Source organism: Dyadobacter alkalitolerans DSM 23607 (assembly GCF_000428845.1).
GTDB classification, from domain to species: domain Bacteria; phylum Bacteroidota; class Bacteroidia; order Cytophagales; family Spirosomataceae; genus Dyadobacter; species Dyadobacter alkalitolerans.
Genome location: NZ_AUAS01000008.1, coordinates 115,344 through 173,014 on the forward strand (window position 1 = coordinate 115,344; position 57,671 = coordinate 173,014).

38 protein-coding genes (2 of these 38 cut by a window edge) are annotated in these 57,671 nt (G+C 47.2%); 11 read left to right on the forward strand and 27 right to left on the reverse strand.

All coding sequences use genetic code 11. The features are described from left to right. From G395_RS0117175 to G395_RS0117205, 7 genes are all read right to left on the reverse strand, one after another. On the reverse strand, nt 1–1,081 hold the 5' portion of the coding sequence (locus G395_RS0117175) for a PVC-type heme-binding CxxCH protein (protein ID WP_026631185.1). It extends 2,450 nt beyond the left edge of the window; only the first 1,081 of its 3,531 coding nucleotides appear in the window; its start codon is at nt 1,079–1,081; the stop codon falls past the left edge of the window. 84 nt (nt 1,082–1,165) lie between these two features. Beyond that, a complete protein-coding gene (locus tag G395_RS29655) occupies nt 1,166–3,508 on the reverse strand; it encodes a S9 family peptidase (protein ID WP_229204203.1) in 2,343 nt (780 codons plus the stop codon). A 180-nt stretch (nt 3,509–3,688) separates the two neighbouring features. After that, entirely contained in the window at nt 3,689–4,852 is a 1,164-nt protein-coding gene (locus tag G395_RS0117185; RefSeq protein ID WP_026631186.1) for an NRAMP family divalent metal transporter, read from the reverse strand. Nucleotides 4,853–4,862: 10 nt separating this feature from the next. Further along, nucleotides 4,863–8,651, reverse strand: a complete 3,789-nt coding sequence (locus G395_RS0117190; protein ID WP_026631187.1) for a hydantoinase B/oxoprolinase family protein — start codon at nt 8,649–8,651, stop codon at nt 4,863–4,865. 72 nt (nt 8,652–8,723) lie between these two features. Then, nucleotides 8,724–9,602 (reverse strand): AraC family transcriptional regulator, encoded by an 879-nt coding sequence (locus G395_RS0117195; RefSeq protein WP_026631188.1) that lies wholly within the window; start codon nt 9,600–9,602, stop codon nt 8,724–8,726. 125 nt (nt 9,603–9,727) lie between these two features. Then, nucleotides 9,728–13,492, reverse strand: coding sequence for a PVC-type heme-binding CxxCH protein (locus tag G395_RS0117200; RefSeq protein ID WP_026631189.1), 3,765 nt, complete (start codon nt 13,490–13,492; stop codon nt 9,728–9,730). 131 nt (nt 13,493–13,623) lie between these two features. Next, a complete protein-coding gene (locus G395_RS0117205) occupies nt 13,624–14,751 on the reverse strand; it encodes a Gfo/Idh/MocA family protein (RefSeq protein ID WP_026631190.1) in 1,128 nt (375 codons plus the stop codon). A 162-nt stretch (nt 14,752–14,913) separates the two neighbouring features. Here G395_RS0117205 and G395_RS0117210 point away from each other — a divergent pair, with 162 nt between their 5' ends. After that, nucleotides 14,914–15,474, forward strand: coding sequence for a GNAT family N-acetyltransferase (locus G395_RS0117210; RefSeq protein ID WP_026631191.1), 561 nt, complete (start codon nt 14,914–14,916; stop codon nt 15,472–15,474). A 106-nt stretch (nt 15,475–15,580) separates the two neighbouring features. Then, on the forward strand, nt 15,581–17,026 hold the full coding sequence (locus tag G395_RS0117215; RefSeq protein ID WP_026631192.1) for a glycoside hydrolase family 125 protein: 1,446 nt from the start codon (nt 15,581–15,583) through the stop codon (nt 17,024–17,026). 405 nt (nt 17,027–17,431) lie between these two features. On the opposite strand, the gene G395_RS0117220 is transcribed toward G395_RS0117215, so the two are convergent. Further along, nucleotides 17,432–18,259 (reverse strand): sugar phosphate isomerase/epimerase family protein, encoded by an 828-nt coding sequence (locus G395_RS0117220; protein WP_026631193.1) that lies wholly within the window; start codon nt 18,257–18,259, stop codon nt 17,432–17,434. A 222-nt stretch (nt 18,260–18,481) separates the two neighbouring features. Next, nucleotides 18,482–18,910, reverse strand: coding sequence for an META domain-containing protein (locus tag G395_RS0117225; RefSeq protein WP_035361620.1), 429 nt, complete (start codon nt 18,908–18,910; stop codon nt 18,482–18,484). A gap of 285 nt (nt 18,911–19,195) precedes the next feature. On the opposite strand from G395_RS0117225, the gene G395_RS0117230 reads away from it, so the two are divergent. Further along, nucleotides 19,196–20,056: an AraC family transcriptional regulator gene (locus tag G395_RS0117230; protein ID WP_026631195.1), complete on the forward strand. Its 861-nt coding sequence runs from the start codon at nt 19,196–19,198 to the stop codon at nt 20,054–20,056. 84 nt (nt 20,057–20,140) lie between these two features. Here the strand turns inward: G395_RS0117230 and G395_RS0117235 are convergent, their stop codons facing one another. The 9 genes from G395_RS0117235 to G395_RS0117275 form a co-directional block, all read right to left on the reverse strand. Further along, nucleotides 20,141–21,577 (reverse strand): Gfo/Idh/MocA family protein, encoded by a 1,437-nt coding sequence (locus tag G395_RS0117235; protein WP_026631196.1) that lies wholly within the window; start codon nt 21,575–21,577, stop codon nt 20,141–20,143. A 26-nt stretch (nt 21,578–21,603) separates the two neighbouring features. Beyond that, complete coding sequence (locus G395_RS0117240) at nt 21,604–22,380, reverse strand: ThuA domain-containing protein (RefSeq protein ID WP_229204204.1); 777 nt, start codon at nt 22,378–22,380, stop codon at nt 21,604–21,606. 116 nt (nt 22,381–22,496) lie between these two features. Then, on the reverse strand, nt 22,497–23,285 hold the full coding sequence (locus G395_RS0117245) for an SDR family NAD(P)-dependent oxidoreductase (protein ID WP_051350222.1): 789 nt from the start codon (nt 23,283–23,285) through the stop codon (nt 22,497–22,499). 43 nt (nt 23,286–23,328) lie between these two features. Beyond that, nucleotides 23,329–24,528 carry a mannonate dehydratase gene (gene uxuA / locus G395_RS0117250; protein ID WP_026631199.1) on the reverse strand — a complete coding sequence of 400 codons (1,200 nt, stop codon included), beginning with the start codon at nt 24,526–24,528 and terminating at the stop codon, nt 23,329–23,331. A gap of 56 nt (nt 24,529–24,584) precedes the next feature. Next, nucleotides 24,585–25,916, reverse strand: coding sequence for a DUF3748 domain-containing protein (locus G395_RS0117255; protein ID WP_026631200.1), 1,332 nt, complete (start codon nt 25,914–25,916; stop codon nt 24,585–24,587). Between the two features lie 49 nt (nt 25,917–25,965). Next, nucleotides 25,966–28,194, reverse strand: coding sequence for a ligand-binding sensor domain-containing protein (locus tag G395_RS0117260; protein ID WP_035361622.1), 2,229 nt, complete (start codon nt 28,192–28,194; stop codon nt 25,966–25,968). A gap of 71 nt (nt 28,195–28,265) precedes the next feature. Beyond that, nucleotides 28,266–29,435 (reverse strand): sialidase family protein, encoded by a 1,170-nt coding sequence (locus G395_RS0117265; RefSeq protein ID WP_035361624.1) that lies wholly within the window; start codon nt 29,433–29,435, stop codon nt 28,266–28,268. Between the two features lie 5 nt (nt 29,436–29,440). Continuing rightward, nucleotides 29,441–31,696 carry a ligand-binding sensor domain-containing protein gene (locus tag G395_RS0117270; protein WP_026631203.1) on the reverse strand — a complete coding sequence of 752 codons (2,256 nt, stop codon included), beginning with the start codon at nt 31,694–31,696 and terminating at the stop codon, nt 29,441–29,443. Next, nucleotides 31,693–33,618 carry a PfkB family carbohydrate kinase gene (locus G395_RS0117275; protein ID WP_026631204.1) on the reverse strand — a complete coding sequence of 642 codons (1,926 nt, stop codon included), beginning with the start codon at nt 33,616–33,618 and terminating at the stop codon, nt 31,693–31,695. The genes G395_RS0117270 and G395_RS0117275 overlap by 4 nt, the downstream gene beginning before the upstream one ends. Before the next feature lie 548 nt (nt 33,619–34,166). Here G395_RS0117275 and G395_RS0117280 point away from each other — a divergent pair. Then, nucleotides 34,167–34,709: an RNA polymerase sigma factor gene (locus G395_RS0117280; protein WP_026631205.1), complete on the forward strand. Its 543-nt coding sequence runs from the start codon at nt 34,167–34,169 to the stop codon at nt 34,707–34,709. 52 nt (nt 34,710–34,761) lie between these two features. Here the strand turns inward: G395_RS0117280 and G395_RS0117285 are convergent, their stop codons facing one another. Both G395_RS0117285 and lgt read right to left on the reverse strand, forming a co-directional pair. Continuing rightward, nucleotides 34,762–35,394: a hypothetical protein gene (locus tag G395_RS0117285; RefSeq protein ID WP_026631206.1), complete on the reverse strand. Its 633-nt coding sequence runs from the start codon at nt 35,392–35,394 to the stop codon at nt 34,762–34,764. 29 nt (nt 35,395–35,423) lie between these two features. Then, entirely contained in the window at nt 35,424–36,254 is an 831-nt protein-coding gene (gene lgt / locus G395_RS0117290) for a prolipoprotein diacylglyceryl transferase (RefSeq protein WP_026631207.1), read from the reverse strand. A 50-nt stretch (nt 36,255–36,304) separates the two neighbouring features. On the opposite strand from lgt, the gene yidD reads away from it, so the two are divergent. Next, on the forward strand, nt 36,305–36,514 hold the full coding sequence (yidD, locus tag G395_RS0117295) for a membrane protein insertion efficiency factor YidD (protein ID WP_026631208.1): 210 nt from the start codon (nt 36,305–36,307) through the stop codon (nt 36,512–36,514). Here yidD and G395_RS0117300 read toward each other — a convergent pair. Together G395_RS0117300 and prmC are read right to left on the reverse strand one after the other, a co-directional pair. After that, nucleotides 36,511–37,464 (reverse strand): AAA family ATPase, encoded by a 954-nt coding sequence (locus tag G395_RS0117300; protein WP_026631209.1) that lies wholly within the window; start codon nt 37,462–37,464, stop codon nt 36,511–36,513. The two genes, yidD and G395_RS0117300, sit on opposite strands and share 4 nt — an antisense overlap. A gap of 167 nt (nt 37,465–37,631) precedes the next feature. Beyond that, a complete protein-coding gene (gene prmC / locus G395_RS0117305; protein WP_026631210.1) occupies nt 37,632–38,492 on the reverse strand; it encodes a peptide chain release factor N(5)-glutamine methyltransferase in 861 nt (286 codons plus the stop codon). A 92-nt stretch (nt 38,493–38,584) separates the two neighbouring features. Here prmC and ribD point away from each other — a divergent pair, with 92 nt between their 5' ends. Further along, nucleotides 38,585–39,652, forward strand: coding sequence for a bifunctional diaminohydroxyphosphoribosylaminopyrimidine deaminase/5-amino-6-(5-phosphoribosylamino)uracil reductase RibD (gene ribD, locus G395_RS0117310; protein WP_026631211.1), 1,068 nt, complete (start codon nt 38,585–38,587; stop codon nt 39,650–39,652). Here ribD and G395_RS0117315 read toward each other — a convergent pair. Next, a complete protein-coding gene (locus tag G395_RS0117315) occupies nt 39,649–40,422 on the reverse strand; it encodes a shikimate dehydrogenase family protein (protein WP_026631212.1) in 774 nt (257 codons plus the stop codon). The genes ribD and G395_RS0117315 overlap by 4 nt on opposite strands. Before the next feature lie 282 nt (nt 40,423–40,704). Between G395_RS0117315 and G395_RS0117320 the strand changes: the two genes are divergently transcribed. The 5 genes from G395_RS0117320 to G395_RS0117340 all read left to right on the forward strand — a co-directional run bounded on the left by G395_RS0117320 (nt 40,705) and on the right by G395_RS0117340 (nt 52,334). Continuing rightward, nucleotides 40,705–46,101 (forward strand): S8 family serine peptidase, encoded by a 5,397-nt coding sequence (locus G395_RS0117320; protein WP_026631213.1) that lies wholly within the window; start codon nt 40,705–40,707, stop codon nt 46,099–46,101. An 87-nt stretch (nt 46,102–46,188) separates the two neighbouring features. After that, nucleotides 46,189–47,127: a nucleoside hydrolase gene (locus G395_RS0117325; RefSeq protein WP_229204205.1), complete on the forward strand. Its 939-nt coding sequence runs from the start codon at nt 46,189–46,191 to the stop codon at nt 47,125–47,127. 145 nt (nt 47,128–47,272) lie between these two features. Continuing rightward, nucleotides 47,273–49,879 carry a family 20 glycosylhydrolase gene (locus tag G395_RS0117330; RefSeq protein ID WP_026631215.1) on the forward strand — a complete coding sequence of 869 codons (2,607 nt, stop codon included), beginning with the start codon at nt 47,273–47,275 and terminating at the stop codon, nt 49,877–49,879. Between the two features lie 37 nt (nt 49,880–49,916). Next, a complete protein-coding gene (locus G395_RS0117335) occupies nt 49,917–51,164 on the forward strand; it encodes an MFS transporter (RefSeq protein ID WP_026631216.1) in 1,248 nt (415 codons plus the stop codon). 9 nt (nt 51,165–51,173) lie between these two features. Continuing rightward, nucleotides 51,174–52,334 carry an AraC family transcriptional regulator gene (locus G395_RS0117340; protein WP_026631217.1) on the forward strand — a complete coding sequence of 387 codons (1,161 nt, stop codon included), beginning with the start codon at nt 51,174–51,176 and terminating at the stop codon, nt 52,332–52,334. A 1-nt stretch (nt 52,335) separates the two neighbouring features. Here G395_RS0117340 and G395_RS0117345 read toward each other — a convergent pair whose 3' ends face one another. From G395_RS0117345 to G395_RS0117360, 4 genes are all read right to left on the reverse strand, one after another. Beyond that, the gene (locus G395_RS0117345; protein WP_026631218.1) at nt 52,336–54,381 is read right to left on the reverse strand and encodes a M13 family metallopeptidase; all 2,046 of its coding nucleotides are present in this window, start codon (nt 54,379–54,381) and stop codon (nt 52,336–52,338) included. A 29-nt stretch (nt 54,382–54,410) separates the two neighbouring features. After that, nucleotides 54,411–55,901: a peptide MFS transporter gene (locus G395_RS0117350; protein ID WP_026631219.1), complete on the reverse strand. Its 1,491-nt coding sequence runs from the start codon at nt 55,899–55,901 to the stop codon at nt 54,411–54,413. A 162-nt stretch (nt 55,902–56,063) separates the two neighbouring features. After that, nucleotides 56,064–56,972 carry a DUF8428 domain-containing protein gene (locus G395_RS0117355; protein ID WP_026631220.1) on the reverse strand — a complete coding sequence of 303 codons (909 nt, stop codon included), beginning with the start codon at nt 56,970–56,972 and terminating at the stop codon, nt 56,064–56,066. A 172-nt stretch (nt 56,973–57,144) separates the two neighbouring features. Continuing rightward, on the reverse strand, nt 57,145–57,671 hold the 3' portion of the coding sequence (locus G395_RS0117360) for a TPM domain-containing protein (RefSeq protein WP_026631221.1). Its footprint extends 253 nt past the window's final position; the window shows 527 of its 780 coding nt (coding positions 254–780); its start codon lies off the right edge, out of view; it ends in the stop codon at nt 57,145–57,147.

A 57,671-nucleotide genomic window follows, 5' to 3' on the forward strand; every position in this document is an offset into this window, starting at 1 on the left:
TGTTCAGGCCGTCTGCAAAAACGGTAAATTTATCTGCTTTGCCATCGCCATTGGTGTCCTCGCAAATCTTGATCCGGTCTTTTCCTGTCCCATCTTCCGCTCTGATCTCGTTGGGATAATCTTCCGTTTCAATGATCCATAAGCGGCCTTTTTCGTCCCACGCCATGGCAATTGGTTTTACAATGTCGGGCTCGGAAGCAAATAATTGTAAATCAAAATCAACCGGAACCTGGATCAACTTTGCCGATTCAGTTGGTGAAAGCGGAAGCTGGAATTTCGGAGCCGGATCGCGTTTTTCGTAGTTCGGAACGTCGGCGTCTTTAAATTCGGGCGTCGGTAATTTCAGGCTTGCATAGGCGGCTTTTGCATCGTCATGTACAGCCCATAACACGCCATTTAGCACCAGATCATGAAATCCTTTTTGCTTCCAGGTGCGCTCGTCGTGCCCGTATGCGGTGTAAAACACGCGGCCTTTTCCCTGTGTCCGCACCCAGGTCCAAGGCTCGTGATGCGTGCCTTCGACACGTTCCTGCAAGATGTTAATGTCCGGGTTGATCTTCGCATGCACGTAAGTTTCGTCCCAGGTCTCAAACTCCTTCAAACCCGCCATCACCGGATGGTTCGGCTGCGTAATCGGCGCCGTGAATGTGCCATATTTGTGCGTGCTGAATTGCGCGCCGACGGCTTTGATATACCAATCAGAATTTTGAAAACAAAAAGAAGCCGCATGCAAGGGGATTAGGGCTTTGCCGCCTTCCACAAAATCCTTCACCGCCGTTTCCTGCGCAGGGGAGATCACATTATGGTTGGCATAGATCATTAAGCCGTCGTATTTGGCCAGATTCTCCGCATTCAATGCATTCAGATCCGAAGTGTAAGTGAGGTTAATGCCTTTTTGAAACAGCGGATGCGCGAGCATCGGGAAGAATTTCTCCGAATAATGGTGCTTGCTGTCGTGACCGAGGAACAGGATTTCAATGCGCCGCCCTTCGCTGGACTTTACTTGAACGGCCGTTCCGGATTTGCGTGTGCAGCTGTTGATGAAGAGTAAGCAGGTCAGTATGAGCAGTAATTTTTTCATTTTCAAAGGGCAAAGTTTTCCTGTTTGGATGTTTGCAATTTTTGCAATCCATTACACCGTTTCCGGGCGACTTCTGATCTATTTTTACTGTGGTGTTAGGTCTGTTTTATTCCTATTCGGAGGCGTCACCCCTAATAATTTGTTTACAAAAAAGTCCCTCTTTTTCCTTCTTCCGTAAGTCCCGCCGTCGCTGTGGCCCATGCCCGGCACCACCAGCAATTCAAAATCTTTATTCGATTTGATCAATGCATCTGCCACGCGGTAAGTCGATTCCGGCGGCACATTCGTGTCCGCTTCGCCCACGATCAGAAGCAAGTCACCTTGCAACTTGGCGGCGTTGGTAATGTTGGATTGCTCGTCGTAATGCTTGCCGATCGGGTAACCCATCCATTGCTCATTCCACCATTGTTTGTCTACGCGGTTATCATGGCAACCGCATGCAGAAACTGCGGCATCGTAAAAACTTGGATGGAAAAGCAATGCGCCTAGTGAATTCTGACCGCCCGCCGAAGTGCCGTAAACACCCACCCGGCTCGAATCCACATAAGCATATTTCGAAGCCAATGCTTTCATCCATGCAATCCGATCAGGAAAACCGGCATCAGCCAGATTTTTCCAAGCCATATCGTGGAAGGCTTTTGAACGGTTTGCTGTTCCCATGCCATCCATCTGCACAACTATAAATCCAAGCTCGGCCATGCTCTGCATCTCGCCATAAGAGCGAAATGCTTTGGGCACAAACGAATCCTGCGGACCGGCGTAAATGTTCTCGATGATGGGATATTTTTTGGTCGCATCGAATTTGCTCGGACGATACACAATGCCCCAAATGTCCGTTTGGCCGTCGCGTCCTTTGGCTTTAAAAATTTCGGGCAACTGAAAGCCCAGTGAAAGATATTGCGAAATGTCAGCTTCTTCCAGCTTGGTCACTAATGAGCCGTCCGCCGTTTTCCGCAGCTCAGAAACCGGCGGGCCCATCATCGTTGAGTATGTGTCAATGTAGTAAGTGCGGTCGGGCGAAAAAGTGAGCTGGTGCGTTGCCTTGGCATGATCCGTCAATTTTACGAGGCCGCTGCCGTCGAATTTAATTCTATAATAATGAATGTGATAAGGATCTTCATCCGCATTCATGCCACTCGCACGAAACCAGACTTCGCGTTTTTGCGTGTCAATGCTGTCAATGTCACGCACCACCCAATTGCCCTTTGTGATCGGGTTTTTGATTTTTCCCGAAAGCTCATCCACCAGATACAAATGCCGCCAGCCGTCTTTTTCCGAAGACCAGATAATTTCATGTTTTTCGGGTTGATAATGTGTAAATATCAGGTTTTGGTAAATAAATGTCTCCGTTTTTTCATCAATCACATTCCGCGTTTCGCCCGTTGCCGCATCCACATCAATCACTCGAAAACGCTGGTGCCCACGGTCCACTTTTTCGTAAGTAAAATGCGTGTTATCCGCATGCCGCCAACGAATCACTGGTGCCTCGAAAAAGTCGATAATGTCCGATTTAACCTTGGTCAAAGCCTTTGTCTCGACATTCACCACGAACATTTCATAGGAAGTAAATTCATCGCCCGGCTGCGCATAGCCGCGTGTTTTCACTTCGCCCCGCGTTGTGTTGGGCAGGGAAGACATAATAATGCTGATCTGCCTTTCTTCATGCGGCGTAATGCGGTAAGCAACCAGATATTTTCCATCCGGCGACCAGCTGAGCTCGCCAAAGGGTTTCAGCGGATTTCCCTCGAATGTGAGCTGCTGAGCATCTTTTTGTTCTTTTTTAGTCAAATAAATGTTGCCGTTTCGGATGACTGCCGTTAGTTTTTTATCCGGCGAAGTGCTATCCGCCCGGAATGGTCTCCACCGACTTCTTGCCCGCGTCCAGCCTATTTCTTTGGGACGGTCAATGGGCAGTTTGTCGAGTTTTTTAGCGGTTTTGGTTTTTGTGTTAAATGCAAACCATTTGCCTGTTGTCTGCACAAAAAGCGTTTGGTTTTTTGGGTCTGAATAAATCTCGCTGAGCAATAATTTGTCAGCCGTTAATGTCGAATCGAGTGCTTTTGAAAGTGCAGTTGCGAGTTCTTTTTTGTCCAGCGGATTGGTCTTTTTACCCGTCGTTGGATCGACAAAAACGTATTCCGTCAGGCTGTCTTTCAGCACATTTCTGTAATAAAAAGAATGGCCGTCTGGCTGCCAGGTGGGCTGAATGGTTGCTTTCAAAACAGTCCCTCTGGTCAACGAATCCATGCGCTCCATATGCTTGTAGGAAGCAGTGATTTCAGCCGCGTCGGGATGATAAGGGGGCAATGCAGACTGCTGTGCAATGCTTTTTTGAGAAAACATTGTGACCGTGGCGCCGACAAAAAAGGTCAGCAGACGAAGCTTTTGACTGGTAAAACGCACCATACTAAGAGAGATTAACTTCAATTTCGTATGGGTAAAATTACCTTTCCGGGATGCAATAAACTTCGTTGTAATTAGCGGCTTTTTTACCGATATTAACTTATTTCAGTCTTTGATTTTGTGATTGGGTTAAAACAGAAGATTTAATTCGGGATATGGGCGGAAGCTTAGAATAAACAACGGCAATGTTTATCAAAGGCTAGGTTAATAGATCCCAAATGCTAAGGCAGCCATTACCGCAACCACCAGCCAGCCCATTGCGAGCAGAATGCGTGAATGTATATACGTGCCCATAAGCCTTGATTTCCCACTTGCAATGAGCAGAATAGCCAGCGCAACAGGCAGCACAAAGCCATTTAATGTGCCCACAAAGACCAGCACTTTCACAGGTTTACCAATAATCGCAAACACAGCCGTAGAAATGGTGATGAAAATAATGGTTAGCGCCGCATGATATTTTTCCAGCAAAGCATGAAACGAGCGAACAAACGAAATGGAAGTGTAAGCCGCCCCGACCACGGAAGTGATAGCCGCACTCCAAATCACCAAACCGAAAATCTGCCTTCCCGCTGATCCGGCGGCTTGTTCGAAAATGGATGCCGTTGGGTTTTCAGGATTAATGGTCGCGCCAGCCATGATGACCCCCAATGATGCAAGGAATAGTAAATAACGAATGACGGTCGTGATCAAAATGCCCGTTGCCGCGCTCTGATTCACTTGCGGCAGTGAAGCCTCACCGCTGATGCCGCTGTCCAGCAGCCGGTGCGCGCCCGCAAATGAAATGTATCCACCAACCGTCCCGCCTACCAACGTAACCGCTGCCATCGCATCAAATTTTTCTGGTAAAATGGTGTGGTGCAATGCGGAAATCAGTGGCGGGTGCGAGGTGAAGGCAATGTATAGGATCAAAATGATCATGAGCACTCCCAAAACGCGACTGAAAACATCCATAGCTTTTCCTGCTTCTTTAAAGAGAAAAATCCCGATCGCCATGCCCGCACTCAGCACCGCTCCGACTTTCACATTCATGCCCGTTATGGCCTCCAAGCCCAATCCGGCCCCAGCCACATTACCAATGTTGAATGCAAAACCACCAATCACGATCAGAGAAGCCAGCATATAACCCAAGCCGGGAAACAGCGCATTGGCCAGTTCCTGAGCGCGCTTGCCCGAAACAGTGATGATTTGCCAAATGTTAAATTGCGCACAAAGGTCAATGAGGACGGTAAGCAGAATAATGAAGCCGAAACTCGTAGCCAGTTGCTGGGTAAAAACGGTCGTCTGCGTCAGGAAACCCGGGCCGACTGCCGAGGTGGCCATCAGGAATGCTGCGCCGAGTAATGCTTTGGAGGATTTCGTTTTTGCCATTTTTAAAGTTTTAACCAAATCCACCGCCGCCAGGTGTTTCGATAACCAAGATATCGCCTTTTTCAACTTCCAGACTGCTTATGCCGGGCAAAAGCGAAGTTTCACCATTACTAATTAATGTGTGAACGCCGCATTGTCCATCCTCGCCGCCATTCAGTCCATAGGGTGCGTAATTTCTATGTTGTGCCAAAAGTGTTACTTGCAAAGGTTTCAGAAATTCAATTTTTCGTACAATGCCATCGCCGCCCTTAAATTTTCCCTTTCCACCTGAATCTTTCCGGATGCCAAATTCCAGCAGCCGAACCGGATATTTGCGTTCCAGCTGCTCGGGATCGGTAATGCGCGTGTTGGTCATATGCTGGTGCACAGCTGCGCGGCCATGGCAGCCCGGACCAGCGCCTGTCCCGCCTCCTATGGTTTCGTAGTAGCCAAATTGCTCGTCGCCAAAAAGAAAATTGTTCATCGTCCCCTGGCTGCACGCCGCCAACCCAAACGCTTTGAGCAAAGTATCCACCAACCGCTGGCTTACTTCCGTGTTGCCACCGACCACGGGCGGACATTCAAATGGATCGTCAGAAAAGTCGGGATGCAGAAAGCTGTTTTCGGGCAGGACAATGTCCACATTTTTCATCAGGCCATCATTCAGTGGGATTTCTTTGTTTACCAAAAGCCTTAACACATATAAAATCGCGCTATACAAGATTGAAATGTTAGCATTCAGATTGTTAGGATGCACTTTTGAAGTGCCTGTGAAGTCAAAAACCTGTTTTTCGGGAGTGATTGAGACCGCAACCTGAATGCGATGACCGTCATCCAGAAGCTCTGTTGCCTCAAAAGTTTTGCCATGAAGAGGTGTTAATGCTGTTTCCAGCTGCGCAACTGCATTTTCTTTCAATAACCGCATGTATTTCTGCACCGTTTCCAATCCGTGCAAGTCCACCAACTTCAACATTTGCTCGCTGCCTTTCCTTAGTGCCGATAATGCGGCGATGATGTCGGCCTCATTGGACAGAAAATGCCGGGTAGGGTAGCGGCCTTCGGTGAACAAGTTGCGAATGGAATCCCATTGAAATACATTGTTTTTGATCAAATATTGAGGCAAAATAATGACGCCTTCCTCAGCCAGACAAGTTGCGTCCGGTGGCATAGAGCCAGGCGTTTTACCGCCGACTTCCGCATGATGCGCACGGTTGATGACATAGCCAATACAAATGTTGTCATTCGTGAAAATGCCTGAAATCAATGTAATATCAGGCAAATGTGAGCCGCCATATTTCGGATGATTTGTAATAATAACATCCCCCGGCCCAATCTCAATCGCCTCCTTCACCAACCTCCCGCAAATGCCCATGCTGCCCAAATGCACCGGAATATGCTGCGCATTCACCAGCAATTCACCATCCTGATCCAGCAACGCACACGAAAAATCAAGCCGTTCTTTCACATTTACCGAGAATGCAGTCCGCTGCAACTGAACGCCCATTTCATCCGCAACGGATTTGAAACGGTTGGTAAAAAGCTGCAACGCAACTTCCTCACTTTGCTTTTCAGCTATAATGTTGGTTTCCGAAGTTTTGAAAGCAATGGCGTCCTTGCTGTTCTGAATGATAAGTTTCCAGCCATTTGGGATGTAAGCGGTGGAAGTGTTGTTCAAAAGAATTGCCGGGCCAACACTTTGGTCACCTGCATTGAGCTGATCCCATTCGTAGAGCTGTGCAGCATTATAGGAGTCAGTTTTTGTAAAATTAGGTTGTTTTGAGTCGATTTCATTAATTTCAAATAAAGGATTAACGCTTCTCAATGCATTTGCTAAAACTCCTTCTTTAATGATCGTTTCTGGTTCAATCGGAGTCGCTTTCTCCTGAACCATTAACTTCAAACTTTCCAGTTCAACCGTCAGATTCGCCGGATAATAGCCGAACTGCGCAGTGTAAAGTTTCTCAAAAGCATTCAAGGTTTCAGCGCCTTCATAACCCACTTCAATTGTGTTCTCTTGGCCTGTAAAACGCAGATAAACGTAGCAAAAAGCGGTTTCAAACGCACTAACCCCTTGATCTTGCAGTTTTTCAGCGCCTTCTTGCAAAAGCTCGTTTTCCCAAAGCTGAATTTTATCTTCCGATTCACGCCAGGGAAGCAGGATTTGCTTGGAAACAATGGTGCTGATCAGCGCCTCGCCCATGCCTACTGCACTGAAAAGTCCGGCGTCGTAAGGAATGATAACGGTTTGAATGTCCAGCAAATCGGCTAATTGGCAACTATGCAAACCGCCAGCTCCGCCGAAAGTGATGAGGGCAAAATCAGCTGGATTAATGCCTTTCTCTACGGAGATTTTACGGATAGCATCGGCCATTTTTTCGTTGGCAATCCTTTCGAGGCCAGTAAGCAATTCCGGAAATGCCAGCAAATTCCCAGTTCGCGCTTCAATGCTTTTCTGCAAAGCCGTCAGCGCCGCCAGTGCAGCATCCGTCCGGACTGGAATGCCAAATTTGGAAGCATCCAGTTTTCCCAAAAGCAAATTCACATCCGTAATCGTCAGCGGCCCGCCCGCTCCATAGCAAGCCGGCCCCGGCGAAGCCCCCGCACTTTCCGGCCCAACTTGCAGCGAAAACCCATCAAACCAGCAAATAGAACCGCCGCCAGCCGCCACCGTTTCAATCGCCAATGTTGGGTTATGAAATTCAATGCCGTCAATTTCGGTAATGTATTTCAGCTCCGGACGCCCATCAATCAACGCCGTATCCGTACTCGTTCCGCCCATGTCGAAGGTGATGGCTTTGGGAAATCCGAGCCGTTTTCCAGCATTAGCCGCTGCCACCATGCCACCGGCTGGGCCGCTTAGTAAGCTGTCTTTTGCCCGAAAGCCGTTTACTTCCGAAAGGCTTCCCGTGCTGGTCATGACTTTCAGGCTGCCTTCGCCCAAGGAGCTTTTAATGTTTGTTAAGTATAGATCTAAAACCGGATCGAGATAAGCATTAACAACCGCAGTTTGCGTTCGTCGCAGATAATGTGAGAAAGGGAAAAGCTTGGAGGAAACGGAAATGTATTTGGTTCCGTTTTCTCTGAATGCCTTTTCTACCGAAAGCTCGTGTGCGTTGTTTTGATAGGAGTGAAGCAGGGAAACGGCTATGGAATCTGCGTTTTTTGCAGAAGCTAATGTTGATAATTCCTCCGCATTCAAGTTTCTAATCACATTTCCCGAAGCGTCCAAACGTTGATCAATTTCTAAAACTTCGGAATAAAGCAATCTCGGTTCCGGAATGTTGAGCTGAAAAAGGGAAGGGCGTTGTTGGTTGCCAATGTAAAGCAAGTCTTTGAAACCTTTGGTAACGACTAAAAGCGTTTTGGCTCCTTTTCTTTCGAGTAATGCGTTTGTGCCTTTTGTGGTTCCGAGACGCATTTCGAGCGGTGGCAATGTGTCGCTAAGCTTCGTTTTGGTTAATAGTCTTGCAGCCAAAACAGGCGCTTCTTCGCCGCTGAAAATTTCGAAATCTGAATTTTGAGAAAATGGGAAGTTATCTTCCAGTCTGAATGTTTGATTGGATGAATCAAAAGAAATGACTTTGCTAGTCAAACCATTTGCCAGCGAGCGCAATGTGTAACCTGTCAGCAAGTGCGCATCAAATGGCCATGAAGCTTCATATTGAAAAGCGTTATCAGCAACCTTACCAATAATCCGCCCACGTACGCAGCCCGAGCTCAAAACTTTCAGCCTGGTTTTATTCCCCTCCAAATCAATAGCCAAGCAATCCGTAAAAGTCCCACCCGTATCAACCCAAATCTTCCAAAAAGAAGCATTCATTTTTTCCCAAGAGACAAACCAAAAAGTGATGTAAACCTCCAAAATAGTTGCTATTGGGAATAAAACCTACCCTCAACCAACCCGCTCCCGAAAATCTCTATGAAACTCCCGCGGTGACTTCCCCATGATCTTCTTAAAAACCCGATTAAAATTGGTCACATTATCAAAACCAGTCTGGTAACTCACATCGGAAAAGCTGTCGAACATGCCGGAAATGATGATTTTGCAGGCTTCGTTTACGCGGACTTCGTTGAGGAAGCTGATGAAGGTTTTGTCTGTGTGTTTTTTGAAATAGCGGCAGAAAGCTTGGGGCGTGAGGTTGGAGATTTCGGAGATCTCGGCGAGGGAAATGTGCCTTTTGTAATTGCTGACCAGATATTGAAAAATCTGGTCCATTCGGATTCCTTCGACTTCGGAAATAATTTGCTCACTGTTGTTGGTCGCCAGCGGTTTGATGTCGCGGATGGTGGAAAACAAATGCAGCAACGAAATGAATGATGCTACGCGTAGACTGTCTTTGTTTTGCTTTAATTCTGAAATGGTTTTTTGGACAATTGGTAATGCTGATTCCGGGATTTGGTAACCATTGTGCAGGCCGTCTACAAATTTTTTGATGCTCGCCATTTCGGGCAAGCTTAGAATGTTCTGGTGGAGTTGGGTAGGATTGAAGAAAATGGAGACGGAATGGACCTGCTTTTTTTCTTCGGGATTGAAATAGGCTTCGTCGTTTTTGAAAATATGCGATTGATTGGCGCCGATAATGTAGACTTCGCCGGATTCAAATCTTTGCATATAATTTCCGGCGATGAGGATGCCCGAACCTTCCACGACCCATTCAATCTGAACTTCCCGGTGCCGGTGCAAATGGTTGTAGTAATGCGGCAAAATGTCCTCCTGCACCACAATGGTGTGCTCTTTGGAAACGGGAATGGTGAATTGAACGACTTTCATTGAAGTAAGGTGCGGGCGCAGCCTGCAATGTAATGTAGCTGTTTTGTTTAAAACAAAGAATCCTGGGTGCGGGAAAAGTTGCACCCAGGATCGTATTTAAAGGCATTATGCCTCGAATTCTTGAATTATTTACTTAAAACGGCCTGTTCTTTGATCACCTTCATATTGCCTTTCATCAATCTCCAGTGACCTGGGAATGTGCAGACGTAAGGGTAATCGCCGACTGCATCAGGCACGACGAATTTCAGGCGGAAAGTTTGTCCCGGATTTACAAGCGGCGTTGCTGCCAAAACCTGCGGAATGTTCGGAACGTAGTTTTTCTCAGCGCCGTCTTTGGCTGTGATCATTTTGTCGGCGGCTGCACCGATTATTTCAGTCGATTTTGGTTTTCCAACGACCACATTATGCTGCATGGCATCCGGGTTTTCAAAAACTAGCTCAATTGTTTTGCCTGCAACTGCAGTGAATTCGGTTAAGCTAAATTTCATTTCTTCACGGATCGCTTTGATCTGAACCACCTGCACATTCGGGTCAACTGCGACATCTTCCTTAATGCCATAAGATTCCATCAATGTCGTGAAACGTGTGCTCAAATCGTCCGGAATGTCGCCTTTGATCGAAGCAAGCAATGTTTTGCCTTCGTCGTTTGCAGTTTCTTTGCGTTTTGGATTCCATGCGCCTACGATTCCTTTGAAGATGGCGTTGCGTCCTTGCGGATCCAGCGTTTGTGCCGTTTTCATTAATTTCAAAACATCGTCGCCGCTTGCATAAGACGTATAGCCACGTGTTGCACGTTCCAAAGCAAAGTCAGACAATTTATCCATGCGCTTCACTTCGAAGCTTTTGGTCATGGTGTTATTTTTGTTCTCGTCTTTTTCAGGAACGACATTGTCTACGTCCACCGTTGCCGTAATGTTCACTTTTCCGGATTCGTCAGAAGTAAAGCCGAAACCTGATTTCCAGGGGCCGTTATTTCCTTCTGTCAGTTTCACCGTTTCGCCCGGCGCGATGCCATTGGTAAGCTGGCGGCTGATGTAATTCGTGTTCAATGAACGACTTCTGATGCCCACATTCACAACCGGAACAAGCTCTTTTGGAACTGCCACCGAGCCTTGGTTTGTAATTTCAATCACTACACGTGCATATTCACGAACGTAAGGAGTTTTGGGCTCAATAGTAATGTTGGTAATTGCAAGTTCAGCACTGCCTTCAACGGTTGGTTTCGCAGCTGCGGTGTGCGCGCTGTGGTCCATGTTGCTATGATCCATCCCTTTATCTGCATTTGCTTTTTGCGTTGCCGCGGCCGTTGCCGAAGATTTGCTTACGCGTTGTGCCAAATATTTTTCACGCAACTTGCCATCTTGTGCATTTAAAACGGCTGCAAAAGCATCCGGCATCCAGCGATCTTCTGGCATTGCATAAGTGTCCATTAATCCTAAAACCGCAGTTTCAACTTCCGGCGTGTAAGGAATTTCAGAGAACGCAAGCAGCGAGTTCAAAACCACAAGCGGCGCTTTGTCGTGCAATGCATCGGCAGTCAGCAATGTCTGCGCAGTGGCAGGAGTGCGTGGCAACACCTGAACAGCTGTTTTACGCACGTCGGCCGATGGGTGTTTCAATGCTTCTGTTACAGCAGCCAAAACTTGCGGATCTTCTATGGCTTTCAGACCGTGTAATGTCCATAAGGCGTGAATGGCAGCAGTGTTCAGACCAATTTCATCAACCGATTTGTCTTTAACCAATTCAACCAATTTGCCTGTAACATCCTTATTTCCGCGTTCCACCAAAAGGCGTTGCGCGTGACGGCGCCATAGCATATTGGTGTTTTTCAATGTCGCAACCAGTTCGTCAGGGCGATCCTTGCTCAAAACGATTGGCGTGTATTTCGGCGCGTTCTTCCATCCAATGCGATACAAACGACCGTGTGTAAAATCACGCAAATCGGTTTCATACGCATTTCCTTTTCCGTTTTCAGATCCTTTTGGGGTTGGGTTATGCTGGATAATGTAGCTATACCAGTCAGCCACCCAAACGGCACCATCCGGGCCAACTTCTGCAAACACAGGCGCAACCCATTCGTCCGCGCCAGCCAGCAAGTTGAAGCCTAATGCATCTTCAAAATCAGTTCCTTTCGGCTTCATGATATTTTGATGCAAAATGTGCCCCGTAGGCTCAGAAACGAAAGCAACATTGTTCCAATATTTCTTTGGAAATGCTCTTGCTGTATAAAAATTATGTCCGGCTGCCGCAGTAAATCCGCCAAAAACATCCACCTGGCGGACTTTCGGTGTGATGGGCTGCATGTCTTTATGTGTATCCGTGCTCCGGCTTCCGTTGTCGACTTTGCTTTTTCCAAAATAGCGGTTCGGAATGGCGCTATACCAGCCGTGCGAGTTGTTGGCCGTTGAGCCGAAAAGATCACCCGCTTCGTTGAAACCAAGTCCCCACGTGTTATTGGAAGTTTTAGCAACAATTTCCATATCCGTTCCGTCCGGCTTAAAGCGGAAAAGTGCTTGTCCGAAGTTCAAAGAATCGGCGTTTCCGAATTTGCCTTTGAAGCCTGAGTAACCCACTGATCCGTAGATCCAGTTATCAAATCCGTAGTGCAAATTCGAAGGTCCGGCGTGCGTATCGCCCGTTCCAAAGCCTGAGAACAAGATTTTTTTCACATCCGCTTTGTCATCACCATTGGTGTCTTGCAAAAACAGCATATGCGGTGCTTGCGAAACGATGATCCCGCCATTAGCAAAAACAAGGCCTGTTGGAATGCTCAGATCATCTGAGAATTTCGTGAATTTATCGGCCTTACCATCTTTATTCGTGTCTTCACAAATTAGAATGTAATCGCTTCCGCCTGTGTCTTTGCGCTCGTTTGGATAATCTTTTGTGATCAAAACAAACAATCTGCCGCGCTCATCCCAGGTCATTGCGATCGGGTGCATTACATCCGGCTCGTGTGCAAAAACGTCCAATGTAAAGTCAACCGGGATTTGAATGTGCTTTACAGATTCCTCGGGCGACAAAGGCAATTGCTGCATTTGCGGGCCAGGGCGCTGTTCGTAGTTAGGCAGTTTGGCTTCGCGGTATTCAAATGGTTTTGGGGCCAATGCTGCCAATGATTTTCTTGCGTCATCATTCACCGCCCAAAGAATCCCTTTTTCAATCATATCCTGAAACCCAGGAACCGACCAGGTGCGTTCGTCGTGGCCGTAAGCCGTATAAAAAATGCGGCCTTTTCCGTGCGTCCTTACCCATGTATAAGGCTCTTTTTGCTGCCCCGTTCTGTCTTTTTCCTGATCTTTTTGGATAAAACGTTCCGTCAGGACAATGTTGTCAGGCTGTAATTTTTCGTGTAAATAGGTTTCATCCACTGTTTTGAACTCCTTCACACCAGCGATTGCAGGGTGATCTGGTTTTGTCCAAACAGGCTGGATTGTGTCCCAGGTATGTCTCCAGAACTGGCCACCGATCAGCTTCACTACTTCCGGGTTGTTGCGGAAACAATACGAAGCGCAGTGAATGGGGATAAAACCTTTTCCGCTCGCCACGTAATCCAGCAATGCTTTCGCTTGCTGCGGCGCGATGGAATCCCAGTTTGCATAAAGCATCAGGGCATCGTATTTGTTAAGTGTCTCAGGGTTAAGGTCGTTCAGGTTATCCGTGTAGGTAAAGTTGAAACCTTTCGGGCCCAATGCAGCCATGATCTGCGGCACGCGTTCAGCAGGCTTATGGTGTCCGTTATCTCCCAAAAACAGGATTTCCAGACGCCGCGCCTTTCCGGCCTCGCTCTTGGCCGAGGAGCTCTTCACCGACGCGTTCTGCGATGAAGGCTGAGAGGCACAGCCCAGCAGGACAATACCAAGGATAAAGGATAACGCTTTGATTTTCATTGAGTTGTTTCTCTTATTGTTGTAGCTTTGTTGTATGTTGCGGCTAGCTTTTGGCCTTTGTCAGCCTGAGCGGAGTCGAAGGCGCGTTACCGAGGAGTAGCGCGCCTTCGACTCCGCTCAGGCTGACAGCCTTACGCCAGCTCCTTAAAATCAGGAAGCTGAATCAACGCCCCGCCTTGCAATGCCGACTCGTGCGCTAAAATCCCAACGCTCGTCCAGTTTGCCGACTGCCATGCATTCGGGAAGGGCTCGCGGTCTTCGATTAATGCGGTGATGAACTCGTGTGCCAAATGTGGGTGCGAGCCGCCGTGGCCGCCTCCCTGTACAAATGACAAATGCGCGTTTTCATCCAGATTGTAAACGCCTTTGCCTGTGAAATGACGGATTTCCTCAGGCAAATAATGTGCGTAATCAGGCGTTGCCACTTTTTCAGCGATTTCATGCTCTGGCTTTTTTGCTGTGTGGATTACAGGATCTTCGCCCTCGATTAATGGCCATTCGAAAGATTTTTTGCTGCCGTAAACCTCAAAACTCTCTCTGTACTGACGCGCCACATCGAATAACGAACGATATACATAAGCTGATAAATCGCTGTCTTTAAATTTAATATGCGCAGATTCAACCGCAAAAGGAGAGTTGTGGATTTTGGCCAGATCTTCGCTGATCGTGCCTGAACCGAAGCAGGAAACATACTCCGCTTCCAGTTTCAAAAGTCCTGCAACCGGGCCTACGCAGTGCGTCGCGTAATGCATAGGAGGCAATCCAGGCCAGTAATCAGGCCAGCCTTCCATATCCTGCTGATGGCTTGCTTTCAGGAACTGCACTTTTCCCAGCTCGCCTTTTTCATATAATTCTTTTACAAACAAAAATTCCCGCGCGTAAACCACGGTTTCCATCATCATGTATTTTTTGCCCGATTCCTTGGTCGCTTTCACGATTTCAATGCAATCGTCCACGCTCGTCGCCATCGGCACCGTGCAGGCCACGTGCTTGCCAGCGCGCAACGCCTTCAGTGTTTGCTCGGCATGATTGGGGATCGGGGAGTTGATGTGCACTGCATCTACATTCGGATCATTCAAAAGGTCGTCGTAACTTGTGTAACGCACTTCGATGCCATATTGGTCGCCAACTTCATTCAGTTTCGACTCTGTACGCTGGCAAATTGCGTACATGTTTGCATTGGGATGTTGCTGGTAAATGGGGATAAATTCGGCTCCAAAGCCAAGACCAACGATCGCAACATTAATTTTTTGAGACATATTTATTTTGGTAGGTTAATGATCCGGTTTAAGGCAATACAATTTTAAAACAAAATAGTGCTAAAAACTTTTCGTCTTTTGATTAGTACTGACTCGATTTTGACCTAGTTTTCGGCCCAGCGTCAATTTCTTGCAAAATATAGATAGAAATTTTGAAAATTTATGATCCGACCAGCCACCGCAGCAGACGCTTCCGCCCTCGCTCCCCTCATTGTTTTAGCTCTGGGGCACATTGCCTGCCAGTTCGCAAAATCCGATGATCCGGAGGACGCTATTCCGTTGATGGAGCAGTTTATCGGTGCAAAAGGCAATCAATATAGTTATGAAAATACATTGGTTTACGAAGACGGAATCGGCGTGATCGGCTCCATTGTGGGTTATGACGGCGCGCGCCTGCATGAGCTCCGTGCGCCCGTGCTGAAAGTACTCCGCGAATCAGATCCCGATTTTTCTCCGGGCGACGAAACGGAAGCGGGTGAATTTTACATTGATTGTGTGAATGTCGATCCGGCGCATCAGGGAAAGGGAATTGGTAAAAAGCTGCTGAATGCATTCTGTGAGCTGGCGGCTTCAAAGCATTTCAACCGCGTTGGGCTGATTGTGGATCATGTGAATCCGGATGCCCGGAAGATTTATGAAAAAGTTGGTTTTAGGGTCGCTGGTGAAAAGGATTTTCTTGGGCATACGTATGATCATATGGTTTGGGAAGGAATGAAAAGTTAATGTTTGCTAATGCTGGTCAGGAGAGCGGTTACATCGTTTCTTGTGATTAATTTTTGCCTAAATTGCTTCTTTAAAATATTTTAATAAATCCTTTTTACCTGAATTCATGTCTCAACCGAGCAGTTCTGAACGAAGAACATTTATAAAAGCCAGCGCGATGGCAGTGGCCGGAATGGCCGTTTCCAATTGGTCATTTGCTAAAAACGCAGCCGATTTTCCAGTTGTCCGCATTCCTGCCGATAAGCGGAGCTTCACCAGTCCTGCGGTAGAAGCTACCATTACGCGGATGAAAAAAGTGATCAAAGACCCGGAGTTGGCGTGGCTTTTTGAAAACTGCTTTCCTAACACCATTGACACCACCGTCCACTACAAGCCTATCGACGGCAAGCCCGACACATTCGTCATTACCGGCGACATCGACGCCATGTGGCTCCGCGACAGTACAGCGCAGGTTTGGCCGTATTTACCATTGCTAAAAGAAGACAATAAACTAAAAGATATGGTCGCCGGCCTCATCAACCGCCAGACCAAATGCATCATCATCGACCCCTACGCGAACGCATTTTATGACCGCCCCAAAGAAAGTGAATGGACCAAGGACGTAACAGACATGAAACCCATGCTCCACGAACGCAAATGGGAGCTGGACTCGCTGTGCTACACCATTCGACTTGCTTACAATTATTGGAAAATCACAGGAGACACCAAGCCATTCGACGCCGATTGGACGAAGGCAATGGGTTTAATCCTGAAAACCTGCAAAGAACAGCAACGCAAAGACGGCCCCGGCCCTTACAAATTCGGTCGGGTTACATCGTGGTCTACGGACACGGTTCCGGGCAATGGTTACGGTAATCCCGTGAAGCCAAATGGTTTGATAGCCAGCACATTCCGTCCTTCGGATGATGCTGCAATGTACCCATTCTTCGTTCCTTCCAATTTCTTTGCAGTCGTTTCCTTCCGCGAAGTGGCTGAAATGTTGGAAAAAGTGGGTGGCGAAGGCGCGAAAATGGCTGGTGATTTCAAAGCATTGGCAACGGAAGTTGAAACTGCATTAAAGAAATACGCCGTTTACCCGCATCCGGAATTCGGCAAGATCTATGCATTTGAAGTGGACGGTTTTGGCAATTACTTGTTAATGGACGACGCCGGAATCCCAGGCTTGATCAGTATGCCCTATCTCGGCGCAATGTCCGTAAAAGATCCGATCTACATCAATACCAGAAAATTCGTCCTGAGCGACTCAAATCCCTATTTCTTCAAAGGCAAAGCCGGCGAAGGCCTGGGCAGCCCGCACACATTGGTCAACCAGATCTGGCCTATGGGCATCATCGCGCGGGCCATCACTTCTACCGACGAAAAAGAAATTGAAGCGCAATTAAAATTGCTTAAAACCACGCATAATAATACTGGTTTTATGCATGAATCTTTTGATAAGGATGATCAGAGTAAGTTTACGCGGAAGTGGTTTGCTTGGGTGAATACTTTATTTGGGGAGTTGATTTTGAAGTTGGAAAAGGAGCGGCCGCATTTGTTGGCGAAGGTTTATTAAGCGGGCTTTGTTGGGTGACAGCGGGTTGAAACCCGCTGGTAAAAAATGTTCCGAGCCTACGGCTCTTGCGATGTAAGTGCACCATCGACGAGAAAGCCGTAGGCTCGACCGATTTCCTAGCCCGGGTTTCAACCCGGGCTTAATAGAAAACAACGGGCTGAAACCCGCTGGTAAAAAATGTTCCGAGCCTACGGCTCTTGCGATGTAAGTGCACCATCGACGAGAAAGCCGTAGGCTCGACCGATTTCCTAGCCCGGGTTTCAACCCGGGCTTTGTTGGGTGCCAACGGGCTGAAACCCGCTGGTAAAAAAAGTTCCGAGCCTACGGCTGTTGCGATGTAAGTGCACCATCGACGAGAAAGAGCCGTAGGTTCGACCGATTTCCTAGCCTCGATTTTTTGGATGATCAGGATAAATTGGATTTGATGAAGGCCAGTCCGTCACGCATGAGCTGCTCTTCGGATTCGAACATTTTGCGCCAGATGTTAGCGACTGGCAGTCTTTGGCTGAATGCTTCAATGCTGATCCAGCCGTCGTATTTAATTTCTTTGATGGCTTTAAAGACGCCTTCCCAATCTACGTTTCCTTTGCCGGGTGTAGAGCGGTCGTTTTCAGAAAGTTGTATAAATGAAATACGGTCGCCTGCTTTACGCATGGTGTCGCCGATGTTCTTTTCTTCAATGTTAGCATGGAAAGTGTCGAACATGATCTTGCAATGCGGGTGGTTCACTTCGTCTACAAAGCGGATGAGCTCGTCGCCGCAGGATGTAAGATAGAGCTCGAAACGATTGAGATATTCGAGTCCTAATGTAATGTCCAGGGATTCAGCATAATCGGCCACTTCGCGGATGCCTTCTATTGCCCATTGCCATTCTTCCTGCGTGGCGGGCTGGCCTGTGAAAACGCCCAATGCAGAATGGTAAGGGCCCATTAATTTGGTTGCACCCAGCACAAGCGAGCAATCCAATGCACTTTTCAAATGGTCAATTGTATGCCTGCGCATGGCTGGATCAGGGCTGATCAAATGTTCCGATGGGCCGCAGATCGTGTCGGTTTCACAAGCCAGACCGAGCTCGTCGAGCTTTTTACGGAAGTTAAACCAATGTGCAGGGTTGGTGTTGAAAATCGGGACTTCTACGCCGTCAAAGCCAATTTCTTTGATCAGTTCGAGGGTAGGGAAAAGGCTATCGTCAATTTGTGGCCCCCAGAGGAGGAGATTCATGCTGTACTTCATCAAAAAAGGTTTTTGGTCAGGAAATGTCCTGCTAAGATGCACACAATTTTACAATAAAAAACCGCTTCAAATTTTACCTGATTTGACAAATATCAACCGCATATTGATCTTTTAGCGGGTGCCACGATTGGATTAGGGCAAAATAAAGTAAGAGCTGAGGCAAGAAAAAAGGCAGCCTGACCATCGGATCAAAGCTGCCGCTTTCATATTTATATAAAAAAATTATTGCACTCTACTGAAAATCAACTGATTGTTATTTTCATAATAAAGAACCAGCTTATTCATTTTCAGGTCGTACAGATTTACATTTGGAATTGCGTTTACAAACAGATTACCCCACTGCGTTTCCGCACGTTCGGTGCCGCCGCCGCCCATCTGAATGGTGTTCTGTTGTGCTGTTTCATAAAAACCTGTCAGAATGTTGGTTGAGGATGTTCCTTCCAGCTCGCCTTTTTCTTTAAAATGCAGGCTTACGGGCATTTGTCCTTTAGCTAATGCAGGTTTTTTTATCGTGTCTGAATTTTGTACTATACTTTGCAGCTCCCATTTTCCAGTGAGCTCCATATTTGTGTTGATTGTGGTTGTTTTTCCACAGCTGGACAAGGCGAAAATGCCAAACAGGAACGCTAGGAAGGTAATATTTTTGTTCATGACTGCTTAATTACTGCTATTTGAAGTTATAGAATACAACGTAACTCAAAACGTTGGAATTGGATTTACGAGCGTTCAATAATTAAAAAACTATGCCATAAAAGGTCTGGCGCATAAATCCCGCAGTGCTGCACTACGTTAATTACAACGCGATTCACGGAAATTTCTTTTGCCGTTGCATAATTGATTTTTTGGATAAACGGATCAGTAGAAATCCATTACTGGCCGTATTTTGATGGCAATGTGCTACTTTTGTATTGCATGAAGGTAAAATAAAGCAGGTTTATGAAGGCGCCAATCCATAAAAATATTGAAAGCCAGGTCAGGACAGTGACGATCCAGGAGTTGAAAGCACCTCATTTCGATCCTAACTGGCATTTTCATCCACATTACCAGTTGTTCACTGTTTTGGAAGGGACTGGCAAGCGGTTGATCGGCGATTCTGTGCAAACGTTCGGTCCTGGTGATACGGTTTTCCTCGGGCCTGACGTTCCCCACCTGTGGCGCAGCGACGCGGCTTATTTCGACACCGGTTCGTCACTGGCGACACATGGCGTTGTTTTGTACTTTCAGGAGGATTTTCTGGGGAAGGATTTTTTGGAGAAACCAGAGATGCTGGCGTTGAAGCAGTTGCTTCTGGATTCGAAACGCGGCATTGAATATAAGGGTGAGTTGAGAAGCCATATCCGTTCGGAATTGATGTCGATCATGCATTCGGAAGGTTTTCAAACCATCATTCAGCTGCTCACATTGCTTGATAAGCTTGCGCATGAGCCGGGAGGCGCGCCGATTTCGAGTTACGGTTATGTCAATACTTACAAAGTTTCCGAGACTGAGCGCATGCATAAGGTGCACAATTATGTGCTGCAACACTTTTCGCAGGAAATCAGGCTGGGTGATGTGGCGTCGCTGGCGGGGATGACTGAGGCGGCTTTTTGCAGATATTTCAAAGCCAGGTCAAACAAGACTTTTATTGATTTTGTAAACGAAATCCGGATCGGGCACGCATGCAAGCTGTTATTGGAAGACAAATGGACTATTGCCCAGATTGCCTATGACAGCGGATTTGATTCTCTATCCAATTTTAATAGAAATTTTAAAAGATACATCGGGCATACTCCGAGAGAATACAAAGGAAACTACTAATCAATCAATTTTTTCAATTGCCCCGGGCTTAAGCCCGGGGCAATTGAAAAAATTGATTGATTTTATTGACTGGCTGCAACTGGTTTATCCTTTCACATAGTTTGTCCCATATGGTCCGCGTTGCGGCCGGGATAATGTTGCATTTGCTTCTTTATCACCAATATATTCTTCTTTTTTCGGGTCCCATTTCAATTTACGGCCCAATTTCATCGCTGTATGCGCGATCAAGCACGCTGAGCACGAACGTTGTGCAATTTCTGCGTGGCTCACGGTTTGTTTGCCATTTTGAATGCATTCGAGCCAGTTCTGGTGTTGTTCGGGGCTTTCGTAGAGGTGGTTTTCATTCGCCTGGATTACCGAACCCAGGATTTTAGGATCACTTGCATAAAATGCCTTATTTTCCTTTGCCGCGGCAGCTGCGCCCGGATCGGAAGCCGTCACGCCCACATTGCCACGCGAAACGAAGATCCAGCCGTCCGTTCCTTCGAATTTGACCCCGTTGGGATTGGTGCCGCCGATCTCCATTTCAACGCCATTAGCATATTTCGCATTCACCAGGAAGTCGCCGTGCACATTCCATAAGCCAGAGCCGGAAGGCGGGAATGTAGCTTTTCCATCGATTTCAATCGGGCCGGTCAACTCGGTATCCATGCCCCAATGCGCAATGTCAATGTGGTGGGAACCCCAGCCGGTGATCATGCCCGCGCCGAATTGCTCTAAACGCAGCCATCCCGGACGGTCGTTAATGTCAGTTTGGGAATGCACGCGATCCAACGTATAGTATACTTCGGGCGTTGAGCCCAGCCACATATCATAATTCAAATTGGAAGGAACGGGCATTTTTTCGGTGTTACCACCCGCCGGATCACCCGGTAAGCCTACGTAAACTTTTTTCAGCTTGCCAATGCGGCCATTGCGAACCAGCTCACAAGTTCTTTTGAATTGCGGCCACGGGTTCATGGATCGCTGCTGACTTCCCAACTGGAAAACCACTTTCTTTTTCTTGATCATATCCGCCATCATACGGCCTTCCTTGATCGTCAGCGAAGTGGGTTTTTGCATGTAAATATGCTTGCCTGCAACAGCCGCCTCCATCGCAGGCTGTGCATGCCAGTGATCGGGCGTGCTGATGATCACCGCGTCAATTTCTTTATTGGCCAAAAGCTCCTTATAATCGTCATATGCTTTCACATCTACGTAATTCGCTTTGCCGGTTTTATCCGCATATTTCTTTTCAATCCACTGTTTGCCCTGCGCAAGCCGGTTTTTATCCACATCCGCAACAGCCATCACATGAGCCACCTCATTTTTCAGGATCTCGGGCAAATCATGACCGGTTGCAATGCGTCCGATGCCGATCTGGCCAATGTTGATTCGGTTACTAGGCGCGTATTTGCCAAAAACACTTGCCGGGACGATCGTTGGGAACATGGAAGCGGCAATGATGCCGGCCGTTCCGGTGGCGGCGCTTTTCAGGAACGACCTTCTGTCCTGGCCGTTTTCTTCTGTTAAATTTTTCATTGGATTCAGGATTAATGTTTTTGATATTACTTTTTACGCACTTCGTCGGTGGGGCTTGTTGCATAAGCCCTGCTGTAATTTCTAGCTTTCTGAGGTCCTATGGCCCATTCGATGGCTCCCAGAATGTGTTTTCTCAAATCTTCCTGTTCATAATCTTCTTTCTGATGCCCAAGCGAAGTATAGAATGCGCGGCCACCGTCGTACTCATGCCACCAAACCGACGGGAAAACGGTCCCAAATGTGTCCAGTGCCTTCCCAGCAGGTTTTTGAATGGTTGTATGATCATTTACAGCCAGCACATTCAGGTTTACGCCCAGCTCTTTGATAAAATAAAATTCATCCGTTTTGCGCTCCCATTTCGCAGGTAGGTGCGCCAGGGAAGGATTTTTGGAATCCAAAACATTCACTGTGAAGCTTTGTCCGGGTTCATGCCAGAAGAAGGTTCCGCCCAGCATATCCTTGAACCAGCGCCACTTCCGCTCAGTCCCGGAGGCGGAATGCAGGCCAACAAAATTGCCGCCCGCCTGGATATAGCGCATTAACGCAACGCGCTGTGCGTCCGTATCGAAGACATTATTATTTGTATTGGAAAAAATAAGCGCGTCATACTGTTTCAAATTTTCTTCCGTAAACTTCGCAGGATCATCGCTCACATCCACCCCAAAACCATGCTCCTTCCCCAAAGCCTGGATCGCCACCACCGAAGCCGCAATGTTATCATGCACATAACCCTTCCCATTTTTAGTGTAAACCAGGACTTTGACTTTGTTCCATTTGATTTTTTGGGCTTGGGTTTCTGCCATTAAAAAAATGACAAAGAACAAAAACAGACCTATTGATTTCATTAAACTCGTGCTTCTCATGGATCTTGGATTAAGGAAATGTTTATGATTATAGTGTATAAAAGCTCTTTATAATGTTAAAAACCAATCGAATTCCCACCATCTACGGGCAACGAGACGCCGGTGATGAATTTGGCGGCGGGGGAGGCGAGAAATACTGCGGCCCAGCCGATGTCGTCTGGTTTGCCCCAGGTTCCCATGGGCGTGCGGTCCATGGCTTTGTCTCGGCGCGATGGGTCGCCGTTCATGGCAGTGAGCATCATGGGCGTTTCTATAAAACCCGGAGCTACTGCATTTATCCTTACATTATAAGGGGAAAATTCGGTGGCCAGCGCTTTCACCATGCCACCAACGGCAGATTTGGAAGCTGTATAAGCCACTACGCGGTCAATTCCGTATAATGCGGCCATGGAGGTAATCATAATGATAGAGCCTTGCTTGCGCACGATCATTCGCTTGCCCACTTCTCTTGTTACGGCAAAAACCGCATGTAAATTGGTTTGAATAACACGGTCGAAATCTTCATCTGTGACTTCAATGGCGTGTTTTTTCATATTAATGCCTGCATTATTCACCAGAATATCAATCGGGCCATGCTTCGCCTCAATGCTCTCGATCAATGCGGGAATGGTGCTTAGTTGCGTGACGTCATTGGTAAAGTAATGCACATTAGGCCCGAGCGTGGCGACCGCTTCTTGCAAAACACCTTCGCGCCGACCGGTTATAACCACTTTGGCACCGGCCTGAACCATGCTTTGAGCAATGTAAAAGCCAATGCCGCTTCCGCCGCCCGTGATAAGCGCCAGTTTTCCGGCGAGTGAAAAGACATTCAAAGCGGCTGTGTTAGAATCTTCAATTTCAGGCATTTCTATAAAAATCGTAGGTGATTAAATGTTCTTGTTCGGCATTTTAATAATGAAAAGCACGCTTAATGCCCACTTCCAATCCGCGGAGCTCTGCCAATGCTTTCAATCGCCCGATGCCGGAATAGCCGGGATATGTTTTTTTGTGCAGATCATCGAGCATCTGGAAACCGTGATCGGGACGCATAGGGAGCTCAATGTCCTGATAGCCAGCTTCCTTACGTTTTTGCTCTTCGGCTAATAATGCTTTCACGACGGCGTACATATCTACATCTCCGTACAGGTGCGGTGCTTCGTGGAAATTTCGGGTGCCATCTTCGCGCTTCGTGGTTCTCAAATGCACGAAATGAATGCGGTCGCCGAAGCGTTCAATGATTTTAACAAGGTCATTATCAGCTCTTACACCCAGCGAACCGGTGCAGAATGTGATCCCATTGGCCCGTACATCACTAGCTTGCATGAGTTCGTCGAGATCGGCTTCCGTACTGACAACCCTCGGCAAACCCAATAACGACCTCGGCGGGTCATCGGGGTGAATGCAGAGGCTTACGCCCAGTTCGTGTGCCAGGGGCGCAACTTCTTTGATAAAATAATACAGATTTTCGCGCAGCTGCCGATCACCAATGTGCGCATAAGCGTCCAGCAGGCTTTGGAAATTAACAAGATCAAATGCCTCTTCCGAGCCGGGTAATCCTAATAAAACAGTGTTTGTGAGATGAGAGATTTCTTCGGGCGACATGCGCTCGAATTTTTCCCCAGCTGATTGCTGAATTTCAGGCTCGTAATCGGCCAAGGCGTTGGGCCTGCGAAGAATGTAAATGTCAAACAATGCGAAATCTTCCCAAACGAAGCGAAGGGTTTTATGGCCTTCGGGCATTGTATAGTCCAGCTGCGTACGCGACCAGTCCAGCACCGGCATGAAGTTGTAACAAACGATCCGGATCCCGCTGGCCGCAAGATTTTTTAATGATTGCTTATAATTTTCAATGTAAACTTCCCGGGTAGGAAGGCCTTTTTTGATGTGTTCATGAACGGGAAGACTTTCAACAACCAGCCATTCAAGCTTCGTAAATCGTTCATTACCAGCCTCAATCAGCGCTTTTCGTTCTGCGATCGCTTCGGGCAACCACACATCGCCTACGGGTATCTGGTGCAGCGCGCTGACAATTCCGGCGCATCCGGCCTGGCGTATGTCCATCAGTGAAACGGGATCATTAGGCCCGAACCAGCGCATGGTATGAATCATAGGATAAATTGCATATTAAGTTATAAATATGCAGACGCGATTGTTTGCGCTTTCCCCTACATCTTCACTTCAATGACAAAAATCTGCTGAGAAGCAGGCTTTCCTTCATTTTGTATCAACCGATTGAATGCTAATGTCTTACCGTCGGGTGACCATACCAAATTAGAGGGCGAGGGATCGGTAGGCTGCGTGATTTTTCCGAATCTTTGTTCAAAAGGCGCGTTGCCAATTTTGCAAATTGTAATGCTTCCCTCGTGAATGTAACCCACCGCTTTCCCGTCCGGACGCCATCTTACGTTCCCCGAAACATTAGATCCGTGTGCAGTAAGCTGACGCGGCTCCCCGCCCAATGGTGAGATCAGGAAGATCTGCTCAACACCATTTTTATCTTTTGCCAAATAGGCAAGCGAAGTTCCGTCCGGCGATGAGCGCACAATGCCTGTGCATCCTGGAAATTGGGTTTCAGCAGTGAATGTCAGTCTCCTTTGGCTTGCCCCTTTGGGAGGCATCGGGAAATCATCTCTTGTTCCTTCCAATGGCCCAAGTTCGCCGGGCTGCGTAATGTCGTTGGGGATATCGACGATAAATACTTCGTTCACATCCTGGCTGCTTTTATTTTTTACAACACCAATAAATGCTCTTGCAAGCTGCTTCTCGCCGTTTTTTAACAAATAACCATTCGTCCCAACCCAGCTGTCACCTGCTGCATGGCTGATCTGATCGCTTCCTGGTTCGGGATTTGGAACAACACGAACTACCAATGCGCTGAACCACTCACCGGAAACGTTTTCTTCATTTTTGTCGACATTTACGGGCTTTATTTTTGCGGAAACGCCTATTGTTCGCAGGTTTCGCTTTTGTCCCGTAGCATCTTCAAGGGCTTTCAGGATGGCATCATTATAAGTAAAACCGATCCATTTTCCGTCGCCGCTCCATTCGTGCCGGTGCGTGCCGCCGCGTAATGCGCCGGGCGTGAATGGAAAAGTTACATCCCGGGCGTCCATATAAATCGGAACGTTCGGGTTTGCGTCTTCAATGATCACGCCTGTTCTGCGCCATTGCTGATATGGGTTTTCCTTTGTGCTATTAGCCAGGCCATGAATAAAAACAACGGCTTGCGCGACCGGGCTATAACTCACTGCGCCCGCTCCCGGCCCCCATATTTGATTGTTTTTTATTTCAAACAAAACCTTTTTCTCACCTGTTTCAATGTTTACTTTCTCAATCTTAGCTGATTCCGCAATGCCGCCGCTGTCTGTCCGTGTGTCATAAACCAGCCATTTCCCATCGGGTGAAAAGTTGTCGTTATTGTCCAGATCGTGACGACAACCGTAATCCTGGGTAACCTGTTTCTCCTGCAGATAGGATTCTGTTTGGCAAGACAGCATTGAGAATAGCATTATTGTGATTAGAAAATAACGTTGAAATTGCATGAAGCTATTTTTGTGGTGCGCTGATGACCCCGAGATAACGCCCCATCCAGTAGGGCAAAAGCCAGATATCACCCGCACTATACTCACCGTCACCGTTTCGGCCTTCCCGGTCCAGGCTGAACATGTTGGCATTGTGGCGCTGAACCTGGCGCTCGTCGGGCGGGAGCACTTCCCTGGTGGTTTGCCGGCGGAAGTTAGGTTCGATCAACTCAATGTCTTTACGGTGGCTGTTTTTAATGTTCCAGTCGATCAGGTCGAGCGGGTGTTCCTGTAAATACCAGACCGCTTCTTTCAGATCAAAATCTTTTACTCCGGTCATTGCTGTGAAAATGTTCCAGGCGCCTTCTTTTTCAGGACGCTCAACCTGCCAGTGATCAAGGATCTGCTGCTTGTATTTCACTTTCAGTGTATCATTAAGTGCGTAGCGATAGAGGCCCCAGTAACCCACAAAGTACATTTCATCATCGGAATGGTTCCAGCCGTCGGACATGTGCTTACTGTGCTCATCCGCGTCTGCCGGGGCTTGTCCGATCACTTTCATGGAACGCATCATGTTCTCGAAATAGCCATGCTTGTTCATCAATTCAAACGCTTTGGCTTTGTATTTTTCTTTTTTTGTAAAATGATAAGCCGTCTGCAGCATGGACACAATGTTGGAAGAATTCAGCTTCCGGTCCCCAACATTGATTGGAAAAGCATTCACATACTCAGGGTTCCATTTGCCCCACATGGTCGGTTTTCCATCAAAATCTATCAGATATAAATCATTTTTAATGATGTGCGACATCAACGTGTCAATCAGCGCAACCGCCCGTTTTTTCATAGACGGATCATCGACAAGCTCTGCCATGGCACCGAATGCGAACACATGCCCGATCACTTCATCGCTGCTGGTGGTCGATTTCCAATCCCATTCTTTTTCAGCAGAATGCTGCCAACGCTCGCTGTCACTCAGCTCCTTAATGTGCCCCGATCGCTCAAAAGAGCGCGCCGGAAAGCCGGGAATTCCGGTTACCGAGTACAATCTTTCCAAAGCGTCCAGGGATTCCTTGCAATTTTTCAGTGCTTCGGGATCTTTTGTCACGGCGTAGCGGAAAATTTCGCCGCCCAGATACATGGAGGTCCAAAGTCCGTCATTATCAGAATCTTCCATAAAACCCGTTGCAACATTTCCGTGATCCATGTTAACCAGTGAGGCATTAAACCCGTTTCTGATGTGCCGCTGCCTTACTTGTTTTTCAAACAGCAAAGCTTTTTCTTCAAGCGACATGGATTTGAAATTGATCTGACCTAACCCTTTGTTTGTCAATATCAAAACTGAATTTTTAGGCCCTTCTGCAATGTCAACGACCTTGTTGCCCGGCAGCCAGCGCTCACCATAGTAGTAATCGAACTTATTATCTGCCCGGAGTGCAAATGCGCCTTCATCTGATCCAAACCAGATGCGGTTATTCACCTCTTTCACGGCTGTTATCTTATTGACCGGAAGCTTGTTGTGGATAGTCCCGGTTTGTTTTTTTGAGGTTATATCAAAAACATGATAGCCATTGCTGGTTCCGATTATAATGTTCTTTTCTTTATTAGCGAGGTCGAAAGCCGTGAAGTTGTTCCCTGAAAAAGCCTTGGTCAACACATTATTTCCAACCGGAAGATTATAAAGCGACTTCCTTCCCAGTATCCAGAACTGATTCCCTGTGCTTTGGAAAACAATGTCCAAAACCTCGTCATCGGGCAGATTGCCGCTCCAGATGTTCTTTGAATCCTGAGCCAATTGCAGCGACTTGCCATCCGATATCAGGAATGCAATGTTGTTGCCGCCGGCAAAAATGCTGGCTTTGGGCAATGTATGTTTTGAAAGGAGTGTTCCGGCCCAGGCGTTGCTGAGGATGAAGGATTCGGTCAGATATACATGCTGGTCCTGGTAGCTTGCGATTGCGGCGATCTTTTTGTCCTTCATAAACCGATAGGAATTATCTGCGCGAATGCTTCCCGGATATAAAAACTGGCCGTTTTCAGGGTGTAGCAAGCCATCCTTGCCCAGGATCTGCATATTCTCATTCCGGTCGGCAATGACCTGCTGCAAATTCATGCCCTCATTAGCGTAGAATTTGATGCTGTAATCCTGTTTGAATGGCTTATCCTGATGGACGGTCTGTGCGGAATTCTTGCCGACGGATAATGTCATCAAGAGGAAAATCAGGGGCAGGAAACGGAGGTTGGGCGTTTTAAGCATTAACTATTTATAGGTTTAGTATTGTATTTTTTGTGTTGGCATGAAGCGGACTTTCCCCTTCCGCCTGATCTCTATAATAACTTCGGATCTACGATGACGTATTTGATTGATTTTTTGCCTTTTTCCGGATGGTAGGAATAGGTCATGTGTAACAGGCCATCGGCAGTCTGAATGAGCGAAGGGTAGGAGTAGCCGCCTTTTTTGGATTTATCGTTTTCGATCCAGCCGCGTTTCCAGGTTTTTCCTTCATCTGCGGAAATCCGGAGGGTCAGTTCGTAACGTCCGTCATCGATGTCGTTTCCCAGAAAAGCCCATTTACCATCATTCAAAACCAGGAATTCTACACTGGCGGTGTTAGGGATGTCTGTTTTTCGCGTTGCTGTCCAGCTTTCGCCATTGTCTAAGGATTCGCTGTAATGTACGCGTGTAGGCGGGTCACCGCTGTCGCGCATGAAGGCGACCAGATTACCATTTTTTTTCAATCCCAATGCCGGCTGGATGGGGCCGCGGCCTACAATGGGCAAGCCCGGGCGCCAGGTTGCGCCGTGATCTTCCGAAATGGCTGTTAAGGAAAGGTTATAGCCGTCGGAGTAGAGCGGCAGTACGATTCTTCCGTTTTCCATTAGCAATGGTTTGATCCGGGTCATCCAGCCAATGCTCCGTTTTACAGGATCTTTTGCAGCCTCCTGGATCATGCCGTCGTATCTGGGTGCGTACCCGGCCCATCCTGCGTGATTTGCAGGAAGATCTTTAAACTTTTTTGCGACTTCGACAGCAAATTTGTCATCGGGTTTTAGCAGAATATTGTCCTGCCCGGTCCAGTTCGGTGCGCCGTCGCCGTTATAATCGGTTGTCGTTTTTGTTCTTAAAATAGACTGTTCCCACAGGTTAGCCAGCACGGCAATCCAAACCAGGAACAGCTTACCCTTTGCATTCAGAAACAGAACCGGGTTGCAATCGGGAATGTGCGGCGTATCGGCCAACAGGAATGGTTCGCTCCAATTTTTTGCTCCCTTTTTTAATCTTGAACCCATGATGCGCACATCGTCCGCCGTGCGCTCGCCGCTTCCCTGGAACCAGGCAACGAGAAAATCGCCATTCGGTAAGCTCACAATGCTGCTTCCATGAACGTGCTGTTCTTGTTGTGGAAAAATGAGCATTTGCTGTCTGACGGCACTGTTTTGGGCAAAAGTGGCTGTTACAGATAGCAGCGATAACAAAAAAGGAAAGAATATTTTCATACTAATCATTTGATCATGTTTATATAACGGCCCATCCAGTAAGGCAGGAGCCAAAATACCGGCTCCCGTTCTACTTGCGGGTTGCCACCAGCCATTGTCCAGGGATTTTTATCCCAACGCACGGTCATGCGGATACTTGCGGGCTGCAATGCATCCACCTGCTGATCTTCCAGAACCGGCGTTCTTACAATTTTCAGGTCTTCTCTTTTGCTATGGTCAATTGGCCAGTCGATTAAATCCAGTGGCGTATCGACGAGGAAATCGATGGAGTTATCCAGCTCTGCTTTCTGGCCGGATGAATAGCTATATATAAAGTTAATGAGCGGGTTATGGTCTGCCTTTCGTTTTTCAAACCATTTGTTTAAATGCGCTTTGTAAAAATTCAGGCGCTCGGGATCTTTCTCGCATTTGAGCAAGATCGGATAAAGGTAAGCTTGCAAAACCACGTCAAAGTAAATAAACCAGGCGGGGTTCTGGTTCGTGACTTCTCCCATGTTTTCAAGATATTTTTCATCCTTTATGAGCCTTATGTACTCATTTTCATACTTTTTATTACCAGTTACGTGATAGGCCAGCGTCATGAAAGCGAGCAATTCCATCGAATTCTGGTTGCGGTCGGGAAGCCATTCGGGATCTCGGTTGAGCTTGTCGGGTGACCAGACGGACCAGCGTGTATGTGTGCCGTCGACGTCTGTCAGATTCAGGTTATTTTTCATTAAATGATCCACAATCCTGGCAATATGCGCTGCTATGACCTTTTTCTCGTTTGCGTCCGCGACCAATGTGTAGTAGAAATAATAGCCAAACATATGTCCGCACATTTCATCGCTGCTTGTATCACCTTTCCAGAGCCACTTTCCATCTCTGGATTTGTGCCAGCGTACTTCCACAGGCTTGAAGCGCGGTTCTTTGACGAGTTCATCCGCTTTTTCTCTTTCAGTAAAAGTCCGGTTGGCGTCATGCACGTTTTCCCAATCCGATGGGACAATAGTTCTGGCGAAAAAGCCATCCGTATCTGTCACTTCCTGCAATAATTTCAGGAAACCAAATGCCTTCGCAGCATTGGCTTTTGCTTCCGGGCTTTTTGTGGCAGCATATCTGAAGCTTTCCATGGCGAGGTAATTTCCTGTGTATTCGCCGTCATTATCATCATCATCGGGCTGCCACGAAGTTGTATCGCCGGGAATCCGCAAATGTGCCTGACCGGCAATCCAGGGTGCGCGCATGTGCCTTTTCATTAATATATTGTAGAAAAAGGCACTTTTTTGTGCCAATGTCATCATTCTCTTCCGGATCGCGCTCACACCCTTTGGCGTTGCGATCCACGCCGTTCCCTCCTTGTCAAATGCGATTTTGTTAATCTGGTCATCCATTAACCAGCGCCTGGAAAACAGCAACGAATGGCTGCCATCAGGCCTGAAACGTACAATGCCTGCCTGCGTGCCTACCCACATGGAGCTGTCAGGCGCATAACGGACGGATGTAACGTAGACAGATGGAATGCCATTTTCGGGTTTAATTTCTTTTTCTTTTTTATCCAGACCACGAATCGTGATGCCACCCAGTCCACCGATCCAAAGTTTATTGTTCCCATCCAGCGCCAGACCTTTGGCATAACCGCTGATTAATGCGTCGGTTTTATAGTAATGGCTTAAACCGGTTTTTGTCCAGTGATACATTCCCACATCCGTAGCAATCCATAAGCCCTTGTTTTGATCTGAAATCACATCCCGAACGGATCTGGAAATGTTGCCGTTAACTTTCTGGAAACCTTTTCCTTCGTTGACCCAAAAACCACCCGGCCCCAATGCGTATACGCCTTCTTTTGCTGCACAAATGGCCGAGACAGGCCCTTGTGGTCCGCTTACTTTTTCCAGTCGGCCCGCTTTATAGGAGAATACTCCGTTCCAGGTTCCGAGCCACATTGTGCTGTTCGCGTCTGATTCTACGGCATAAGCGGGACCGTTGTCGTTTCCACTGATAATGCTGGACCAGTCGCGGCTATCCTTCTTTTTTTGAAAAATGCCGGCTGCTGTGGCGATCCAGATCGCAGATTCCTGGTCAACTGCAATGCTCCTTACATCGTTTTCTGCATTTCCGCTTCCTACGGGAAATGCTTCATGAAATTCCTGAATAAAAGGTTTATCTTGATAACTGACGTTTGCGGATCTGTCGGGCTGCTCCTTTTTACAGGAAACAGCCAGTACGAAGGAGACCAGCAAAAGGCAATTTTTTAAAAGTCTTTGCGCGTGGCCGTTCATGCGTCGGCGTATTTTACATTTTCCTGAAAGAGGAGGGTTATGAGTTTTTTGTATTGGGAAAAATCGGGAATGAGCAAATGTGCACCTGCTTTTACGAGACGTGGCCGTTTTGCCGGATTGTGGCCGAAACGCTGGACTTCATTGCTGGTAATGCCCACCGCAATGCCGCCAGCGCGCCTGCCTTCACGGATTTCGTCCGGGCCGTCACCAAAAACAGCCAGTTCATTTCCGTTAAGATTGTTGTCCTTAATGATCTTTTCGATGATCATTTTTTTGGAAAACTTGGTGTAATCCTTCAATGCACCATAAATACCGCCGTCGAAAAGATGTGCATAGCCAAGCATTTCAGCTTCATGCTTAACATCTTCGGCGTCTGTTCCGCTGGCGAGATACATGGTTACACCTTGTTCTTTCAGCTCCTGCAAGAAGGCAACGGCACCTTTCATGGTGTAGTCTTCCTGTCCAAGTTCTCCCGCAGCCAGCTTCTCCATCCGCTTGTTGACCATTTCCATTAAGCCATCATTATATAATGCTTTGTACTGGAATTTGTCCAGAATCTCATGCTCAGGCACATATCCCGCTTCCCGAACAAGGTTCACCAAACCTTCCATCTGGTAAATCGTCTGAATGCCAGTCGTTTTATGGATAAACTCTTTTACCTGGCCCAAAACCTTATGGAAAGCATTGGCGTCGATTGTATCGTAATGGTCGCCTAGAATGGCCTTCATCATGACCGGCTCCATAATTTCTTCCCAGCCCTGCCGCAGCGAGCTAATCGTTCCATCGTGATCGAAAACAGCATAGCGGATCTGACCCAGCTTTTCCAGCACGCCTGGTTCGCACAGTTCAACTTCCGTATCCTGCAAAAACACGGCACTGCGTTCGTTTTCTGCCAGATCAGCATTATAGATAAAATCAGGATCCTGGCTTACCGAGAGAATTTCCTGAGCATTGGCTGTGCCGGTGGTGTACAGTTTCTGAACCGTGACGGCTGCCGCGAAATTGCCGAATGTGGCGGCTTCAACGGGAGGGAAACCGGCTGCAAGGCAAAGCGTGATGGCGCTGATGGCCGTATCGCCTGCGCCAACCGTGTCCAGCTTGCTTTTGAGCTGGATTCCGTGGACTTCCCGGGCACCCGTTTGATCGAATGCGATTATTCCGCGTTCGCCGCAAGTCACAAACACCGGCTTTTTGTACTTTTCGTAAACCGCGCGACCATATTTTTTTACCTCCGTGATCGGAACATTATCGCCGGGATTTACAAGTTCACCATTCAATGACGCTATTTCCCGGTCGTTGCATTTGAGAAACGTGTTTTCAAAGCGATCATTAAAATGCCTGGAATCGAGCATCACGATCTTATCACTGTATTTCGCGAAGAGCGCGTTAGCCTGATCTATAAAGTGTGCATTATTAATGCTTCCTGTGACTTGCTGATTAAAAATCAGTGCATCCGATTCCTGTGATGCCTGTTCAATCGCTGCGAGGAGATTTCGATCCGTTTCGTCGCTGCGTTCATTATATACGCCGAAATCAATGCGGGGTTCTTCCTTTCCGTCAACGAGCCTTTTCAGGTAACTATATGTACTGAAATGCTCCTTCTGAATAAATAGCGCACTTGTATCCGCTCCCAAATTTTCCAGTTGCGACCGCAATTCCCTGCCCTGCATATCGTCTCCGATGGTCCCGATCACGCGGATCCCGGCGGGTTTCAATGCGGATAAATTGGCTACAACATTGGCAGCGCCGCCCGGCGTATAGTAATGTCTGGTAACGGCCTGGGCCTGCAAGCCGGTTTCAATCGAAACTTCCGATCCACGTTCATCCATAATCCAATAGGAATCGAGGCAGAAGTCGCCATAGACGGCGATTTTGACTGAGGATATTTTTTCGATGATATGTTGAATGCGGCTTTGGTCCATGGATAACGATTCGGCTTTTGGAATATAATACTCCTGATCACAAATGACAGGCTATCGGCGCTCACGGCATTTTGCTGAAATGTTATAAAATTGTTAACCGGCTCTTTTGCTCCCTGCGTAAAAAGTCCGTTTTTAATAGTAGATTCTGCTAAGAAATGACTGATAATGAGTATATATAACGGCTGATCGCTGTTTGTTTAACTAAATATTAATAAAACTGGATTGCGCAAATTGAAGATATTTTTACGCATTTTGCGATTTGCATTTCAAAATCTAAGCGTAGATTTATGAAAGAATTACGAATAAGCCGCTCAACATAAAACTTTGCCGCATCGAAGAAAAGCAAAATTTACAATTGCTTTGGTAATGTTTTGACCAATGAAATTTTAGAAAATATCCTGATAGTCAATTTTATTTCGATTTTGTGACGATGTAATCTTTAATAATGGTTCATGTTACTATATCAAGAAATAAAGTTGTAAAAGAAATATTTTCTCTATTGAATGTACGTGCTAACCCTATATATAATTCGATAAAACTCTACAACCGTGGCCTACCCTGACGAAAATATCCTGAGAAAAGTAACGCAAGGCGACGAACAGGCTTTTGCTGAACTTTACAATTATTATAAGGCTCCTGCTTTGCGTTTTACCACGTCTTTGTTGAAAGATGAAGAAGAGGCGGAAAACATGGTTCAGGATGTTTTTATTAAAATTTGGGTGAAAAGAGATCACATTAAGCCCGAGTATAACTTCAATTCTTACCTGTTTACCTGCCTGCGGAATATGGCTTTTGATCATTTCAAGAAGATCGAAAAGAGCGAGCTGTTACGTAAGAATTACATGGAAGCCATCAGAATGGCGGATGAAGACGAAAAGGAAGAAGGAGAAAGGAGGATCAGCCTGATTGTAGCGGCTGTGGATTCGCTTTCGGTGAAAAGAAGGCAAATTTTAAAGCTGAATATTGAAGAAGGGAAATCTTATCAGGAGATCGCTGAGTTTCTTAGGATCTCTAAAAATACAGTGAAAAACCAGCTGGTTAAGGCGAAGCAGATCCTGAGAGAAAAGGTGGATTTTGCGACAGCGTATTAAAGCTTTTCAAACGGTCATAAAAAAAGCAGAAGCGCGATTGCTTCTGCTTTTTTTATTTCAAATTGCCTAATTTGGCGAGATCCAGATCTTTTAGTGCGTCTTTAAGCTGATCCACCGTAATGTGGTCGCCCTGCACATTGACGACGAAGCGATCGGCTACGAGCACATTCACTTCCCCGGATTTGCCTTCGTTGTCGTATTTCTCGAACGCTTTATATCCCTCGATTTTTGTTGTTTTTTCGTATCCGGTGGTCGTTTCTTTATCAATTTCGGCCATCGACCAGCCTGCAAGTGCCATGGTCGATACACCGGCAATGCCTCCCGTATCGACAATTTCAATGTTCAGATTTTCGTCGCCTTCACCTTTGTATTTGGCGCTTGCCGTAGAAACAGTGAAACCCATCGCTCCTGATTTTTCGCCGGTGGCTTCCGTGCGGGACATGCCGGCAATTTTTTCAGGCATGAGCTCTTTCAGTTTCCGAAAGTCGATCGGGTCAACGGCTTCGCGGCTTCCCATTTCTTTTGCTTTATCGGCAAATGCCTCCAATGCATCGACAGCGGATTTATCAGCCTCCTGCTCAGCGCCTTCCTGCTCGGCCCCTTCTTTATCTTCCTGCTTCCCTCCGCAGCTGCTCAAAAGCATGGCAGACGCAAGCACCAACGACAGCATAAACGATGTTTTCATCTTGACGGGTTTTTAAATTCAATATTAAATTATCCGGCCAGTTGATGCGTTGATTTTCTCGACTGGTAAATAAAATATAAACCAAGTAATACGGCTGGTATACTCAGAATCTGACCCATATTCAGCAGATAATTGGCTTCGAATGCTTCCTGGTTTTCTTTCAGGAATTCGTATAGGAAACGTAAGGTGAAGACCCAAACGAAGAAAATCCCGACCATTAAGCCACGCGGCGTCGCTGCCTTGTATTTGTTCCATATCCAAAGCAGGATAAAGAAGAGTATAAAACACGAAATGGACTCATAAAGCTGGGCGGCGTGGCGGGGAATCTGACGGAATTCGGTGTTTTGAACAAAAACAAAACTCCAAGGAACATCGGTAGGCTTACCCACGATTTCGGAGTTCATTAAATTTCCAAAACGGATGAATGCGCCAGCCAGTGCGATCACTATCACCATCCTGTCGGCAACCCATAAAAACGTTTGCCCGGTTGCGGTTCTTGATCGGGAATAAAGCCAAAGACCTGTTATGATCCCGATAATGGCTCCATGGCTCGCCAGACCGGCATAGGGAGGAAGAATTACTTCAAGCGGTTTTTTGAAAAGAACTTCTGGCTCGTAAAATATAAAATGGCCGAGGCGCGCTCCGATGACCGTGGACAGCACCATATATAATGTGAGCGAATCAATATCTTCCAGCGGTTTTCCTTCTTTCTTGAAAACATGGATCATTACTTGTTGTCCAACGAGGAAGCCGGCGGCGAAGAGGAGGCCATACCAGCGTACAGGAAATGGTCCAAAATCACCAATTTGAGGAATAGTGAAAATTTCAGGACTGACATTCCATATTATATACGAAATCATGCTTTTATGATGTTAATTGCCAAATATACTACTTTGACACAAGAAGCGAAATGAAATTTTTACTCATCGGGCTGGTTCGGATTTACCAGGGTGTGCTGTCTCCTTACCTGCCTAATTCTTGTCGGTATACGCCCACTTGTTCGCAGTATATGATCGAGGCAATCAGCAAGCATGGCGTTTTAAAAGGCACCTGGTTGGGCTTAAAACGGTTTTCAAGATGTCATCCGTGGGGCGGTCACGGACATGATCCGGTTCCTTAACCAATCGCCACTTTCCGCAGAATGGAATCAATGATCGCCATTGTTCTTACGCCGTCTGCTTCTGCTTCGTAGTTGAGTAAAATCCGGTGGTTCATAATGTCGGGTGCAAGCTCCTTAATGTCTTCCGGCAACACATAATCGCGTCCTTCCAGATATGCTAGCGCTTTTGCCGCGCGGTTCAGATAAATGGTTGCGCGTGGCGAAACGCCAAACTGGATGTAACGCGCCTCATCACGAAGCCCGTAATCCAGCGGTCTGCGGGTGGCGAAGACCAGCTCGATAATGTATTTTTCAAGCGTTTCCGAAATGTTCACTTTGTTGACATTGTTCCGAATCGCGAAAATATCCTCTTTGTTCAGGATCGGTTTGATCTGGTAGTCATAGTTAATGTCCGACATGCGGCGCATTACTTCCAGTTCTTTGTCCTTTTCAAGATAATCGACGTAGACTTTCATCATAAAACGGTCGATTTGCGCTTCCGGAAGCGGATATGTTCCTTCCTGCTCCACAGGGTTCTGCGTGGCGAGCACCACAAATGGCCGGTCGAGCAGATAAGTTTCATCCCCGATCGTCACCTGTTTTTCCTGCATCGCTTCCAGCAAAGCAGACTGCACCTTGGCAGGAGAGCGGTTCACCTCGTCGGCAAGAATGATATTTGAAAAAATAGGCCCCTTTTTAACCTCATAATCCCCAATCTTAGGCTTATAAATCATTGTCCCGATCAAATCGGCGGGCAACAGGTCGGGCGTAAACTGGATCCTTTTAAAATCAAGGTGCAGCACCTTTGCCATTACGTTGATTGTCAATGTTTTGGCTAGTCCCGGCACGCCTTCCAGCAGAATGTGGCCGCCGGTGAAAAGGCCTATCAGGAGCCTGTTGAGCAATTTATCCTGCCCTACAACCACCTTACCCATCTCATTCAGCACATCCTTTATTTTCTCTATATACATTGATGATTGGTCTATATGTTGGCGGTTTTCCTTTGGCCCCCGGCCCCTGAAGGGGTGTTTTGGCGGTTTTGGTTCTTGGCGGTTTTCCTTTGGCCCCCGGGCCCCTGAAGGGGTGACTACCGATACGCTAGACACCCCTTCAGGGGCCGGGGGCCAAAGGCGGATGTTTACTTCCAGATCGCCCTTACGAAGCGGTCTTTTCCGTGGATGTCGCGCAGAATTTCAACGTTCTTGTAATGTCTTTCCTCAAAAACCTGCTTGGTTCCAGCTCCAAAGTGCTCGTTGATCTCTACGTAACACTTTCCTTCGGGTTTTAAATGGTGTATGCCAAAATCTGCGATGGCTTTGTAAAACAGCAATGGGTCGCTGTCTTCCACGAACAATGCTTCATGGGGTTCAAAGCGGAGGACATTCGGGCGCATGTGTTCTTGCTCGGAATAAGTTACATATGGCGGGTTACTCACGAGGCAGTCAAATTGGATAATGTTGCCGGGGAGCGGGAACGTGACATTAAGCATATCCTGCTTGGCAAACGTTACATCTGCAATGAGCTGACGCGCATTTTCGCGGGCAACTTCAAGGGCTTCGTCCGAAACATCCCAGGCGTGTACCGAAACGTGTGGCAGGAAACGTGCGAGCACAATGGCAATGCAGCCACTGCCGGTTCCAATGTCCAGGATAGAAATATTTTTGTCAGGTTCTGCGTAATCGCGGGTGACCATTCTTACCAGCTCTTCCGTTTCAGGGCGCGGGATCAGTACGGAGGATGAAACGCGGAATTCGAGTCCGCAAAACTCGGTGGATCCGATGATATGCTGAACAGGTTCATTGTCATTCAACCGCGCGATAATCGTATCCCAATCCGGCTGTGCCGTGTTTTCAGGAACCGGTCTGTCCACGAGTACATCAATATTGCGAAGCCGCATATAATGTTCGAGCAACATAAAAGCGATTGCCTGCGCTTCTTTTTCGGGATAAACTGTAATGCCTTTTAGTATATATTGATATAACTGACGTGCCGAAGTCATTTTCTGGTGTTTTTTATTCCAATGTCGGAAAGTTAGCAAATAATAGGAACTCACGAAAGTTGAGTTTAAAAGGAGGTTTGTATTTTTGCCGGATGGACGCAGATATTCAATGGATGAGACGGGCTTTGCAGCTTGCCGGCAACGGTCGGGGAAGTGTAAGTCCTAACCCGATGGTGGGGTGCGTGATCGTCCATGAAGGCAACATCATAGGAGAGGGCTGGCACCGGCAGTATGGCGGTCCGCATGCGGAAGTTTGGGCTGTTAACAATGCGGAATTGAAAGGAAATGCGCATTTGCTGCCGGCATCCACTGCCTATGTTACATTGGAACCTTGCTCACATACGGGCAAAACCCCTCCCTGCGCGGATCTGATCATTAGTAAGCAACTCAAAAAAGTGGTCATTTGTAATAATGATCCTAACCCACTGGTGTCCGGAAGAGGCATTTCGCGTATGCTGGATGCTGGGATTGAGGTTGAAATCGGCGTGCTGGCGGCGGAAGGTTTGGCACTTAATAAGCGGTTTTTCACTGCTATGGAGCAAAAAAGGCCTTTTGTAGTCCTGAAATGGGCCGAAACGGCGGACGGATTTCTGGGACCGGAAACGGGCGGGGCGCTGCGGATCAGCGGAACGCTTTCAAACATGCGTGTGCATCAATGGCGGACGGAGGAAGACGCAATTTTGGTAGGTTATAAAACCGCATTAATGGACAATCCCCGGCTGAATGTGCGCAACTGGGAAGGCCGTGATCCGGTGCGCGTTGTGCTGGACAGACACTTGCAGCTTCCGCAGACATTGAATGTGTTTAGCAAAATACAGCCGACGATTGTTGTTAATTATTTGCAGGAGAGCAGCTCGCCGGATTCGCCAGAGCGTTATTCGTCCAGTTTGAATATTAGTTATTTAAAAGTAAACCCAGGTGCAGACGAGATCGGACAAATGCTCAAAAGCCTGTTAGCCAGGAAAATTCAGTCCGTCTTCGTCGAAGGCGGTGCAGCAGTGATCAATGCGTTTTTGCAGGCTGGCTTATGGGACGAGATTCGCCGTTGCCAGGGCCCGGCGGTTATTGGTTATGGTGTAAAAGCCCCTGTTGCAACCGGCATTCTTACATCGTCCGAAAAAGTCGAAAAAGATCTCTGGACTTATTATTCCCGCATTTAAACGCTCCACAAGTTTTCCTCCTGCGTCCAGATCTCCCAGGCTTTTTCTGCTTGCAGTTCCAGCATTTTCAGGCCATTCTGAACAGCTGCGCCCTTTTCAGCCCCTTTTTTCAGGAACAATGTTTCCGCAGGATTGTAGACCAGGTCGTATAGATAATGCTTTTTGGTAACGAACTGATAAGGGATATTAGGGCACTCCTCAATTTTCGGATACATGCCCAGCGGCGTTGTGTTGATGATCAATAAAAATGAATTCATGACTTCTTCCGTCAATTCCTCATACATGATGGAGTCATCACTTTTCTGGCGGGAAACCAGCTTATAATCCATATGCATATCCTGCAAAGCAACCTGAACCGCTTTGGCAGCTCCGCCATTTCCTAGCACCAATGCACTGAAATTGCTGCACTTTTCACCCCGCTTGTCCATCCATTCTTCCAGCGACTGGCGGAAGCCGTAATAGTCTGTATTGAAACCTTTTGTGCTGCCGTCGGCATATATTTTGATGGTGTTAACCGCTCCGATGCGCTCCGCAGAGGCATCGTCCAGATCATCCAGATAGGAGATTACCTCTGTTTTGAAGGGAATAGTCACATTCAAACCTTTCAGATCCGTCTTCTTTTTTAATAAAGCCGGCAATCCTTCCAGTGAGCTCATTTCAAACAGTTCGTAGCTGCTTTCCCTAATCTTCTCGCGGAGAAACTTGTCGGTGAAATAGCGCTTTGAAAAAGAGTGGGTCAGGGGAAATCCGATCAGGCCGTATAGGTTCATAGAGTCTGTGCGCGCTGGTGGCAACGCAAAAATAACGTGGAAAATAAATTGCGAAGTTAACCCAGTGGTCAGGCAAATACAAAATTAATGTGACCTGCGAAATGTGAGCTGAGTATTCACAACAAATAAGAAGCTCAAATTGGGTCAATTGAACGAGTTATTAATCTAAATATCAGCTAGTTGATTCATAGTGTTGGCAACTAGTTAAACAATGCTAGAATTAATTTGTAAATCGAGCATATTTACACTAGAATTACCTGTTGTACTTATTTATAAAATGTTATGGAATGGAAGAAACTTTACCACACACTATCGTTTTTAGCATTAACCTCCCTATCAGTTACCGCCCAGAACGGTAAGGACTATAAGGTCTTTTTAAATAGCGGGTCATTCACTCCCGAAAAAAATATCAGCGCCAACAAGCAAGGTGCCAATCTCAGAACGACGGCAGATGGTTCGCGCACTTTCGTGGTGATCCAGTTTGAATCCATTCCGAACAATGCGGAACGGGATGAGCTCAAAAAGCAGGGTATTGAGTTGCTGGATTACATTCCGAACAATGCTTACACAGCAACAGTCGCCGGCAATTCGGATAAAAGTGCGCTGGCGCGTATGCACGGACGGGCCATTTTTGAATTAACTCCTGAACAAAAAATGCAGCCAGTGCTTGCCAAAGGGCAGCTCCCTGTTCACGCAGTCAGGTTACCGGGCACGGTAGACGTCTGGATTAATTATCCCCGATCTTTTACTTACCAGGAAATCAGCAGCCAGTTGAAGGCAAAGGGTTTTGAGATTATTTCGGATCAATATAAAGATTATCAGGTTATTGCCTTACGTATTCCGGATAACCGCGTTAAGGAGCTTGCCGGACAGCCATTTGTCCAGTATGTGCAAGCCGCACCAGCTCAGGATAAAGCATTTAACAACCGGAGCCTTGTAAATGGGCGTGCCGGTTTGCTGCATTCAACATTACCCAATGGCCGTAAGCTGACAGGAAAGGGTGTTGTCCTTGGGCATGGTGATGATGCCAATCCTATGCTGCACATTGATTTCAATAACCGCATTATTAACCGGGCGGCCATTGAAGCGGGGCAGCATGGCATGCATACCATGGGAACCATGGCCGGGGCAGGCATTATGAACGAGCTTTATGCAGGTTATGCGCCCAAAGCGACCATTGTTTCGCAAAGTTTCTCCAATATCATTGCCTATTCGCCGCAGTATGTGAGTGATTTTGGAATGGTTGTGACTAATAATTCTTACGGTGGTGAGATAAACAATTGTGAAACCTACGGCATTTACGATCTCTATTCGCGCATTCTAGACGAACAGGCATTTCAATTGCCTAATCTTCAACACGTTTTTTCGGCTGGTAACAGCGGTGGAGGCACGTGCTCTCCGTATCCACTGGGTTTCGGCAATGTCATCAGCGGTTATCAGACTGCCAAAAACGTGATCAGTGTAGGCAATACGACCGATGGGGGAGCGATCGCCAGCAATTCAAGCGTGGGGCCCGTGCGTGACGGGCGCATCAAGCCGGAAATTGTGGCATTAGGCTCATCGGTGCGGTCGACGATTCCCACCAACCTTTATACCAATGGCAGCGGAACGAGTATGTCGAGCCCGGCGATTTCGGGTGGTCTGGCGTTGCTTTACGAGCGGTTTCGCCAGGTTAACGGCGGTGCCAATCCTAAAAATGCATTGATGAAAGCGCTGATCTGCAATGGCGCAACGGACAGGGGAAATGAAGGCCCGGATTATAAATATGGCTTTGGCTGGATGGATCTTTCGCGGTCTGTGAAAATGCTGGAAGATAAAAGTTACGTCAGCGGGGCGGTTGAACATCAGCAGACTGCGACGCATAGCATTCAGGTCCCGGCAGGTACGGCGCAGTTGAAAGTAATGCTGTATTATAATGATCCGGCAGCGGCAGTGCTTTCCACTCAAAACCTGGTCAATGACCTGGATTTGAAGGTATTAGATCCATCAAACAATCCGGCACTTCCCAGGCTGCTCGATCCTACGCCATCAAAAGTAAATGCAACGGCGACGACCGGTGCCGACCATGTCAATAATGTGGAGCAGGTTACCATTAATAATCCTGCTGCGGGGAATTACACAATCTCGGTCAATGGCCACGCCGTTCCGCAGAACCCTTCTCAGGAGTATTTCGTCGTTTACGATTTCATTCCTGCCGCAACCGCCATCACCTACCCGCTCGGTAATGAGCGATTGAAAGACGGGGATGCCCTGATCATCAGCTGGAATGCTCCTACGGATCAGCAAAGCACTTATACAGTTCAGTATTCAACCAATAATGGTGGTTCATGGACAAATATTGCCGTGAATCTCGCTGCTGCAATAAGGCAGACAACCTGGACCATCCCCGCTGGGACGATCACGGATCAGGCCAAAATCAAGGTCATTCACAAGAAAAATAACAATGTGGTTGGCGAAAGCAGCACCGAAGCTTTTACCATTGTCGGCATTCCGGCCCTGACTTTATCCAGCCTGCAATGTGAGGGTTACATCTCCCTCGACTGGACCGCCGTCCCTGGCGCAACGGACTACGAAATAATGCTTTTGAAAGGCGAAGAAATGATGCCTGTGGGCACCACGACACAAAACAAGTATGTGCTGAGCGGAATGTTGAAAGATTCTACTTATACCATGTCCGTCCGGGCGCGCATCAACGGGCATCCGGGCAGAAGAGGCCTTGCCATTTCGAGAAGGCCGGATAGCGGAACCTGTGCCGGTACGATTTCCGACAACGACCTGAAAATTGAATCCATACTGACACCCGCTGGTTCCGGGCGGAAAAACACCTCTTCGGAGCTTGGTAATACGATTTTTGTGAAGATAAGGATCAAAAACCTGGATGATGTGGATTTCAACGGGCCTGTTGAGGTGGGTTATGTCCTGGACGGGCAGGCGATCCCGCCGCAGACTATATCGCCTTTTATCGAAAAAGGACAAACATATGACCATACATTCAGCATCGGCGCTGATTTGAGCCAGGTACGTGATTATAATTTGCAGGTTTTTATCCACGGTCAGCCTGATCTAATTTCAGCTAACGATACGCTTACCAAAAGTTTCAGGCAGCTGCCCAATGATCAGATCGCTTTGCCTTTTTTGGATGACATTGAAAACCTGCCCATTCAGACCTGGGTGAAAAGTCAGACGGGGCTCACTGGTGACGGCAGATATGATTTCAGTTCTTCCACCACGGCCGGACGTTTGAGGACGTTTCTGAACACCGGCATGGCCGCCTCGGGCCAAAGGGCGTTGACGCTCGACGCGAACCGTTATTTTTCAGCAGGAAACATCAGCTATCTGGACGGAACATTCAATATGGCCGCTTTTGATGTAGAAGATGTGGATGTAAGGTTGAATTTTAAATACAAAAATCACGGACAAAAGACCAATGCCAACAACCGCGTCTGGATTCGTGGAGCAGACAGCGATCCCTGGATTGAAGCTTATGACCTGTTTGCAAACCAAAATTCTCCCCAGGACGGCTATAAAATGCCGCAGGGCATCGAGCTCAGCAAACTGCTGGCTTTGAATAACAAAAATTTCTCATCCAGTTTTCAGGTCCGCTGGGGCCAGTGGGGCAAGATCATCGCTGCCGATTACATGACCGGGGCGGGTTATTCATTTGATGACATTATGCTTTATGTGGTTACGGACGACATTCAAACATTGGCTGTTACCCAGCCGGCAGCTGAGAATTGCGGCCTAGGCAATGCTGAACAGATTGTTGCACAAATTCGCAACAGCTCAGCGAGGAACATTACCAACATTCCGGTTTACCTGCAACTGAACGATGGTTCCATTATCAGCGATACCATTGCTTCGCTAGCCAAGCGGACTACCATCGACTATACTTTCAATGATAAAGTAGATTTGTCAGCTTACGGCTGGCATGTGATCAAGGTTTGGGCTGGTCTGGATACGGATAGTTACCGGTTGAATGATACGCTGACGGTGAAAATCCATAACGCGCCGGTGATCAGCGCTTATCCTTATCTCGAAAATTTTGAAAGCAATGACGGCCATTGGTATACCAAAGGAGTAAACAGCTCCTGGCAGCACGGAAAGCCTGTTTCTACGCAAATAAACACGGCTCCCAGCGGGAAGAATATTTGGAAAACCAACCTTGCAGGCACCAACAACGACCGGGAAGAATCTTATCTGATATCACCCTGCTTCAATGTTACCGGGCTGAATGCACCCACATTGAGTTTCAGCGTGGCGCTCGATATGGAAGTTTGTGACCCCGTGCCGTGCGACATTGCTTACCTGGAATATTCGGGTGATGGCGGCGCATGGGCGAGGCTGGGGATTCAGGGGCAGGGCACAAGTTGGTATAACAAAACATACTCCGGAAAAGGGTCCTGGAGCATCCAGGATTTTGTAAGATGGCACGTGGCCACCATTCCGTTGCCCACGGGGTTTGCCAGTTTGAAGATACGCTTTGTTTTCAGTGCCGATAATTTCAATAACAGGGAAGGCATCGCTTTGGACGACATCCATATTTATGACCAGGCCAATGGTATTTATGACGAAGCAAGCACGGGTTCACCCATTACGCAAAATGTTCCCGCCTCCAATAATTGGGTGCATTTTCTGAAAAACAATAAGCTTGTGGCGTCGGTTAATGCCAATGGGCAAAATATCGGCAATACGGATGTGCAGGTTTATGTGAACACTTCGGGCGTCAGACAGGCTAATAGTAATTATTATCTGGATAAAAATTTTACAATCAAACCGCAAAATTCCAATCTGGCTGATTCGGCCGTGGTAAGGCTTTATTTCCTGGAAAGTGAGACGCTGGCATTGGTAAATGCAACGGGCTGTAACACCTGTGACAAGCCGGCCAATGCTTATGAGTTGGGAATTTCGAAGTTTAAGAGCACGGACCTGTCCAAAGAGGATGGTAACATTGATAACAGTTTGGGTATCGGATGGACTTTTCACCCATCGGCTAATGTTAAGAAAGTGCCTTATGACAGAGGTTATTATGCTGAGATGAAGGTAAAAATATTCTCTGAATTCTGGCTTGCCAAAAACTTCATCGGTTCCGGTGAAGCATTGCCTGTTTCGCTGATCAGCTTCTCGGCCAGGAAAAAAGATGCCGATGGTGATAAATCGGTTTTGCTCGAATGGGAGACTACTTCCGAAGAAAACTTTGACCATTTCGAGATTGAAGTAGCAGCTGGAAATGACGCCTACCGCCAGAATCAATTCGTGAAATTGGGTGAAATGATATCCCGCGGCGGTTTGAACGTGACACAGCGTTATGCATTTACAGACAAGCGTTCATCCCAAACGGGTGTGCTTTATTATCGTGTAAAAATGGTGGACACGGACAAAAGTTACCAGTATTCGAGCGTTAGACCTGTGTTTTTTGATGATAAACCATCCTGGCAGGTTTACCCAAATCCTTCCACAGGTATGTTTTATGTCACTTATCAGGCCAATATGGGTGCGGAGGTGACCGTGAATGTATATGACAACGGCGGCCGTATGTACCAAAGCTCAAAATCGGCAGCAACGGGTTTTGTCCAAAAGCATAAAATGGACCTTACCGGCGCGGAATATGGTTCCGGGACTTATTTACTGGAAGTGGTGAGTGGAAAGGAAAAGCAGATCTTTCATGTTTTGAAGCATTAAAGCGGTTAAATTTGCGCAAAAGTGTTTTTCTTAATGATTGCCATGCATAAAATAATACTGATATTTTGTCTTTTAACTTGTTCCCACGTGTATTCTCAAACAGGAAGCCGGCTCCCCAAAACATTAATTCTGGATACGGACATCGGCCCGGATTATGACGATGTGGGCGCCATGGCGGTTATGCATGCCTTGGCAGACAAGGGGGAAGTAAGGCCATTGGCGGTGATCGCTTCCAATAAAAATGAATATGTAGTGCCTACGATCGACTTGATCAATACATATTTTGGACGACCCGAACTGCCAACCGGAGCGCCGAAAGGAGCGGGAGCGCCAGCCTTTGGCGCTACGCAAAAATGGCCCGAAATGCTGGTCGAAAAGTATCCACACAAGATCAAAAGTACAGCCGACGCAGAAGATGCGGTAACGGTTTATCGTAAAATTTTAGCCAAACAACCGGATCAGAGCGTAACTATCGTCACCATTGGTTTTTTAACAAACCTGGCAAATCTGCTTGATTCGAAGCCCGATGCACATTCTCCCTTGTCGGGACTGGGCCTGGTTAAGAAGAAAGTAAGCGGCCTTGTGAGCATGGCCGGTAAATTCCCGGCAGGACGCGAATACAATGTATATGCAGACTCACTCGCCTCTCAGAAGGTTTTCACGGAATGGCCCACGGAAATCATTTTCAGCGGTTTTGAAATAGGGCAGGAGATCCGGACCGGTGTGAATGTGATTGCAAATGAAAGGTTAAAAGGCCCCGTTAAAGATGCTTACCAAATGGCCATGTCCAAAAGCAAGGAGGATGCCGATGGCCGCCAGAGCTGGGACCAGACTGCCGTGCTCGTCGGCGTGCGTGGTGTACAGCCTTATTTTGGACTAAAACGCGGGAAGATCGTCATCACAGACGGGAACAACTCCTGGCAGGACGACCCCATGGGCCCGCACGCTTACCTTACACCCGGCATGCCAACTGCCCAGCTCACTGCATTGATCGAAGGATTAATGATGTGGGAAGGTAAAAAATAGGTCCGTTGGCGGACCAGGATCACTGCGGCAATTGCTGAAAGAAATACTAGTATATTTTCCTAAGTTATCAGTAATATTAATGCTGTAATCCGGCTTGCCTGCATAGCAGCCGTTGAACTCATAAAATCTTTGTATTTCTGACCCAATGAAGAGAATATTCCTTTATCAGCTTGTTGCATTTTATTTTCTTGTTCTGGCCGGCTGTTCGCGCAGCGGTGACGTTACCAAAGAGCAGGCGCAAAAGATCGGTATTTCGTGGAAGCTCATTACCAATTTTATAGAGCCAGCGCATAGTTTCGACGCCAAATTCACCCTTAGAAATGGCAGCGATTTTACACTCGACGGCACCAACTGGGCATTGTTTTTCAATATGTCGCCTCGGCCGATCCAGCGCAATAAAACGCCGCAGCCGGCTATCATTGAGCATTTGAATGGGGATTGGTACAAAATGGTGCCTGGTAAGGATTTCAAGCTTGCCCCGGGTGACTCGATCATTGTTAATTATACCGGAACAGAAGGCGTCATTAAAGAAACAGATGCGCCGATGGGCTTGTATTTTGTTTTTTATGACAACGAAGGCAAAGAGAAGGAGATCGTGCAGGTTGCAGATTTCAAGGTTGAACCGTTTGTTGCCAAAGAGCAGATCCTGAGAGGAAAAGATGATCTTGTGCCGCTTCCAACGGCGGAGCAGCGTTATAAAGACAACCTCAAATTCACTAAGCTTGGCGCAGAGCAGCTTTTGAAGATCATTCCGTCTCCGGTAAAAATGAGTGCCGGCACTGAGACATTTACATTAGATAGTAAAGCCAATGTATTTTACCAGAAAGGTCTTGAAAAGGAAGCCAAATATCTGATTGAAAAACTAAAAACAGTTACCGGAACAGATTTCCCGATCCGCGAGGGACTGCCGACTGCTACAACCGCTGAGGCTCCGTCTATTGTCTTAAACACGGGAAGTGTATCTGTAAACGGCATTGCGAAGGAAGCGTATAAGCTAGGCGTTAATGCAAGCGGCGTAAATATTACGGGCAGTGATGCGGCAGGGGTTTTCTATGGAATTCAGAGTCTGTTGCAGCTTGTACCAACGGAATCTTACCAAAAACCGGCCCCGGCTATCTTGTTAGGGCATGTTCAGGTTGAGGATGCACCACGTTTTCATTTCAGAAGCATGCATTTGGACGTGGGCAGGAATTTCCAGACAAAAGAATCTATAAAGCGCGTGCTGGATCTGCTGGCGTCATATAAAGTCAATCACTTTTTATTTTATACAACCGAGGATGAAGGCTGGCGCGTTGAAATTGATGGGTTACCGGAGCTTACGGATGTAGGCGCGCACCGTGCGCATATGTCAGGAATCGGTGCTCCGGCATTGCATCCAAGTTACGGATCGGGGCCGGTGGCAAATGATGAGGGTAAATATGGTAGCGGTTATTACACCCGTGCCGATTTTATTGAAATACTTAAATATGCAAACGCCAGGCACATTAAGGTGATCCCGGAAGTGAATTTCCCTGGTCACGCACTGGCAGCGATCAAGTCAATGGAAGCGCGCTATGAACGTTTGATGAAGGAAGGAAAAGAAAAAGAAGCGAACGAATACCGGTTGATTGACCCGGAAGACAAGTCCGTTTACCTTTCGGCGCAGGCTTATAAGAACAATACCGTAAGTGTTGCCCGGGAATCCACTTACCATTTCTTTGAAAAAGTGGTGGATGAATTTGCTAAAATGTACAAAGAGGCGGGTTTGACGATGGATACTTTCCATACGGGCGGTGATGAGGTGGCCGAAGGCGCCTGGACCAAGTCGCCTATGGCCATTAAATTGAAGGCTGAAAATCCGGAGATCAAAGAATTCCGCGACCTGCAAACTTACTTTTTCAGAAAACTGCTGCCAAGACTGGAAAAGCGCAACCTCAAAGTGCATGGCTGGGAGGAAGTTGCCCTTACCAAAACCAATGCAGGCATTTACAATGCTAACCCTGAATTCGTGGGCCATCCTGTGGTTCCTTATGTTTGGAACAATGTATATGATGTGGATTTGGGTAACCGCCTCGCGAATGCCGGATATCAGGTTGTACTTTGCAATGTGACGAATTTTTACTTCGATATGTCTTACAACAACGACCCGAAAGAGCCTGGCTTGTATTGGGGAGGATTTGTAGATACACGTGATAACTGGGCATTTGCACCATTCAATATGTTCCGCACAACGGAGCAGACGGCTTTGGGCAAGCCTATGAAAGAGGAATTCGTAGGTAAGCAGCAGCTGAAACCAGAGGCGCGGAAAAATATCATCGGAATAGAAGCGCAGCTTTGGTGCGAGACGGTGAAAGGCCGTGATATGATGGAATATTCTATTTTACCAAAACTGATGGGTTTTGCAGAAAGCGCCTGGGCAGCGGAACGCAAGTGGGAGAATGTGGCCGACGACGCAGCCCGGGAAAAAATGATCGATGAAGGCTGGAATGTTTTTGCTAACAGCATTGCACAGCGGCACATGCCAAGAATGAGCTTTTTGAACGGAGGTTATAATTACAGGCTTCCTATGCCGGGCGCTGTGGTGGAAAGCGGCATGCTGAAAGCCAATGTTGAGCTTCCCGGCCTTGCTATACGCTACACCACGGATGGTTCGGAGCCTACTGCAAAATCGCCGGTTTATGAAGCGCCGGTAAAAGCATCCGGAACGATCAAGCTGAAAAGCTTTGATATGGCTGGTAAAGCGAGCCGCACGAGCGTAGTTACCGCGCAGTAAGCACGTCACAAATAGTGGATAGTAAGCCCGAACCCTCATGCAAAGGAATATTTTTATTGTTATCCTGATCCTGCTGATATTTTTTGTCATCTCTTTTTTGACCAATATCCTGGGGCCCATTATCCCGGATATTGTCAAGAGTTTCAGCCTGAGCATTGGCCTTGCGGGGTTTCTTCCTTTTGCTTTTTTTGTGGCCTATGGGGTTATGTCAATCCCCGCGGGCCTCATGGTTGAGAAATATGGAGAAAAGCCAGTGTTACTGCTGGCTTTTTTTCTTGCTTTTTTAGGAGCGCTGTTATTTGCTATTATTCCAGGCTTTGCCATTGCATTAGGCTCTCTTTTTCTGATCGGGATTGGAATGGCCATGCTGCAAGTGGTCATTAACCCCTTGTTGCGGGTTGCAGGAGGCGAAGAGAAATTTGCATTCTTTTCGGTCCTGGCGCAGCTTTTCTTCGGCGGGGCGTCATTCCTGAGCCCTATGCTTTACAGTTATCTGGTGCTAAATGTGCATTCAGGCAGTTCCGGTTTTTTAATTGATACATTAAATAATCTTGTCCCTGAAAACCTTAAATGGGTTTCCCTGTATTGGGTCTTCGCCGTCATAGCATTGTTAATGGTGGTTGTGATTTCATTGGTGAAATTTCCCAAAGTGGACCTGCTGGAAGACGAGCGTATGGATGTGGGACATTCATTTAAAGAACTGGTGGCGAACAAATCAGTCTGGCTGTTCTTTTTGGGCATTTTTGCATATGTAGGAACCGAGCAGGGCATTGCTAACTGGATCTCTCAATTTTTACAAACCTATCACAATGTTGATCCCGCTACTAGCGGCGCGACGGTGATTTCCTATTTCTGGGGATTGCTTACCATCGGGTGTTTTCTGGGATTGATTTTATTAAAAATATTCGATAGCCGCAAAGTGCTGGTTGTCTTCACTTCCGGAGCAATTTTATCATTGGCTTTTGCATTATTTGGTCCCAAAGCGATTGCTATGAACGCGTTTCCGATCACCGGTTTCTTTGCCTCGGTCATGTATTCAGTGATTTTTTCGCTTGCGCTGAATTCCGTTCCGAGGCATCACGGAACATTCTCCGGAATTTTGTGTGCCGGCATTGCGGGCGGGGCGGTTGTGCCTTTGATCGTTGGCGGGCTGGGGGAGTTGTTTGGTTTACAAATGGCCATGCTATTCCTTTTTGTGCCGCTGACTTACATTTTCAGCATTGGCATCTGGGCCAAACCACTGGTCAACAATGATACGATTTCGAGCATTAAGGACATCTTCTGATCATGCCTGATGTATAAAATAATCCTTCTCCTTGACTTCGCCGAAGAGTACAGCAAGAGCCTGATGAAGGGGATCAACACTTATTCGAAGGAATTCGGGCCATGGATCTTTTGCCGGATGCCTCTTTTTCACAGGGAAACAGTGGGAATCGACGGGATTTTGAAATGGGCGCTGGAATGGAAAGCCGATGGCATCGTGGGGCAGCTTTATAATAAGGACATTGAAAAAATAGTGCAGGCAGGGATTCCGGTTATAGCGCAGGATTTCAAAGAGCGTTTTGCCGAAATTCCCAACGTCACCGGAGGCTATCACGAAGCCGGGCAGCTGGGCGCCGATTATTTTCTCAAAAAAGGTTTTACCAACTTCGCTTTTTACGGGTTCAACGACATTGTGTGGTCGAGAGAAAGGGCTGAGGGCTTTGAGGAAAGGTTGAAAAAACGCGGGCATAAGGTTCATTATTTTGAGCACAAAAAGGCGCGTTCCACGGAGCTTTGGTATTATAAGCCCAGCTCGCTGAGCCGCTGGCTGAAATCACTACCGAAGCCCATCGGCCTCATGACCTGCGACGATAATCAGGGACAGCACATTACCGAGGCCTGTCGGCAATTGGGAATCCGCATTCCCGAAGAAGTTGCCGTTTTGGGTGTGGATAATGACGAAATGATCTGCGATCTATCAGATCCCCCACTGTCGAGCATTGCATTGGATGCAGAAAAAGGCGGTTATGATGCTGCCAAATTGCTCGATCACATGATCAAGCATGGCACTGCTCATTATTATGATATCATTGTAAAGCCGGTTCAGGTTATTACGAGGCATTCCACGGATATTTATGCTACCAACGATGACCATATCGCGTCATCATTAAAATACATCCATCAGAACATTGATAAAAACCTGCATGTCGATGAAGTCGTCAAGCAGGTTCCGTTGTCCCGCCGTGCGCTGGAAAAGCGCTTTCTTGAAATCACCGGTTACCCCATTTACAAGTACATTTTCAACCTGCGCATTGAGAAATTTACCCAAAAACTGCTCGATACGGACATGTCGGTTTTTGAAATTGCGCTGGATATGGGGCTTACAGACAGCAAAAATATAGCCCGCCAATTCAGGCAGGCTAAGGGGTGTAGTCCAAGTGTTTACAGAAACAGATATGTTGCGGGCAAATAGCTTACCAGATCACAATCCGGGCCGAATCGGGCAGGATCATTTTGCTATTTGGTGCGCAGTTCCATGCGGCTTCAAATTCTTTCAAATGCGGCATAGGGCCATTGATACGATCTTTTGCGGGTGAATGCGGGTCGGTTTGCACCTGGTTTCGCAATGCTTCATTGGTTGTGTTCATATGCCAAACCTGCGCCCAGCCCAGGAAGAAGCGTTGTTTCCAGTTGAAGCCGTCGATAGGAGCGGGCTCCGCTTTGCCTTTCAGGGATTTTTCCAATGCATAGTAAGCCAGGGTTAATCCGCCCAGGTCGGCCACATTCTCACCGATCGTTAATGCACCGTTGATTTTAAATCCGGGTAATGCTTCAATGCCGCTGAAATAGTCGATGTATTTCTTTGTCAACTTGTCAAAGTTGGCCCTGTCCGAAGGTGTCCACCAGTTTTTAAGATTTCCCTCATCGTCAAACTGCGATCCCTGATCGTCGAAACCATGCGTGAATTCGTGACCGATAACGGCAATGATCCCGCCGTAGTTAATAGCATCGTCCGCATCGCGGTTATAAAATGGCGGCTGCAAAATCCCTGCAGGGAATACGATTTCGTTATTGAGCGGATTGTAATAAGCATTCACCGTTTGCGGCGTCATCAGCCATTCGGCCTTATCCACCGGTTTTCCTATTTTATCAATCTCCTCCTTATGCGCGTAAAGCGACGCTGCGATGACATTCTCAAAAAGCTTATCTTTTACCACATCAATGGACGAGTAGTCCTTCCATTTATCAGGATAGCCGATCTTGTAGGTGAATGCTTTCAATTTTTTGTGGGCCTTTGCCTTGGTAGAATCACCCATCCAGGAAAGTTTGTCGATACGCTCGCCGTACACCGTGCGCACGTTTTCGATCATTTCTGAAACCTTCTTCTTGTCCTCTTCCGGGAAATATTTTTTAGAGAACAATTTTCCCAAAGGCATGCCTAACAAACCATCCGTTGAACGGATAGCGCGTTCCACTCTGGCTTTCTGCTGTTTTGTTCCGCGCATAACGGTGCTGAAAAAGCGGAAATTCTCCTGGTCAAATCTTTTGGGCAGATATCCCGCGAATCGCGACAGAAGCTGCCATTTGGTATAAAGCTTTAATGTGGCAATCGGCGTGGCTTTGAGCAGTTTGTTTACGTTTTCCAGGTAAGCTTTGTTCTGGACAACAATGCTGTCCGTCTTAATGTCTTGCTTGCCGGCAAATGTTTCAACATCAAAATCCGGAACGAGTGCCTGGAAACCTTTAAAGGACATCTTGTTATATGTCTTCACGGGATCGCGCAGCTCAACATTTGTTAATTGAAGCTTAGCCAGTTTCGTTTCAAAATCCAGGATCGTTTGCCCGGGCTTAGGATCCGCAAATGCTGCTAGCGAGAACATTTTATCCACATGTTTCACAAACTCCTCGCGTACTTTCACTGTGCTTGAATCCGTCCGTTCGTAGTAACTTCTTTCGCCCAGGCTCAGGCCGTCCTGCCCTTGATACAGGACATTGATCTTGCTGTTTTTCAGATCCGCATCCACTCCTAGGCCCACAACCGAAGAAACACCAACCTTTTGCAATTCCCCTGAAACCGACGCAAGGTCTTTAAGTGACTGCACTCCATTTATTTTATCCAAATAGGGCTTTAATGGTGTTATAGCACGTTTTTCAATGGTGACGGTGTCGAGATAGGATTGGTAATAATCCGCAATTTGCTGTTCCTCGCTTCCTTTCTTACGATCTTCGAGCTTGATGATTTCGTCTATAATGCCTCTTAACCTTACCTCTTTGTTTTCTTTGTCCAACACATTGAAAGCGCCCCAGCGGCTTTCCGTTCCGGGAATCGGGTTCGCTTTTTTCCAGCCGCCATTCACATAAGTGTCAAAATCATCGCAAGCTTTCACCGTCGAATCTAGCGAGCTGATATCAAAACCAGGCACTTTTTCACGCGTCGATTCCTGATCATTCTCTTTTTTGCAGGCCGTCATCGCAAGCGAGAATGCCAGTGCCGAATAACATAAATTGGCTAATTTCATTTGTAGTGTATTGAATGTTAATTTGTTGATTACGAGATTCCGCCCATCCAGCCCTTGATAGGCTTCCAGAAGATAAGCAGGATAAAGCCGAACACGGTTGTAACAATAGCGACCTGATTGAACAAGGCAGGCATTTGCATAATGTTCTCTTCATCAAACCCTCCGGCGAAGATCCCGGCAATGAGGTTACCCAGCGACGCACCTACAAACCAGATGCCCATTAGCTGGCTTACATATCGTTTGGGGGCCAGTTTGGTATAAGAGCTCAGTCCGACCGGGCTTACGCACAATTCTCCGATCGTATGCAGGAAATAAGTAAATGTGAGGAACAAAGGAGATGCAAGCTGTCCGGTAACCGCAATGTTGGAAGCGGCCACCATTACAAAGAAGCTCAATCCCAACAAGATCAATCCAGCCGCAAATTTTACTGGAATGGATGGGTTAAGGTTTTTTGATGACAGATATATCCACAGGCTTGCCAGGACAGGCGCGAAAAGAAGCACGAAAGTAGGCTGGAAGTTCTGGAACCAGCTGGACGGCACTTCCCATCCGCCAATAACACGTTGGGTATGCCGCTCGGCAAAAATCTGAAGCGATGTTCCGGCCTGTTCGTAACCCGCCCAAAAAAGCGCTATGGCTAGGAACAGGATGATTAACACAACAACGCGATACTGCTCCACGCGGGTAAGGCCTCCGGCAAATAAGATAAATAGGAAGTAGGAAGCAGATATAATGACAATGATCACACCGGCGCCTTTTGCCAGTCCCTGCGCGGTGGTCATATCAAGCACGCCAGAAGTTTGCAAGACGATCAGTAGCACTATGAGTGCGCCGATGAAAAGGTAACCGAGCCTTTTGTTGGCTCCGTTTTGCGCATCGGATTCAACCGTAGCAATCTTGGCCGGCGGCACGTCGCCCATTCCCTTTAGATAGCGCGCGCTTCCGTAGCGGAAAACGATCAATCCAAGAAGCATTCCAATGGCGGCTGCTCCAAAGCCCATATGCCAGCTTACCCGCTCTCCGAGATAACCTACAATGGCAATTCCAAGGAACGAGCCGAGGTTAATGCCCATATAAAAGATGGAAAATGCTGCATCACGCCGCGCACCGCCCTCGGGATAAAGCTCGCCTACGATCGAGCTGATGTTTGGTTTCAATAAGCCGGTTCCAACCGCCACTGTCGTGAGCCCTAAAAAGAATAGCGTACTGCCGCCTGGAATCGCCAGGATAATGTGCCCCAGCATGATCACGATCCCGCCATACCAAATGGCTTTTTTCTGACCCAAAATATTATCTGCAAGCCAGCCACCAGGCAACGTCAGCAGGTATACAGATGCAGTATATAAGCCATAAATCGCGGCTGCTTCGCCTGCATTCATCCCCATTCCGCCGCGTACAGCGTCGAGGAGAAAAAGTAAGAGGATTGCACGCATTCCGTAGTAGCTAAACCGCTCCCACATTTCCGCGAAAAAAAGGACATATAAGCCTGTGGGGTGCTTTTGGGAAATCTGTGCAGACATAGAAGAGAAGTGTTTTATTTGGTTTAGCGGGCTGTTTTTTGAAAAAATGATAGCACAAGATATGAAATAACGATAAAAATAAATAAACGGATAAAATAAATGCGGTAACCTGCTCCATCGAGCCAGTTACCGCATTTACATAAAATAAGGTTATTCAAATCCTTACTTCACTGAGAACGAGCCTTCTCCAATGGAGAAACCTTCTGAGTAAAGTTCAATCGTGTATTTTCCCGACGCAAATGACGCATCTCTGTCATAAAGAATGCTCACGTCCTGGTTATTATTAGTATAAGATACATCCTTACTAATGGTATATCCTTGTTCCTGACCATTGTAGTCGAACACGCCGGAGCCAGTTTTTGTATCCGAGATTGTTGCTCCGGATGGATCAATGATACGTAGATAAATGGTTTTGCTGTCTGCCGCAGTCAATGGATTTTTTTCAAGAATGAAATCAACCCGGACCTTATCAACTCTTTTGGCTTTCACATTTTCGCCTTCTCTCACTTTTCCTTTGGATGAAACAGCGTAAACCTTCACGTTCCGTGCGCGCAATGCTGCGGCCATGGTAACCTTTGATTCAAGCTCGGTGTTTTTGGAAACTACACCTGATAGAGAGTCACTGATGGCCTGCTTGGTTGTTTCCAGTGTTGTTTTCTCCTGAACCAATGTTTCGTTTTGGCTGATCAGCTGCTGGTTCTCTTCTCTGAGCTGCGCAATTTCTTCGTCTTTTTTGTTCAGAAACGCTTCATACTCTTTCACCTTTTTGCCCATGGTAACATTGCCTTTCCGCAATGCGATACGGTCATTTTCTAGGGCTGCTTTTACTTTCTGCAATTCCTCAATGTCGCCACCCAAACCCTGAACTTCCTGGATACGTGCGTCGAGTTGTTTCGAAATAGAATCGAGCTTGATTTCAGCTGATGCGAGTTCGTTTACGCGCGATTGCAGATCTGTTTCCTGCTTATTGGTGATAGTGCGCTCATTGTAGTATAGGTAACCAAATACTGCCGCAAGAATTGTCATAAGGATCAACCCGACCAATAGACCGGTATTATTCTTCCTTTCCATATAATTTTGTTTAGGTTAAATAAAATAATTAATGGATAATGTCAAAAAACTATGCCAATACTATACGTTATCGGATAAGCATTAAATGCAAAAAAGGAAGGCCCTACGCAAATTTGCATAGGGCCTTCCTTTTAAATAACAATTGCTTGATAACTAATTCGTAAATAGCGACTTAATAATCTCCTCCTGCGCCTCCGCCACCAAAGCTTCCCCCTCCGAATCCTCCAAAACCACCTCCGCCGCCGCCACCTCCGCCCCAGTTTCCGGAAAAGCTTCCTCCCCCGGAATGGGTAGTATATGGCCAAATGATCGGTCCGCCAAATCCGCCCAAACCACCGCGTCCGCCTCTGCCGCCACCATTATTGCGGTTTCTGAACATGAAGATCATAATCACGACAAATATGATTACGAAGATCAGCAATGGTGAAGATGATTCGTCGTCATTAGCTTGTTTGGGATCGGCTTTGTATTCGCCGGTCGCGTATTTAAAAATCATGTCCACGCCTTCATCCAAACCTTCGTAAAACTGATTGTTTTTGAATTTGGGCGTAATAACCTGTGAAATGATCCTTTTAGCAATGGCATCAGGAATAGCGCCTTCCAGCCCATAACCGGTGCTGATGTACACTTTCCGGTCTGTGGGCGCCCATAGCAGCACGATTCCGTTATCCTTGTCTTTTTGTCCTACACCCCATTCCC

Excerpts from the sequence above, each read along its gene's own strand:
- G395_RS0117185 (WP_026631186.1), bottom strand. The coding sequence starts at position 4,852 with ATGGCAAAAACGAAATCCTCCAAAGCATTACTCGGCGCAGCATTCCTG.
- G395_RS0117190 (WP_026631187.1), bottom strand. The coding sequence starts at position 8,651 with ATGAATGCTTCTTTTTGGAAGATTTGGGTTGATACGGGTGGGACTTTT.
- G395_RS0117195 (WP_026631188.1), bottom strand. The coding sequence starts at position 9,602 with ATGAAAGTCGTTCAATTCACCATTCCCGTTTCCAAAGAGCACACCATT.
- G395_RS0117200 (WP_026631189.1), bottom strand. The coding sequence starts at position 13,492 with ATGAAAATCAAAGCGTTATCCTTTATCCTTGGTATTGTCCTGCTGGGC.
- G395_RS0117205 (WP_026631190.1), bottom strand. The coding sequence starts at position 14,751 with ATGTCTCAAAAAATTAATGTTGCGATCGTTGGTCTTGGCTTTGGAGCC.
- G395_RS0117210 (WP_026631191.1), top strand. The coding sequence starts at position 14,914 with ATGATCCGACCAGCCACCGCAGCAGACGCTTCCGCCCTCGCTCCCCTC.
- G395_RS0117215 (WP_026631192.1), top strand. The coding sequence starts at position 15,581 with ATGTCTCAACCGAGCAGTTCTGAACGAAGAACATTTATAAAAGCCAGC.
- G395_RS0117220 (WP_026631193.1), bottom strand. The coding sequence starts at position 18,259 with ATGAAGTACAGCATGAATCTCCTCCTCTGGGGGCCACAAATTGACGAT.
- G395_RS0117225 (WP_035361620.1), bottom strand. The coding sequence starts at position 18,910 with ATGAACAAAAATATTACCTTCCTAGCGTTCCTGTTTGGCATTTTCGCC.
- G395_RS0117230 (WP_026631195.1), top strand. The coding sequence starts at position 19,196 with ATGAAGGCGCCAATCCATAAAAATATTGAAAGCCAGGTCAGGACAGTG.
- G395_RS0117235 (WP_026631196.1), bottom strand. The coding sequence starts at position 21,577 with ATGAAAAATTTAACAGAAGAAAACGGCCAGGACAGAAGGTCGTTCCTG.
- G395_RS0117240 (WP_229204204.1), bottom strand. The coding sequence starts at position 22,380 with ATGGCAGAAACCCAAGCCCAAAAAATCAAATGGAACAAAGTCAAAGTC.
- G395_RS0117245 (WP_051350222.1), bottom strand. The coding sequence starts at position 23,285 with ATGCCTGAAATTGAAGATTCTAACACAGCCGCTTTGAATGTCTTTTCA.
- uxuA (WP_026631199.1), bottom strand. The coding sequence starts at position 24,528 with ATGATTCATACCATGCGCTGGTTCGGGCCTAATGATCCCGTTTCACTG.
- G395_RS0117255 (WP_026631200.1), bottom strand. The coding sequence starts at position 25,916 with ATGCTGTCTTGCCAAACAGAATCCTATCTGCAGGAGAAACAGGTTACC.
- G395_RS0117260 (WP_035361622.1), bottom strand. The coding sequence starts at position 28,194 with ATGCTTAAAACGCCCAACCTCCGTTTCCTGCCCCTGATTTTCCTCTTG.
- G395_RS0117265 (WP_035361624.1), bottom strand. The coding sequence starts at position 29,435 with ATGAAAATATTCTTTCCTTTTTTGTTATCGCTGCTATCTGTAACAGCC.
- G395_RS0117270 (WP_026631203.1), bottom strand. The coding sequence starts at position 31,696 with ATGAACGGCCACGCGCAAAGACTTTTAAAAAATTGCCTTTTGCTGGTC.
- G395_RS0117275 (WP_026631204.1), bottom strand. The coding sequence starts at position 33,618 with ATGGACCAAAGCCGCATTCAACATATCATCGAAAAAATATCCTCAGTC.
- G395_RS0117285 (WP_026631206.1), bottom strand. The coding sequence starts at position 35,394 with ATGAAAACATCGTTTATGCTGTCGTTGGTGCTTGCGTCTGCCATGCTT.
- lgt (WP_026631207.1), bottom strand. The coding sequence starts at position 36,254 with ATGATTTCGTATATAATATGGAATGTCAGTCCTGAAATTTTCACTATT.
- yidD (WP_026631208.1), top strand. The coding sequence starts at position 36,305 with ATGAAATTTTTACTCATCGGGCTGGTTCGGATTTACCAGGGTGTGCTG.
- G395_RS0117300 (WP_026631209.1), bottom strand. The coding sequence starts at position 37,464 with ATGTATATAGAGAAAATAAAGGATGTGCTGAATGAGATGGGTAAGGTG.
- prmC (WP_026631210.1), bottom strand. The coding sequence starts at position 38,492 with ATGACTTCGGCACGTCAGTTATATCAATATATACTAAAAGGCATTACA.
- ribD (WP_026631211.1), top strand. The coding sequence starts at position 38,585 with ATGGACGCAGATATTCAATGGATGAGACGGGCTTTGCAGCTTGCCGGC.
- G395_RS0117315 (WP_026631212.1), bottom strand. The coding sequence starts at position 40,422 with ATGAACCTATACGGCCTGATCGGATTTCCCCTGACCCACTCTTTTTCA.
- G395_RS0117320 (WP_026631213.1), top strand. The coding sequence starts at position 40,705 with ATGGAATGGAAGAAACTTTACCACACACTATCGTTTTTAGCATTAACC.
- G395_RS0117330 (WP_026631215.1), top strand. The coding sequence starts at position 47,273 with ATGAAGAGAATATTCCTTTATCAGCTTGTTGCATTTTATTTTCTTGTT.
- G395_RS0117335 (WP_026631216.1), top strand. The coding sequence starts at position 49,917 with ATGCAAAGGAATATTTTTATTGTTATCCTGATCCTGCTGATATTTTTT.
- G395_RS0117340 (WP_026631217.1), top strand. The coding sequence starts at position 51,174 with ATGTATAAAATAATCCTTCTCCTTGACTTCGCCGAAGAGTACAGCAAG.
- G395_RS0117345 (WP_026631218.1), bottom strand. The coding sequence starts at position 54,381 with ATGAAATTAGCCAATTTATGTTATTCGGCACTGGCATTCTCGCTTGCG.
- G395_RS0117350 (WP_026631219.1), bottom strand. The coding sequence starts at position 55,901 with ATGTCTGCACAGATTTCCCAAAAGCACCCCACAGGCTTATATGTCCTT.
- G395_RS0117355 (WP_026631220.1), bottom strand. The coding sequence starts at position 56,972 with ATGGAAAGGAAGAATAATACCGGTCTATTGGTCGGGTTGATCCTTATG.